Genomic DNA, 43,447 nt, shown 5'->3' with positions numbered 1-43,447 from the left:
CGAACCGCGGTCGACAGTGTTGTCGTCAGTACGCAGGCTGCGGTCCGCGCCCGAATCAGGCACCTGCTTGACGAGTACGACGATGTTCATCGCGCTTCGACGACCCTCCTGTTGGTGTTGCGATCACTCGCCCGGTCTGGGCGCAGCGTCGCGCTTCCGTTGACCCCGGTCAACCGCGCGCTGCTGTGCAGTTGCCCACGGCGCAATGTTACCTGCCAGTAGCATTCCCTTCCGGCGACCCCAGAGTGACACAGCTCACCGAGGCCCTCGCGGTCGGTCAGCTCATGCCGGCTGGTCCAGCGCGGCCCTGAGCCGCTCGATGACCGCCGCCTCGGCCGGGGCCACCCCCCGGTGCGCGCCGGCCACCCGCTCGGCCGCGGACAGCACCACCCGGCGGTAGTCGGCCACGTCCTGCGGCGACTTCTCGCGCAGGATCCGCACGGCCCGGCCCAGCGCCGGCAGCACCACCGACTCGATCTCCAGCGCCGAGTCCCGGGGCAGCTTCGGCAGCGGGCCGCTGGTCAGCGCCTCCTTGACCACCCCGCTGCTGTCGGCCATCGCGCCGGAGGCGGCGAAGCTCTCCCGGAACAGGGCGATCATGCCCGGATCGGCGTTGGCCACCAGGAACACCGCTCCGAACGCGCCTGTCTTGAGGGTCAGCCGCTCCTCGGCCGTCAACCGCTGCTCCATGATCACGGAGTGTAGACGTACGGGGTGGTGGTTGTGACCGGGACGAGCCCGAGCCGCTCCAGGATCGGCCGGCTCTCGTCGGAGGCGTCCACCTGGAGCAGCGTCCGACCCCGCTGGTGCGCCAGGCGGGCCCGGTGGGAGACCAGCGCGCGGTAGATGCCCCTGCGGCGCCACGACGCGAGCGTCGAGCCGCCCCAGAGGGTGGCGAAGCCCGACTCCGGGACGTAACGCACCCAGCCCGCGCTGACCACCTCGTCGCCCGCCTCGGCCACCACCACCGTGATCGACTGCGGGTCGGCGGCGATCTCCTTCTCCAGCGCCGGCGCCAGATGGCTCCGGTCGGCACCCCAGACCGCCGCCTCCATCGCCGCGATCCGGTCCAGGTCCGCCCGGGTTGTCACCTCCCGCAGGCGTACGCCCTCGGGCACGACCGGAAGCGCGGCCGCGAGCGGCGCGACCGCCCCGATCACGACGGTCTCCTGCTCTTCCGGCACGAATCCGGCCGCGCGCAGCCGGTCCGCCAGGTCCGCCGGCTCGTCGTGGCCGTGCAGCTTCCACTCCACCGGCTCGCCGCGCTCCCGGAAGAGCGCCACCTGCCGGGCGATCAACTCGTCCAGCGCCGCGCCCGTCAGCCCGTCGAGGTCACCGTAGGTGAGGAAGCCACGCCGGTCGAGGCCGAGCATGCGGATCAGCGGGCCGTCCCGTTCCACCGTCACCCCGGCCGGCAACGGGTCGGGCACCAGCGCCCGGAGCTGACTGTCGTACGAGTTCCGCAGCGTCGTCGCGTCAAGATCCGTCATCGCTCCAGGCTACGACCGGACGGAAGCGGATAATCGCGGCGTGTGGCAGGCGATCAGGCGATGGTTCGACCCGCGCGAACTGCGCTCGGTCGGCAGCACCCCCGACTACCGCTTCTCGCTGGCCAACGAGCGGACGTTCCTCGCCTGGCTGCGTACCGGGCTGGCGCTGGTCGCGGGTGGGCTGGCCGCCGCGCAGTTCCTGCCGCCGCTGCCACTGGCACACCTGCGCGAGGTGATCGCCATCGCGCTGTTGCTGCTCGGCGGCACGGTCGCGGTCCGGGCGGTCGACCACTGGGCGCGTACGGAACGGGCCATCCGGTTGGGCGAGGAGCTGCCCGCCTCCCGCTTTCCGGCGGTGCTCGCCCTGGCCGTCGGCCTCGGCGCGCTGCTGCTGGTGGCGGCCGTACTGGCCCGGGCGGTGGGCGACCCGTGAGCGACGCGGCGGAGCCCGCCCGGCCGGGAGGGCTGGACGGGCCGGGAGGGCTGGACGGGCCGGGAGGGCTGGGCGGGCCGGCGCGCGACCCGGGCCTGCAACCCGAGCGGACCCGGCTGGCCTGGCAGCGCACGGCGCTGGCGCTCACCGTGATCATGCTGCTGACCGTGCGGCTCGCGCTCACCGGCCCGCCCGCCGGCAGCGTGTTCGGCGCGCTGGTCGCCGGGGTCGCCGTGCTGGGCTGGGGCGCGACCCTGGCGGTCTGCTGGCGCCGGGCCACCGGCACCGGCCCGGCGCCCGGCCACGGGCGGGCGCTGCCCCTGGTCGCCCTCGCCACGGCCGGCTTCGCGCTGCTCGGCACGCTGTTGGCGGCGACCGGACTGGGTTGACGGGAGCCGGTGCGCCATCATTGACGGATGGCCCGGCTCTACGTCCTCCTCTTCGTGGTGCAGATCGTCCTCGCCGTCTGCGCCCTGATCAGCTGCCTCTCCGCCGAGGAGGGCGAGATCAAAGCCCTGCCCCGGATCGCCTGGGTGCTGATCATCCTGTTCTTCCCGCTGCTCGGCTCCCTCGCCTGGTTCGCCGCCGGGCGGGAGCGCACCGCCGGGGGCCCCGCCGGCGGGGCGCCCAAGGGCCGGCTCCTGCCGGGCCGCGAGCGGCCCCGTCCGGTCGCCCCCGACGACGACCCCGAGTTCCTCCGCTCGCTCGGCGAGCGTTCCCGGCGGGAGGACCAGGAACTCTTCCGCCGCTGGGAGGAGGACCTGCGCCGCCGCGAGGGCGAGATCCGTCGCCGCGACGGCGAGCAGCCGCGCGAGGAGGACCGCCCCGAGGGTTCCGCGCCCGGGGCCTGAGCCCCGCCGTCGCCGGGCTCCCGGCGACGGCGGCGGGCGCGAGTCAGGCCAGGTTCGACGAGCGGGGGTACGCGTCGGCCGGGTCGGTGAGCACGTTGACCAGGTACGGCACGCCGGCGTCGAACGCCCGCCGCAGCGCCGGCCCGAGGTCGCCGGCCTTCGCCACGGTCTCGCCGGCGCCACCCAGGGCGGTCACCACCTGGTCGTAGCGCAGCTCCGGCTGGAGGTCGGCGGCGACGTCGTAGCCGTACATGGCGCGCATCGGGTGCTTCTCCAGGCCCCAGATGCCGTTGTTGCCGACCACGATCACCACCGGCAGCTTCTGCCGGGCGAGGGACTCCACGTCCATCAGCGAGAAGCCGGCCGCGCCGTCGCCCATCAGGACGCAGATCTGCCGGTCGGGGTGGCTGACCCGGGCGCCCATCGCGTAGCCCATGCCGGTGCCGAGGCAGCCGTACGGGCCGGGGTCGAGCCACGTCCCGGGCTGCGCGGGCTCCAGGTAGCGGCCGGCGTACGAGACGAAGTCGCCGCCGTCGCCGATGGTGATGGCGTCGCGGGCCAGGACCTTGCGCAGCTCGCCGTAGACCCGGGCGGGCCGGATCGGGTCGGTCTCGGCGGCCATCTCCTCGGCGTCGCGGGCCTTCGCGGCGTCCTCGGCGGTACGCAGGGCGGCGATCCACTCGGCGTGGTCGGCCCGGTCACCGGGGTGGTCGGCCAGCGCGGTGAGGATCAGCCGGAGGTCGCCGGCGGGGGCGGCGGCCGGCTGGACGTGCCCGGCCCGCTGGCTGGGTGCGTCGACGATGTGCACCACCGTGGCGTCGCCGAAGTCGCCGAAGCTGAGCCGGAAGTCCAGCGGGGTACCGATCACGACGACCACGTCGGCGCCCTTCAGCCCCACCCGGCGGGCCTTGGCGAAGGCGAGCGGGTGCTCCGGCGGCAGCGCGCCCCGGCCCATCCCGTTGGTGAAGACCGGCACCTGGAGCGACTCGGCGGCGGCCCGCAGGGCGTCGACCGCGTCCCCGGCGTAGACGTCGGAGCCGGCGATGATCACCGGACGGCTGGCGGCGGCGATCAGGCCCGCCGCCTTCGCCACCTCGCCCGGGTCGGGCTCGACCGGCGCGATGCCCGGCGGCGGGGGCAGCTCGGCGTCGGCGACGGAGAAGACCGCCTCCAGGGGGAAGTCGAGGAAGACGGGGCCCCGGTGCGGGGTGAGCGCGGCGGTCAGCGCCGCGCTCACCGCCCGCGGGATGTCGTCGGGGCTGAACACGGTCTCGGCGTGCTTGGTGACCGGGGCGACCAGCGGCAGGTGGTCCATCTCCTGGAGGCTGCCCGAGCCCCACCGGAACTGCGGGGCCCGGCCGCCCAGCACCAGCACCGGCGAGGCGTTGAAGTACGCGCTGGTCAGCCCGGAGATGCCGTTGGTCACGCCGGGACCGGCGGTGAGCACGGCGAGGCCGGGTCGCCGCTGGAGCTTCGCCACCGCCTCGGCGGCGAAGACGGCCGACTGCTCGTGCCGGACGTCGTAGAGGGGGAAGCCGGTCTTGTGCGCGGCGTCGTAGAGCGGGAAGACGTGCCCGCCGGAGAGGGTGAACATCTCCCGCACCCCGTACGCGCGCAGCGCCGCGAGCGCGAGCTCCCCGCCGTGACCTTCGATCCGCTCCGTCATCGCTTCCCCTTCGTCCGTATGGCCGGAGTCACACGCTACTCAGCGGTAGGAAGAATGTGAACAGCTCTCGTCAACGGCCGGTGAAGTCCGGCTTGCGCTTCTCCACGAAGGCCGCCATGCCCTCGCGCCGGTCATCGGTGGCGAACAGCGCCGCGAAGAGCTGACTCTCCCAGGCCAGACCGGAGTTCAGGTCCATGTCCAGGCCGCCGTCGACGGCGAGCTTCGCGGCGCGCAGCGCCTGGACCGGGCCGGTGAGGTACGGGCGGACCAGCTCGACCGCGGTCTCGTAGACCTCGCCCGCCGGGGCGACCCGGTCGGCCAGGCCGATCCGCAGGGCCTCCTGGGCGTCGACCATCCGACCCGACATGATCAGATCCTTGGCGCGGGCCGGGCCGACGAGGCGGGCCAGCCGCTGCGTGCCGCCCGCGCCCGGGATGATGCCCAGCTTGATCTCCGGCTGGCCGAGCTTCGCGTCCTCGGCCACCACCCGCCAGTCACACGCCAGCGCCAGCTCGCAGCCGCCCCCGAGGGCGTAGCCGGTGATCGCGGCGACGACCGGCTTGGGGATCCGGGCGATCGCGCCGAGCGCGCTGGACAGGTCGGCGGCCCGGTCCGCCATGTCCACGTAGGACATGTCGGCCATCTCCTTGATGTCCGCCCCGGCGGCGAAGACCTTCTCCCCGCCGTACACGATGACGGCGCGGACGCCCGCGTCGGCGGTGGCCGCCGCGGCGGCGGCGCGCAACTCCTCCTGCACCTGGGTGTTCAGGGCGTTCATCGGCGGCCGCTCCAACCGGATGGTGCCGATGCCGTCCCTGGTCTCCAACCGCACGAACTCGCCCACGCTGGCCCTCACTTCCTCGTCGAAGTCGCGTGCCAACCTTACGGCCAGGCTCGTTGGGGAAAGTAGTCTGGTGCCAGGCCCGCCACCGGGAGTCCCGCCATGATCACCTATTACGACGACAGGTCCGTGCAGGTCACCTCCACCGCCGTCCGGGTGGACGGCCGGACCTTCCGGCTGGCCGAGATCAGCATGGTCTGGCACCGGCGCGGCAGCCGCTCCTGGCGGGTGCTCGCCGGGCGCGGCGCGATCGGCGCGGCGCTGGCCGGCCCCCTGGTGGCCGCCGCCCTCGGCATCGCGCTGGCACTCTGGCTGGACCGCTCCCTCACCGTCACCGTCGCCATCGTCGGCGCCTCGGTGCTGATCGGGCTCGCGGTCGGCCCGGTCGCCGACTTCCTCTTCGAGCACCTCGACCGCTCGTACGCCCGGGGCAGCCGGCAACTGGAGATCTGGGCCCGCTGGCGCGGCCAGCCGGTGCGGCTGCTGTGCACCGGCGACGCGCTGCGCTTCGGCCAGATCTACCGGGCGGTGCAGCGGGCGGTGGAAGCGGGCCAGCCGGTGGCACCCCGCCGCCGGCAGAACTCGATCGGCCGTTAGAACTCGATCGGCCCGTCCGGCAGCATGCCCAGGCCGCGCAGCAGGCCGAACAGGTCCTGTTCGCCCCAGAACTGCACGATCCGGCCGCCGGCCAGCCGGTACATCTTGCAGGTGCTCTGCACCGCCGTCGCGCCGGTGGCGTCCCGCCGGTAGGTCTGCGCCAGCGACACCACCACGCGGTCCTCGGCGGCGAAGATCTCGACGATCTCCTGGTCGAGCACGGTCAGCCCCGGCGAGGTGACGGCCCCCTCGACGAAGTGCCGCCCGCGCACCCCGGCGCCGGATCCGTAGATCTGCACGTCCTCGTCGACCACCGCCCGCAGTTCCGCCAGATCCTTGGTGACGAAGGTCCGCAGGTAACGACGGACCACGTCGACGTTGCGCGCCTGCTCGCTCATACGCTCCGACGTTACCCAGTGGAGTCACGCGACTCCGTCCCTCAACGTGGCGGTCAGGGGGTGGCGGGTGACGCGGTGACATCGCTGTCGAGCTGCCCCTACGGACGGGGCAGGACGGACAGGCGTGCGGGCCCCGGCGCCGGTCCTGTTCCCGGGGCAGCTCGACAGCGTGGGCACGGTCACCCCCCGACGCTGAAGCCGGGCCTGAGCCGCGCCGGGTCGGGCCCCGAACCTGGTCCGCACCGGGCCGGCCGGCAGGCGCGCCAGCGGTTAGGCTTAGTGATGACCCTCTATTACCGGGACGACGCGGTGCAGGTGACCTCGGAGTCGATCCGGGCGGGCGGCCATGCCGTCGCGATCGCCGACGTGACGTACGTCTGGCATGCGCAGGGGCCGAAGACGCTGGCCGTACGGGGACGGGTGCTGGGCCGGGGCGTCCTGGTCCTGCTCCTCTCGCTGCCCCCGTTGGTCGCGGTGGTCTGCGTGCTGTCGCTGGCCTGGTCCGCGCAGGACCGGGGCGAGTGGCGGCTGGCCCTGCTCATCGTCGCCGCGTGCGTGGTCGGCGCGCTGGCCCTGGCGCCCTTCCTCGAGATCCCGCTCGGCTGGCTCGACCGCTCCTACGAGCGGGGCAGCAAGGTGCACGAGCTCTGGGTGCAGCACCACGGCCGGGAGGTGCTGCTGCTGCGTACGCCGGACGCGCTGCGGTTCGGGCAGATCTACCGGGCGGTCCAGCGGGCGGTCGAGCAGCACACGGATTCCTGACCGGGCGGTCCGTGCGTGGGCGACGCACACTTGGTGCCATGGTGATTCCCCTCCCCCGCCCCACCGCGGTCCTCGGCCTGACCCGCTCCGCCCTCGACCAGGCCCTCGGCTCGGCGGCCTCCTTCGCGGCCGTGCCGGCCCGCGCGTTCGCCGTGCTGGACTCGGTGGAGGCGCTGCTGAGCCGGGTCAACGGGGTGGTGGACCGGATCGACGGCATGGTCGACCGCGTCGACGGCATGGTGGGCCGGGTCGAGCAGACCCTCGACCGCACCGACCGGGTGCTCACCGACGCCGAGGGCGCGGTCCGTGAGGTCGCCGTCATCAGCGCCGCCGCGACCACCGCCATCGAGAACGCGACCGAGGTGGCCGCCACGGCGGCCTCGGTGGTCGGCAAGGCCGACGCGGTGGCCGGGCGGGCGGCCGGCACCGTGGGTACGGCGGCCGAGGCGGCGGCCACGGCCGCCGAGCTGCTGACGGCGTACGAGCCGGCGCTGCGCCGGGCCGCCCCCATGGCGACCCACTTCGTCGAGCAGCTCAGCCCCGAGGAGGTGGCCGCCGCGATCCGGCTCGTCGACGAGCTGCCCAAGCTCAAGCAGCACCTCACGGCGGACATCCTGCCGATCCTGGCCACCCTGGACCGGGTCGGCCCCGACCTGCACGACCTGCTCGACGTCACCCGCGACCTGAAGCTCGCCGTCGCCGGCATCCCCGGGCTGGGCATGCTCCGCCGCCGCGGCGAGAAGCTCACCGACGAGGCTCCGGCGTGAGCACGGTCAACAGTCGCAGCCGACGACGGGGCGCGGCGCGGTCAGCTCGTCGGCGGGCCGCCGGGTCGACCCGGCCGCGGTGACCACCGGCAGCCCCTCCCGGACCCAGTACTCGTAGCCGCCGATCATCTCCTTGACCGGATAGCCGAGCCGGGCGAACTCCAGGGCGGCCCGGACCGCGCCGTCGCACCCCGGCCCCCAGCAGTAGGTGACCACCCGCGACCCGGCGGGCACCAGGTCCACGGCGCGGGCGGCGATCTCCGCCGTCGGCAGGTGTACCGCGCCGGGCAGGCGTCCCTGCTCCCAGGCGGCCGCGCCGCGCGAGTCGACGACCACCAGCCCGGGCACCCCGGCGGTCAGGTCGGCGTGCACGTCGGCCACGTCGGTGTGGAAGCGGAGCCGGTCGAGGAAGTGGGCGGCGGCGGTGGTCGGGTCGGCGGCGGGCACGGCGAAGGTCAGCGTCATGCCTCGATCCTGCGGTCGGGCGGCCGCCGGGACGAGTGGCCGGAACGCCGTCCTCCGCTAAGATCCCGCCATGCGCAGCGTGGCCGTGCTGGCGTACCCGGGGATGTCGGTCTTCGAGACCGGCATCGTCACCGAGGTGTTCGGGCTGCCCCGCCCCGAGTTCGACGTCGACTGGTACGAGCTGGCCGTCTGCGCGGAGCGCCCCGGGGCGGTGCCGGTGGTCGGTGGGGCCGCCCTGCACACCCCGTACGGCCTGGAGACGCTGGCCGCCGCCGCGACCGTGATCGTGCCCGGGGTCCCCGACGTCACCGTCGGACCGTCGGCGGAGCTGGTCGCCGCGCTGCGCCGGGCACACCGCGCCGGCGCCCGGATCATGTCCATCTGCTCGGGCGCATTCGCCCTGGCCGGCGCCGGCCTGCTCGACGGCCGGCGGGCCACCACGCACTGGCGGTACGCGGACCTGCTGGCCCGCCGCCACCCGCAGGTCGTGGTCCAGCCCGACGTGCTCTACCTCGACGACGGCGACATCCTCACCAGCGCCGGCAGCGCGGCCGGCCTGGACCTCTGCGTGCACGTGGTCCGCCGGGACCACGGCGCCGCCATCGCCAACGCGGTCGCCCGCCGGTTGGTCATCCCGCCGCACCGGGACGGCGGGCAGGCGCAGTTCATCGAGGCGCCGGTCGCCGCCGACCCGGACGACGACCGGATCGCCGGGAGCATCGCCTGGGCGCTGGCGCACCTGCCCGAACCGCTCACCGTGGCCCGGCTGGCCGGGCAGGCGCACATGTCGCCCCGCACCTACCTGCGGCACTTCGCCCGGGCCACCGGCACCAGCCCGATCCGCTGGCTGGTCGACCAGCGGGTCCGGGCCAGCCTGGCGCTGTTGGAGACGACCGACGCGCCGGTGGAGGAGATCGCGGCGGCGGTCGGCTTCGACCGGGCCGTCACCTACCGCCACCACTTCGGCCGGGCCATGCGGACGTCGCCGTCGGCGTACCGGCGGGCCTTCCGCACCGGCCCGGCGGCCCGCCGGTCCCTCGCGCCCGTGGTCGGCACGCGGCGGGGCCCGGAGCACACCGGCGCTCAGGCCGGCACGTAGAGCTCGTCGATCTCGTCGCGGCGGGGCAGCGCCACCGAGGCACCGAGGCGGCGCGCGCAGGCCGCTCCGGCCGCCGCCGCCCAGCGCACCGCGTCGACCACGTCCCGGCCCTCGCCCCAGGCGACTGCGAGCGCGGCGGTGAAGGCGTCCCCGGCCGCCGTGGAGTCCACCACGTCGACCTTGACCGCCGGCACGTGCACGGCCGTGCCGTCCCGGTCGCCGTACCAGGCGCCCTCCGCGCCGAGGGTGAGCACCGCCCGGGGTGCCAGGTCGAGCAGGATCGACGGCTCGTCCCGGCCGCGCCCGGTGAGCGCCTGCGCCTCGGTCTCGTTGACCACCAGCAGGTCCGTCGCGGCCAGCAGCTCCGCAGGTACGGGCACCGCCGGGGCCGCGTTGAGCACCACCCGGGTGCCGGCCGCCCGGGCGGCGACGGCCGCCTCGGTCACCGTGGCGACGGGGATCTCCAGCTGGGCGAGCAGGACGTCCGCCTCGCGTACGACGGTCAGCTCGGGCTCGGTGAGGCCGGCCATCGAGGCGTTGGCGCCGGGGCTGACCAGGATCGCGTTCTCCCCGTCGGCGTTGACCATCACCAGCGCCACCCCGGACATGCCGTACGTCGTGCGGAGCTGGTCGGTGTCGACCCCGGCGGCGGTGATCCGCGCCCGGAGGGTGACGCCGAACGAGTCGGAGCCGATCGCCCCGAGGAAGGCGCAGGAGGCGCCGGCCCGGGCCGCGGCGATGGCCTGGTTGGCGCCCTTGCCGCCGGGAACCATGACGAAGTCGGTGCCGAGCAGGGTCTCCCCCGGCCGGGGCAGCGCGGGGGCGGTGCCCACGAGGTCCATGTTGGCGCTGCCCACCACGACGACCCGGGTCTGCCGCATCCCCGCCTCCCCGTCAGGCGGCGCGGGCGGTGTACCGGTCGCCGGCCCGCTGGACCACCAGGGGGACGCCGAAGGTCTTGGAGAGGTTGTCCCCGGTCACCGTGTCGCCGAGGAGCCCCTGTGCCACCACCGCGCCGTCGCGCAGCAGCAGCGCGTGGGTGAAGCCGGGCGGGATCTCCTCCACGTGGTGGGTCACCAGCACCAGCGCCGGGGCGTCCGGGTCGTACGCCAGCTCGGCCAGCCGGGCGACCAGGTCCTCGCGCCCGCCCAGGTCGAGCCCGGCGGCGGGCTCGTCGAGCAGCAGCAGCTCCGGGTCGGTCATCAGCGCGCGGGCGATCTGCACCCGCTTGCGCTCGCCCTCGGAGAGGGTGCCGTAGGTGCGGTCGACGAGGTGGCCGATGCCGAGCTGGCCCAGCAGGGCGCGGGCCCGGGCCTCGTCGGTGCTGTCGTAGCTCTCCCGCCAGCGGCCGACCACCGACCAGGCGGCCGTGACGACCACGTCGCTGACCCGTTCCTCGGCCGGCACCCGCTCGGCGAGCGCGGCGGTGGAGAGCCCGATCCGGGTCCGTAGCTCGTTGACGTCGGTCCGGCCGATCCGCTCGCCGAGCACGTGTGCCGTCCCGGTGGTCGGGTGCAGCCGCCCGGCGGCGAGGTTGAGCAGGGTCGTCTTGCCGGCGCCGTTCGGCCCGAGCACCACCCAGCGCTCGTCCAGCTCGACCCGCCAGTCGACGTCGTGCAGCAGCGCAGTGCCGGAACGGCGTACGCCGACGCCGTCGAGGCTGATCACGAGATCCGCGTCCCCAGTCACCCGACCATCCAACCACGCACCACCGCGCCGCCCCCCATGGGCGGCGGCCGGACCGTAGGGTGAGGCGCCGTGTCGTTGGTCACCACAGCCGAAGGACGGTCCATGCCCGATCGGTACGCGGAGCCGCGCGGATGAGCGCGGTCATCGAGATCGAGGGTCTGCGCAAGACCTTCCACAGCCTGCGGCAGGGTCGCCGGGTGGCGGTCGACGGGTTCGACCTGTTGGTGGAGGCCGGCCAGATCCACGGTTTCCTCGGCCCCAACGGGTCGGGCAAGACCACCACGCTGCGCGCCCTGCTCGGGCTGGTCCGGGCCGACGCGGGCCGGATGACGATGCTGGGCGTCCCCTCGCCGAACGGGCTGCCCCTGGTGGCCGGGCGGGTCGGGGCGATCGTGGAGAGTCCGCAGTTCTTCGGCAACTTCACCGGCGAGCGCACCCTGCGCCTGCTCGCCAGGGCGGGCGGCGTGCCGACCGGCCGGGTCGACGAGGTGCTGGAGCAGGTGGGCCTGTCCGACCGGGGCGACGAGCGGGTCAAGGGCTACTCGCTGGGCATGAAGCAGCGGCTCGCGGTGGCCTCCGCCCTGCTCAAGGATCCGGAGCTGCTGATCCTCGACGAGCCGGCGAACGGGCTGGACCCGGCCGGCATCCGGGAGATGCGCGACCTGATGCGCTCGCTGGCGGAGTCCGGGGTGACCGTGCTGGTCTCCAGCCACATCCTCGCCGAGATCCAGCTGATCTGCGACCACGTGACGATCATCTCGCGGGGCCGGCGGGTCGCGGCCGGGCGCGTCGACGAGGTGCTGGCCGGCTTCGACCGGCACGAGCTGCTGGTGCGGGTGGACGATCCGGAGCGGGCGGTCGAGCTGCTGGCGGCGACCGGGTTGGCGGCGACCGGGCACGACGACCATCTGGTGGTGGACGGCGTGGACGACGCCACCGTGGTCAGTCGCACGCTGGGCGAGGCCGGCCTCTGGGTGCGCGAGCTGACCCCGATCCGGCCCGACCTGGAGAGCGTCTTCCTCGAACTCACCGGCACGGCCGCGCACCCGGCGCTGCCCCGGCAGGTGAACGACTCGGTACTGCCCGACGGGCCCCGGGAACCGGTGATCGACCTCGACGTGCGGGGAGTGGACGCGTGAACCTGGTCCGTGCCGAGCTGGAGCGTCTCGGCGCCCGGCGCTTCGTGCAGCTCATGCTCGTCCTGCTGGTGCTCGCGTTCGGCGTCACCGCGGCCACCACCATGGCGGGTTCCCACCAGCCCACCGCCCAGGAACTCATCGACGCCCAGCAGCAGGCCGCCGCGGCGCGGATCGAGCTGGAGCGCACCCACCAGCTCTGCCTGGAACGGGAGCGCGGGGCCGCGCTGGCGGACGACGTGCGGGGGTACGTGCCCGACGACTGCAGCGAGGTCGACCCGGCCCTGATGGAGCGGGCTCCCGTGGCCGCCGACTTCCTCACCGGGGTGTTCATCTTCGCCGAGGAGGCCGAGGCGCTGCTCTACTTCCTCATCGCCTTCCTGGCGTTGTTCGGGTTCCTGGTCGGCGCCTCGTACATCGGCGCCGACCTGAACTCCGGCGGCGTGGTCAACCTGCTGCTCTGGCGGCCCCGGCGGATGATGGTGCTCGGCGCCAAGCTGGGCACGCTGCTCGGTGGGACGGCGCTGGTGTCGGTGTTGGCCTCGGCGGCGTACCTCGGGACGTTCTGGCTGATCGCCCACCTCGCCGGGCGGCCGGGCCGGCTCGACGGGGAGTTCTGGGGTGCGCTGGGCGCGACCTGGGGCCGCGGCCTACTGCTGGTGCTGCTGCTCACCACGGTCGGGTTCGCCGTCGCCACCCTGGGCCGGCACACCTCGGCGGCCCTGGGCGCCATCGCCGGGTACCTGGTGGTGTGGGAGTTGGGCGCCCGGCTGGTGATGGAGATCCTGGACGTCGCGAAGCCGGAGCGGTTGATGCTCTCCAGCTACGCGGCGGCTCTGCTGAACGGCCGGATCGGGTTCTGGGACTACCGCTCGTGCACCTTCGTGGGCAGCGATTCGTGTGGCGGCGACGCCTGGGCCCTGACCTGGCAGCCGTCGCTGCTCCTGCTGCTCGGGCTGACCGGCGCGCTGACCGGCGCCGCCTTCGTGGCGTTCCGCCGCCGCGACCTGATGTGACCAGCTCCGGCACCCGTCACAGGCGCGGCAAGACCTTGCAGCATTGAGGCCACGGATGAAATATTCCTTCACATGATGCCCGCCCGCCGCCGGTCCCGCAGAGCCGGGGCGGCGGCGGGCGGCGCGCTGTCCACACCGGCGTACGGCCCGCGCCGGTCAGCCGACGGTCGAGCCGAAGACCTCGTCGCGGACGGCGTCCAGCGCGGTGCGCAGCGCACCCCGCAGGATCGGCTCCTCGGTCAGCCCCGTGGGCACCACCCGGGGGCGCACCAGGGTGATGGCCGCGACCTCGTGCTGCACGCGCTCGGCCAGCGCCACCCCGCCGGCCTGCCCGACCTCGCCGGCGAGTACCACCAGCGGCGGATCCAGCACCACGCACGTGCTCGCCACACCCAGCGCCAGCCGGCGGGCCACCTCGTCGAGCATCGGGCCGCCGGCCGTGCCGTCGGCGACCGCCGCCCGCACCGCGGCGGCGCCACTGTCGTCCGGGTAGCCGTGCGCGCGGGCCAGCTCGCGGACCGCGTCCGCGCCGATCAACTGCTGGAACGCCGGCTTCGCGCGGCGGGACACGTCACGCGGGATGGGCGCGCCGGGCACCGGCAGGTAGCCGATCTCGCCGGCGGCACCGCTGCTGCCGTGGTGCAGCCGGCCGCCCAGCACGATCGCCAGGCCGACGCCGGCGCCGACCCAGACCAGCACGAAGTCCGTCAGGCCCTGGGCCGCGCCCGACTGCGCCTCGGCGACGGCGGCCAGGTTGACGTCGTTCTCGAAGACCACCGGCGTGTGCAGGTCGTCCCGGAGCGCGGCGAGCAGGCCGCTGTGCCAGCGGGGCAGGTTGAAGGCGAACGTGATGTCGCCCGTGCCGGGCTCCACCAGACCGGGGGTGCCCAGCACGATCCGCCGTACGCTCGACAACTGCGCCCCGGCGCTGCTCGCGGCCTGCACCACGGCGTTGTGCACCACGCCGACCGGATCGTCGGTGTCCTGGGTCGACTGCTCGACCCGGCCGATCACCGCCCCGGTGATGTCCGCACAGGCGGCGACCACCCGGTCGGCACCCACGTTCACCCCGACCACGTGCGCGCTGCCCGGACGCACGGCGTAGAGCTGGGCGTTCGGCCCACGGCCGCCGGCCTGCTCGCCGACCCGGGTGACCAGGCCCCGCTCCTCCAGCCGCTCGACGAGCTGGGAGGCGGTGACCTTGGACAGCCCGGTCAGTTCGCCGAGCCGGGCCCTGGTCAGCGGCCCCCGCTCCAGCAACAGCTCCAGCGCCGCACGGTCGTTGAGCGCCCGCAACAGGCGGGGGGTGCCGGGCAGCCGGGTCGCACTCATGCCACGTCCTCTAGTTTTGATAAACCTTGTTAACTGTAAACCGACCTGCGAACGGGTAGCCGATAGCGTATCGGTCACCCGGGAGCGGGGTGCTCGGCCGACCCGGTACGTCACCGACCCCCGCCGGTACGACATCCGTGCCGCCGGGGCACCGAAAGGGGAAGATCACGTGGGGCTGGATCCAGGACTGCGCCGGCTCGCGCTCGGCACGCTGCTCGCCGCGTACCCGGGGCCCGTCCCGCCCGACTGGGCGGTGGAACTGGTGGCCGAGGGGCTCGCCGGGCACACCCTGTTCGGCACCAACGTCCACGATCCGGGGCAGGTGGCGGCGAGCACCGCCGCGCTGCGGTCCGGCCGCCCGGACGTGCTGGTCGCGATCGACGAGGAGGGCGGTGACGTCACCCGGCTGGCGCACGCCACCGGCAGCCCGTACCCGGGCAACGCGGCGCTCGGCGCGATCGACGAGGTGGAGCTGACCCACCGGGTCTACGCGGCCATCGGCGCGGAACTGGCCGGCCTCGGCGTCACCGTCAACCTCGCGCCGACCGTGGACGTGAACACCGCCGACGAGAACCCGGTGATCGGCACCCGCTCGTTCGGCGCCGACCCGATCCGGGTGGCGGCGCACTCCGCCGCGGCCGTGGCCGGGCTGCAGTCCGCCGGGGTCGCCGCCTGCGCCAAGCACTTTCCGGGGCACGGGGCCACGGTCGCCGACTCCCACTACGAGCTGCCCACCGTGGACGTGCCGCTCGACGTGCTGCGCCGCCGTGACCTGCCACCCTTCGCGGCGGTCGTCGAGGCCGGCGCGCGGGCCGTGATGACCGCGCACATCCGGGTGCCGGCCCTGACCGGGGACGGCCCCGCCACCTTCAGCCGGGCGGTCCTGGTCGACCTGCTCCGCGGCGAGTACGGCTTCACCGGCACGGTCATCACCGACGCGCTGGAGATGAAGGGCGCCGCGGTGGCTGCCGGCGGGGTCGGCCCGGCCGCCGTCCGGGCCCTGGCCGCCGGCGCCGACCTGCTGTGCATCGGTGCAGAGGTCGACGCCGAGCTGGTCGAACAGGTGGTCGCGGAGATCGTCGGGGCGCTCGGCGACGGCCACCTGGACCTGGCGCGGGTGGAGGAGGCGGCCGGCCGCGCCGCCGCGCTCGCCGCCTGGACCCGGGTCTCCGGCGCGGCGGCGACCGCCCCCACCGACCTCGGTTATGCCGCCGCGCGGCGCGCCGTCCGGGTGGAGGGCGTACTGGCCGGGCTGGACCGCCCGCTGGTCGTCCAGTTGCACGCCGCGTCGACCCTCGCCGAGGGGCGGGTGCCGTGGGGCCTCGGCCCGCACCTCGGCGGCGCGGAGGAGCTGCGGGTCGTCGCCGCCGAGACCGAGCCGGCGGCCCTGCGCCAGCTCGCCGGGGACCGGCCGATCGTGCTGGTCGGCCGCCACCTGCACCGGCTGCCCGGTGGCGCCGACCTGGTGACCGCGCTGGCCGCCGGGCACCCGGTGACCGTGGTCGAGATGGGTTGGCCCTCCCGGTGGCGCCCGGCCGGGGTGCGGGCGTTCGTCACCACGTACGGCGCGAGCCACGCCTGCGGCCGGGCGGCCGCCGAGGTCCTCGGCCTGACCGGCTGACGCCGTCACCGGGCACCCGCCGCCAACGGCGGTTGGCGCCCGGCTGGGCCCGGCCGGCTTCGACCGGGCCCAGCCGGGGTATGTCACGGCATGACCGCCACCGACCCCTGGCGCCGGGCCCTGGCCGATTTCGTGTCCCGGTCCCACCGGCTGCCCGCGGACGGGCTGGCGAGCACGGTCGACGCCGTGCTCCGGCCACTGGGGGTGGCGGCGACCGTGTACCTGGTCGACGCCGAGCAGCGCGGTCTGCGCCCGCTGCCCGGGACGGGGCGGCCGACGCCGGAGGTGCTGCCGATCGACACCAGCCTGGCGGGGCGCTCCTTCACCCAGGTCGAGGTGCACGCGGGGCAGGGGCCACCGCCCCGGCTGTGGGTGCCGATCGTCAACGGCACCGACCGACTGGGGCTGCTGGAGGTGTTCCCGCCGGACGACGCCGACCTCGCCGACGAGGCGCTCCGGGACGGCTGCCGGCTCATTTCCGGCCTGGTCGGCCACCTGGTCACCAGCAAGCGGGACTACGGGGACGTCCTGCACCGCACGCGCCGAAGCCGGCCCATGGAGGTCTCCGCCGAGCTGCTCTGGCACCTGCTCCCGCCGCTGACCTTCGCCACCCCGGAGGTTGCGGTCAGCGCCCTGCTCGAGCCCTGCTACGAGGTCGGCGGGGACGCCTTCGACTACGCGGTGGACGGCGGGGTCCTGACGCTGGCGATCCTCGACGGGGTCGGGCACGGCCTGCCGGCGGTGCTCACCACCTCGGTGGCGCTGGCCGCGCTGCGGGCGGCCCGGCGCGCCGGCTCGGACCTGCCCGGCCTGGCCCGGGCGGTGGACGCCGCGATCGTCGCCGCGTGGCAGGACGCGCGGTTCGTCACCGCGGTGCTCGCCGAGTTCGACACCGGCTCCGGGCTGCTGCGCTACGTCAACGCGGGGCACCCGCCGCCGGTGCTGCTGCGTCGGGGGCGGGCCGTGCGGGAGCTGACCGGGGGTCGCCGGCTCCCGCTCGGCCTGCCGGATGACAGCGTCGTGGTCGGCCGGACCCGGCTGGAGTCCGGCGACCGGCTGCTGCTGCACACCGACGGGGTGACCGAGGCGCGCGACCCGGCGGGCGAGATGTTCGGGCTGTCCCGTCTGGCGGACCTCGCCGAGCGGCACATCGGCTCCGGGCTGCCGGCCCCGGAGACGCTGCGCCGCCTCAGCCATGCGGTGACGGAGCACCAGGGCGGTGTGCACCGGGACGACGCGACCCTGCTGCTCGTCGAGTGGTCCGCCACCGCCTCGGCGAACCTGGAGCCCTGAACCGCCCCGCCATGCCCGCGGTCAGTCCAGCCCGCGCCACCCCCGCGCGACAGGCCGGCCGGTCTCGGAGTCGGCGAGCCCGAGCAGGGCGCCGACTCCGGTGATCCGCAGGACCCGCGCCACCCCCGGCTGCGGGCCGGTCACCCGCATCGTCACGTCGCGCTCGCGGCCCACGGCGGCGCCGCGCACCAGGACGCGTACGCCACTGGAGTCCAGGAACCGCACGTCGGCGAGGTCGACGACGACCTCCCGGACACCGGGCCGGTGCAGCGCCTCGGTGAGCGTCGCCTCCAGCTCGGCGGAGTTGGCCATGTCGACCTCACCCGCGGGGCGCAGGACCACCCGCCCCGGCTCCGTGTCCCGCGTACCCCGGTCCATGGCCTGCCTCACCGTTGAAGGGACGCGCCGTCGACCGACGCGTCTCGACCATACCGACCCCCACCCGGTCGAGCACGACGACGACCGGGAAGGCCACTTGAACACGTTCAAATAGTCGCCTACGCTGGGGCCGACACAAGTTGAACACGTTCAAGAAGGGCGTCCGCGATGGACACGAAGGTCTGGATGTACCTGGTCTACCTGGCGATCAGCATCGGGCTGACCGTCTGGGTGGCTCGGGCGCTGTCGCGCAACGGGTTGGTCTTCCTGGCGGAGGTGTTCGCCGACGAGCGGCTGGCCAAGGCCGTGAACAGCCTGCTCGTCGTCGGCTTCTACCTGCTCAACCTCGGCTACGTCACGGTGTCCATGAAGCACCCGGACCCGGTCGGGTCCACCGCCCAGGCCATGGAGGAACTCTCCCTCAAGATCGGCCTGGTGCTGCTGGTGCTCGGCGCCCTGCACTTCTTCAACGTCTTCGCGCTCAACCGGTACCGCCGCGGCCGGCTGCGCCAGCTCGCCACCCACCCGCCGCTCGCCCCGGTCGGCCGGCTGCCGATGGCGCCCGCGCACCACGGCCCCTACCCGACGGCCCCGCGCCAGGCCGCTCCACACCACGCTGCACCGCACCAGGCAGCACCGCACCAGGCAGCACCGCACCAGGCCAACCCCCACCAGGCAGCACCGCACGCGACGGGTCAGCAGCCCGGCGGCCCGCAGCAGCCCGCCGGCCCGGACGCGGCGGGCGGTCCGGCCGTGCCGCCGGCCCAGTGACCTCCCCTCTCGCCGGCGGGCTCCCGGACGCCACCGCGCACGGGGGCGGTGGCGTCCGGGGCTTCACCGTCCTCTACGACGCGCACTGTCCGCTCTGCCGCTCCGCGCGACGCTGGCTGGCGTCCCGCCCGCAGCTCGTACCCCTGGAGTTCATGCCGGCCGGATCGGCCGAGGCCCGGCGGCGCTTTCCCGGCCTGAACCACGACGCGACGCTGCGCGACCTGACCGTGGTGGCGGACAGCGGCGAGGTGTACGCGGGAGACGGCGCCTGGTTCGCCTGTCTCTGGGCGCTGGCCGACCACCGGGCCACCGCCGACCGGCTGGCCCGCCCGCACCTGCTGCCACTCGCCCGCCGGGTGGTCGCCGCCGCCTCCGCGGTCCGCGAACGCGTCCGCGAGCCGTGGGCGGAGCAGTCCGACGACCTGGCGGGATACGGTGACCCCGATGACCGAGCAGACTGCGCCGACGACCGCTGCGGGTGAGCCGGCGACCGCACGCGGCGAGCAGACCCGGCAGCTCATCGTGGACACGGCGATGCGGTTGTTCCGCGAGCGCGGGTACGCCCGGACCACCATGCGCGCCATCGCCCAGGAGGCCGGGGTGGCGGTGGGCAACGCCTACTACTACTTCGGCTCGAAGGAACACCTGATCCAGGAGTTCTACGCGCGTTCCCAGGTGGAGCACCGGGCCGCCGCCGAGCCGGTGCTGCACCGGGAGGACGACTTCGCGGCCCGGCTGGCCGGAGTGCTGCACGCCGGGATCGACGTGCTCACCCCCTCGCACTCCTTCGCCGCCAGCTTCTTCAAGACGGCGGCGGAGCCCACCTCCCCGTTGAGCCCCTTCTCGGCGGAGTCGTCCGGCCCGCGCCAGGCGGCGATCGGTCTCTTCGCCGAGGTGCTGGACGGCTCCACCGCACGCGTCGACCCGGAGCTGCGCCCACACCTGCCGGAGCTGCTCTGGCTGGCGTACATGGGGGTGGTGCTCTACTGGGTCTACGACCGCTCGCCCGGGCAGGCCCGCACCCGCAAGCTGATCGACGGGGCGGTGCCGCTGGTGGACCGGCTGGTGGGGCTGTCCCGGCTGCGCGTGCTGCGCCCCGTGACCCGGCAGGTGCTCGACCTCATTCGCACGCTGCGTCACTGACCCCAGCCACGGCATCGGCCGAATAGTCGCAGGTCAAGTCCACTACTCGACAGCCGGATCGCACCCGTGGCGCCTTGCCGTCACGCGAACAGATACGTAGCGTAATCAGTACCGCACGACCCCGCGGGGCCCTGGGAGGAGACTGCGGACCGTGGATCCGGCCCGGGAACCACGGTCCGCTCCCACCCCCGGTTGCGGATCAGGGCGGGTAGACCCCGTACGAACGCCAGCCCCGGTCGGGGAAGCCCGCGGCCGCCGCCACCCGGGCCGAGGCGGCGTTGCCGACGTCGTGCAGGTACGTCGGCACGGCCCCCTCGTCGAGCACCCGGCGGGCCGCCTGCGCGACCAGCCGCCGGGCCAGCCCCCGCCCCCGGGCTGCCGGCACGGTGCCGACCGCCAGCTCGTGGCCGTACGCGTCGTGCCGCTTGACCCCCACGCCGGCCACGTAGCGCCCCCCGTCGTCGCGCACCACCAGCACCGGCCGGTCGAACAGGCGCAGCCAGGACGGCAGCCCGGCGGCGGTCGGGGACGTCCACTCCCCCGCGTCCGGCAGCGGGACCGGCGCGACACTCCACCGGAACACGTCGTCGTGCACCGCCCAGCCGGGTTGCCCCACCGCGGCGGGCAACTCCGGCAGCGGCGGCCCGCCCGGCAGCCGGGCCAGCTCGCGGACCGCCGCGACCCGGTCGGGAGCCACGGAGAGCACGGTGCTCGCGCCGGAGCTGACCGCGACGGCGGGCCGGAGCCGACCGTCCCAGGCCGGTCGGACCCGCCGGTGCGAGGCGACCACGTGCAGCCCGGGCCCGGCCGGCCACTGGCCGAGCCAGCTCGCCAGGTGCAGGTGCAGCCGCCGGTCGAGCACCGCCAACCTCCCCACGGCCGTCGTGGTCACCCTCCGAGGCCGGCACCGGCGCCCGCCCCGCATCGCCGACGATCACCGTACGCGGGCGCTGCGGCCCGTCGGGACGGAACCCCTCGACGGCCGTCCCACCACCGGCAGATCGGCGGTTCGCGGGACGGCGGGCTCCCGGCGACGCGAGGATTGCGGGGCGAGGCGGACGGGTAGAGGTACCAACGTCACCGGTTCGGAACAAAGGTCGCCGGAGACGGGAACCGAACCCATCGATCGGGCGTCATATTCATTTACATACATGGAAAACTTCTTTTGGGACGGTTAGGTCATGCCGAATCAGCCGAACGCCCGGCACCACCAGGACCCCGCGCGACTCTGGCAGACCACCGCGGCCACCGGGCGTTACCCGGCCCAGTCGGCGTACCGGGGTCACCGCGCCGGGCCCGGGGCGCTCCCGTGGAGCGAGGTGAACAAGATGCCCGCCGGCGCCTCCTCGCGTGGCGGCCTGAACACCCGCTGACCCCCCGCGCCCAGCCGCGCGGCCCGGCGACACACCCGGACGGTCCACCGGGGGCTTTCGCACACCTGTCGGGTAATTTCTTCTGGTCCGGCATCCCGGCCTACGACAGGAGAAGCTCCGCGCATGGGCAAGAAGACGATCCACGTCTCCGACTTCAGCGGCACGGCCATCCAGCCCGACGACGAGGTGGTCCGCGTCGTCGTCCTGGAGCACCCTGACCTGGTCGCGGGGCCCGTGCGGTTGGACGCCACGCCGGTCGAGGTGGAGGGCATCGACGACGCCGCGCTGGACGTCGCGGTCGTCGAGATCCACGACCGGCACGGCGACGGCGAGCCGCGCCGGGTGGTGCTCACCGCGAGCGAGTTCGACGCGATGGCGACCGACGTGCCGATGGCGCAACTGTTGAAGACCGCCGAACGGGTCCGCCCGCAGAAGGCCCGCCGGGGCGCGGAGCGGGTCGACTACGGCACCGTCGAGCACGCGGGCCGCCCGCACCGGGGTCGGGTCACCGAGGAGGAGGCCCGGCTGGTGCGCGAGCGGCTCGACGAGGTCAACAAGCGCCTCGCCGACGCCGGGATCCGCCAGGTCGACCCGACGGATCCCGAGCACGCCGCCCGCTACGGCTTCCCCACCGTGCCCTGACCCGGGTCAGCCCTGCGCCTGGATGGCCTGCAGCGCCGCCGACACCGTCGCCTCGATGGCGGGCTTGGTCAGGCCGAGCCCGCTGAGCGCGCCCGTGCCGTTCTCCTGCTCCAGGAGGGCGAGCAGGATGTGCTCGGTGCCGATGTAGTTGTGCCCCAGGCGCAGGGCCTCCCGGAAGGTCAACTCCAGCGCCTTCTTGCCCTGGGCGTCGTACGGGATCAGGTCGGGCACCTCGGCCGCCGACGGCGGCAGCGCGGCGGTCGCGGCCTCGCGTACCCGCTCCAGCGGCACCCCCCCGGCGACGATCGCCTTCGCGGCCAGCGCCTCGGGCTCGCTGAGCAGCCCCAGCACCAGGTGCTCGGGGCGGATCTCGGCGTGCCCCGCGGTGCGGGCCTCGTTCTGCGAGGCCAGCACCACGTTGCGGGCGCGGGGGGTGAAGCGGTTGAAACCCTGCTGCGGGTCGAGCGGCGGGTCGTCGGCCTTCGGCACGAAGCGCTTCTGTGCCGCCTGCTTGCTGACGCCCATGCTGCGGCCGATCTCGGTCCAGGACGCGCCGGAGCGGCGGGCCTGGTCGACGAAGTGGCCGATCAGGTGGTCGGCGATCTCGCCGAGGTGGTCGGCCGCGATGACCGCGTCGGTGAGTTGGTCGAGCGCGTCCGGGTGCGCCCTCTTGATCGCCCGGATCAGGTCGTCGAGACGTACCGGGTTGCTCGTCTGGGTTGGCTCCGTCATGCGTCAACCATAGGTTGACGCGCGCTCGTCGTCAACCGCAAGTTGACGATGTTGACGAAGCGTGCCCGGCCGGGGCGGAACCCGGCCGGGCACGCGGTCGCGTCAGGTCACTGGGTGACGGACGCCTCCAGGTGGAACGGGTTGGTCCCGAGCGGGCTGGTGCGCCGAGACTCGACCACGAACTCCCAGACCCCGGGCAGCGGGTTGGCGTAGGTGCGGGTGGCCGGGTCACAGCCGTTGCCGTCGAGGTAGTTGGCGTAGCAGTAGGTGGTGCCGGGGGCGGAGCGCTCGCCGCTGACACCGTTCGGGTTGACGGCCCACCAGCGGGTCTGGCTGCCCTCGGCGAGGCCGGACAGGTTCACCGTCAGGGACTTGGTGCCGGCCGGCACCGCCACGGAGTAGTGGACCGTCTCGTTGCGGTACGACGTCCCGTCCGCCGACCAGGTCGTGCCCGCCGTGAGCGGCGCGGCGGCCTCGACCACGAGCATGGCGTACTGCTCGACGGCGGCCGTCCGGGCGCTGTCGACGACCAGCATCGCGCTGTGGGTGCCCTGGGTGCGCGGGGTCGCGGTCACCCGGACCACCGTCGGGACGTTCTTCGCCAGGGCGACGGTCTGCGGCGCGTCGAAGGTGCCGTCGTCGCCGACCAGCCGCAACTGGTAGCGGACCGAGCCCTCGGCCCCACCGGTACGGGTCAGGGTGACCTCGTAGTCGCGGGCCTCGCCGACGCTCTGGCCACCGCTGCCCGGCGCGCAGTCGTTGAACAGCCCGCTGCCGCGGTGCGGCGTCTGCAGACTGCCGGACAGCACCGTGCACACCGGGGCGGAGACGGTCACGTCGTCGTTCGCGACGCCCTTCTCGCCCTTCCGCAGGTGCTTCCAGGCCTCCCGCACGTCGAGCTGGCCGCGCCCCTGGGCGATGGCGTCCACGTCCTTGTTGAAGTCGGCCGAGGTGTAGATCGCGTTGCGCAGCTCGGCGGCGGTGACGCTGACCCCGGCCTGCCTGGCGGCGGAGAGCAGCAGCGCGGCGGCACCGGCGGCCTGCGGCGACGCCATCGAGGTGCCGTTCATCATCGAGTAGCCCGGCGGCAGCGTGTAGCCGGTCTCGGCGACCGACGAGCTGGCGATCCAGTCCGGCGTCGGGGCGACGGCCGAGCCGGGAGCGGTGAGGTCGGGCTTGAAGCCGCCGTCCTCACGCGGACCGCGCGAGGAGAAGGGCATGATCCCCTTGTCGAACGCCACCTTCGAGCCGTAGTTGACCCACCAGGTGTCCTTCGAGACGGAGGCGCCGACGCTGACCACCCGGTCGGCACCGGTCGGGTCGCCGATCGTGTTGGCGCCCGCGCCGGAGTTGCCGGCCGAGATGAACATCTGCACGCCGGTCTCGTCGATCAGCCGGTTGTAGAGCAGCGCCCGGGCGCTCTGGCCGTCGTTGAGGGTCGGGCTGGAGCCGATGGACATGTTGATGACGTCCACACCGTGCACGGTGGCGAGGTCGACCATGCCGTCGGTGAGGGCCGCCGTGGAGCAGCCGGAGACGTGGCAGGCCCGCATCGACACCAGCTTGGCGCCCGGAGCCTGACCGTTCATCGCGCCGCCGAACATTCCGTGGGCGGCGGCGATGCCCGCGACGTGCGTGCCGTGAGCCTCCGTGAGCGCGTCGATGCTGACCGCGTCGGAGCCGTTGGAGAAGATGTTCAGATCGACGTCGACCGTGAAGGGCACCCGCTCGTTGACCGGGGTGGCCGGGTCGTCGGTGCCCAGGTGACCGATCTGGCGCGCGACCTTGAACGGCCGCATCAGCTCCTCGTCGGTGAAGTCCCGGTCCTGGTCGGTGTCGACCCACACCGCCTGGTCGGACTCCCGGAAGAGCACGCCCACGTAGGTGCCCGCCAGGCTGGAGACGGCCGCCTTCTTGACCGAGACGGCCAGGCCGGGTTCGGCCGGGCCGGTCCAGGTCTGCTTGAGCAGGGGGTCGACGAACGTGGGACCGGTGACCCGGTTCGACGCCGTCATGCTGTACCAGCTGGTGTCGAAGAGCAGGTCGATGAAGTTGGTCTGGGAGGTGGCCACGACCGTGTCGACGAGCTTGTGTTCGCCGGTCGTGGTGGTGGCGAGCGCGGGGTGCGTCGGGTCGACCCCGCTGTCCATGATCCCGATGGTCACGCCACGGCCGTCGTACGTCGGGTTCTCCGACTTGAAGGCGACCGACCCCGTCTCCCTGGTCGGCAGGTAGCTGTTGGCGTCCGGGGTGGTCGCGGACGGCGCCGCCGGCCTGTCATCGGAACTGGCGGCCACCGGCGTGGCGGTGACTGCGGCGTCCGGTCGGGTGTCCTCGATCGTGAGCAACTCGTCGACGTCCGCCCGCAGCACGTCGTCCAGCGCGACGGCCTTGTCGACACTGTCGAAGGGCACGTTGACCTTGACGTAGCCGACCCGGGACTCGGTCTTCGTGACCGTGGCGCCGAGCGCGGTCAGCGCCTGCTCGGCCTGCGCGGTCCGGCCGTCCTTGACGGCGAGCATCAGGGTGACGAAGTCGGGCACCGGACGGTCGGCGGTGGCCGAGAGGCTCCGGGCGCCGACCTGACGGGAGTACTGCGCGATCAGGGCCCGGTCGTGGCTGCCGAGCTTGTCTCCCGCGGCGGTCTGCGGCTCGGCGAGGGCCGGCGCGGAGCCCAGGGACAGTCCGGCGGCCGTGAGGACGGCGGCGAGCGTCGCGGCCGTCCACCGAGACCGGTACGGGCTCGGGGGTGTGTGACGTGGCATCAGCGTCCTTCTGTCGAGGGGGAACGACACGGGGGATGATGCCACCGACGGATCTTGCTTGATCAGCCTTCTGACCTGGCGGTTTTGCGCATTGGCGGAAATACGACGCGTCAGATCCAGTGCCGTTGGGCCGCCTGCCAGCCCAGTTGGAGGCGGGTCTGCACCCCGGCGAGCAGCAGCAGCCGTTGCACCCGCCGCTGGATGGTCCGCATGCTCACGCCCACCTGTACGGCGATCACCTGGTCGGTGTACCCGGCGAGGAGCAGCGAGAGCAGCCGCCGGTCGTCCGGGGCCAGCGGGCCGTCGATGGGGGCGGCCAGCGCGACGGGCACCGGCACGGCGGACTCCCACACCCTGCGGAAGATCCACTCGATCGCCCGCACCACCGTGGGGACGTGGATGACCAGCGCCTTCACCTCGCCGGGCGGGCCGTCGTCGAGCACGACGAGGGCCAGCCGGCCGTCGAAGACGAATGCTTTCAGCGGCACGTTGACCGCCACCCGCATCTCCTCCCCGAGCGCCGCCCACTCCTCCAGCAGCAGAGGGGCGTCGGAGCCACCCAACTCCAGCAGCGCCCGGTCGTAGACGACCCGGTACCGCACGCCGGCGCGCAGGGCGTCCCGCTGGCCGTAGTTGGCGGCGGCCGGCACGGCCACGGCGGGTCCTGTCGGCGTCAGGGACTGGATCTCCTGGCGGGCGTCGCGCTGGAGCTGGGCGTGGCGCTCGGCGACCGCCGCACCACCCTCGACGACCTCGACCGACTCGGCGGCGCCGTCCGGCGCGCCGTTGCGCTGGTAGCGCTGGGCCAGCCGCGCGATGGCCAGCTGCGCCTTGTGCACCTCGTCGATGCGCTGGAGCGCCATCAGCTTGAGGGTGATGTCCGGCGGTGCGGCGTGCAGCCGGCGGCGCTGCCCCGGGTGCACCGTGACCAGGCCCTTGCGCTCCAACTCGGCGATGACCTGTTCCACCTGCGGCTCCGCCAGCCCGGTGCGGTCGGCCACCTCGCGCGCCCCGGTCGCCGGCCCGGCGACGAGTTCGCCGTACACCTGCTCCTCGGCGGGACCGATCCCGATGCCCTCGAGCATGTCAGCGCGGGCGACGGACGGGGAGTGCGGACACGAAACCTCCCTGTGACGGCGACCAGCAGACCGACCGGAACCCCGCTGAGCTGCGGGTCCGGGGAATGTTAACCAGCCTCGGCACCCAGATCCAGGCCTTCCCACCCGCGCTGCCGGGCCGGTGGCCGACGGTAGGAAAGTTTCATCGTTGCCTCCGTCCATATAGAAGATTTACGATCCGATCTTGCTCGCCCCTCCGTTCACGAAAACCAGCATCAGGAGACAACGATGAGCGACGCTCCGGAAACAAGGCGACTGATCGACGTACCGGCCCGGCGCCGCACCCTCTTCGCGGCGCTGGGCGTCGGCATGGGAGTCGGCGCCGTCGGCCTGCCCGGCCCCGCGATGGCCGCCGTCGCCGGTTGGAGCAACCCGACCCTCGGATCGCTGACCTCCGGTTACAAGACCCCCAGCCGGCCGACCCACACGGGCTGGGACGTGGCCAACAGCCAGGGCACCCCGGTCTACGCGACAGCCGCCGGGACCGTCCGGGACATCAAGACCAACTCGTACCCGGGCGACACGACGAGTGGCCCCCTGGCCGGTCGCACCGGCAACAGCGTCCACATCAACCACGCCGACGGGTACTTCTCCTACTACGGCCACCTGCACCGGGTGCTGGTCAGCGACGGCCAGCAGATCAGCTGCGGCCAGTTGGTCGGCCTGATGGGCACCACCGGCAACTCGACCGGCCCGCACCTGCACTTCGAGATCCACAACCCCCGGCTGACCTCGCTCGACCCCCGGGTCTTCCTGGCCAACCGCGGCATCACCCTCGGTTCGACGGCTCCCGTCGGCAGCACCGGCTACCCGAGCGTCAGCCAGGGCGCCTCGGGGTGGGTGCCCCGGGTGATCCAGTACCTGGTGCGGGCGCGCGGTATCTCCGTCGTGGTGGACGGCAACTTCGGGGCCGCCACCGCCAGCGCGGTACGCAGCTTCCAGAGCGCCCGGGGCCTCTACGCCGACGGCCTGGTCGGCCCGATCACCTGGACCGCGCTCGTCCTGCCCCTGCGGGAGGGGAACTCCGGCGACCTGGTACGCGGCCTCCAGACCGCGCTCAACGCCCGGGGCGCGAGCCTGCTGGTGGACGGCGGCTTCGGAGCGGTCACCGCCACCGCCGTACGCAGCTTCCAGAGCCGCAACGGCCTCGTCGCCGACGGCCTCGTCGGCCCGGTGACCTGGAGCGTGCTCATCTGACGAGCCCCGTCAGAGCCAGCCGTTGTCCCGGGCGGTGCGGAACGCCTCCGCCCGGTTGGCCACCCCGAGCTTGCTGACCGCCGCGGAGAGGTGGTTGCGGACCGTGCCCGCCGACAGGTGGGTACGCCGCGCCACCTCGGCCACCGGGGTGTCGTACTCGGCCAGCCGGAGCACGTCCAGCTCCCGCGGCGTGAGCGGGCACTCCGGCGCGGTGAGCGCGTCGGCCGCCAGCGCCGGGTCGACGTACCGGCCACCGGCGTGCACCCGGCGGATGACGTCGGCGAGTGTCCCGCCCGGGGCGCCCTTGGGCAGGAACCCCTTGGCCCCGGCGGCCAGCGCGCGTTGCAGGTGCGGCGGCCGGCCGTGCCCGGTCAGGATCACCACCTTGCAGGCGGGCAGGACACGAGCCAGCTCGGCGGTCACCTCCAGCCCGTCCAGGGCCGGCATCTGGAGGTCCACCACCGCGACGTCCGGCCGGTGGGCGAGCGCGGCGGTGACGGCGGCCCGCCCGTCCGGCGCCTCGGTCACCACCTCCAGGTCGGACTCCAGGCCGAGCAGGGCGGCCAGCGCGGCCCGGATCAGGTCCTCGTCGTCGGCGAGCAGCACGCGGATCACGGGCGGGTCCGCACCGTCACGTCGAGGCGGAACACCCCGGCGTCCAGCCGGTGGCGCAGCGTCCCTCCCGCCTCGGTCAGCCGCTCGGCCAGCCCGCGCAGCCCGAAGCTGTGCCGGTCCGGCGACGCCCCCTCGGCGCCGTCGTTCGTCATCGTCATCCGTACCTCGTCCTCGTCCTGGCTGATCTCGATGGTGCACCAGGTGGCTCTGCTGTGCCGCAACACGTTGGTGCTCGCCTCCCGCAGCACCGCGACGAACTGCCGGGCGACCTCCGACGGTACGTCGTCCGGGGGCAACGCCACCGCGCAGCGGATCCCGGAGGAACGCAGCACCTGTTCCACGGCGGCGATCTGGTCCCCCAGGTCCACCGCGCGGTAGCCGTGCACGACCTCGCGCAGCTCGACCAGAGCCGAGGCGGCCAGCCGCTGCACCTCGGCCGCCTCCGAGCTGGCCCGCCCGGCGTCGGACGCCGCGAGCCGGGACGCCAGCTCCGCCTTGAGCGCGATCACCGAGAGGCTGTGCCCGAGCAGGTCGTGCACGTCCCGGGCGAACCGCAGCCGCTCCTCGGTCGCGGCGAGCCGCCCCTGCGCGGCCCGCCCGCGCTGCGCCTCGACGAGCAGCCCCCACAGCCAGAGCTGAAGGGCGTTCCACGCGGCTATGGAAAGCCCGGCGACCACCACGATGGTGACGTGGTCGCGGATCGGGGCCCCCGTCCACGCCGCCACCCCGGCGGCCACGGTCACGGTCAGCAGCACCGCCGGGCCGGCGGCCCACCAGCGCGACAGCATCGGCACCGAGCCGATCACGGAGGCGCCGAGGAAACCCCAGGTCGCCCACTCCGGCCCGCCCACCGGCCCGACCAGGGGCACGGAGAGCACGGCGGCACAGACGAACGCGGCGAGCAGCCGACGCCGCGTCACCGCCGCCAGCCAGGGGGTGATCGCCCCGTACAGTGCGCCACCCTGCGCTGCCACGAACAGGGCGATCCCCACCGCCCCGACCACCGTCCAACGCGGATCCTCTTCGCGCGCCAACCCGGTCGCGGCCAGCAGCAGCGTCCCGAGGACGCCGCTGCCGACGGTGCTCAACGTGACGGCACGGGCGCGGCGCAGGCCGAGCTCCCGCTCGACCTGCGCCCGTTCCATGCGCACGTTCCCCGTACCGGGTGACGCGATGGCTGCCTCGATCATCCGTGCCGGGGCTCCCACCGGAAGTACCGGCCGGCGACGATGAGCGACACCGCCAGCCAGGCCAGCAGCACACCGAAGGACGGCAGCGTCTCGACGAAGGTCTCCACCAGGCTCAGCGTCTGCCCCTCGTCCGTACGGGCGAGCCAGCCGATGCGCATGACCTCGGTGAACGGCCCGTTCGGCAGGAACCAGAGCGCCCGCTCCAACGACTCCGGCAACGTGTTCAGCGGCAGCAGCGCGCCCGGCGTGGCGAGGAAGATCACCACGGTCGGCAGGGTGGTCAGCATGGCCGCCTCGGAGCTGCGGGTGATCGCGGAGAGGGCGGCCGAGAACGCCGCCATGATCGCGGACCCGAGCAGCAGCGCCACCGCCATGACCAGCGGGTTCCTGGGCACCGGCAGGTCGAGCGCCAGGACGGCGTAGACGGCCAACGCGACGAACTGGGCGATGAAGAGCACCACGGTGCTGCTGGCCGTGCCGAACAGGATGGTGCGGTCCGAGGGGAGCCCGGCGCGCAGCCGCTTGAGCACCAACTCCTGGCGGCGGGCCGCGTACACGGTGGTCAGGTGATGGTGCACCAGGAAGACCATGATCAGGGTGGTGACGCTGACGACCCGGCCGACGCCGGCGACCGTCTGGCCCTTGTACTCGGTGACGAGCAGGAGGGCGATCATCAGCGGGGTCACCACGGACATGGCGGTGGCTGTCCAGTTGCGCCGCAGCGCCAACAGTTCCATCCGCAGCATCGCCATGACCTGCCAGATCGGCTTGGCGGCGCGGTCGCGGGACACGGTGGTGGCGGGCTTCTGCGTCGTCATCGTCTCGCTCATCGGGCGGCCTCCGCTTCCGCGTGCTGGTCGGTCAGGTCGTGGTCGGCGGCGATGTCCAGGAAGACATCCTCCAGGGTGGCCGGTCGCGCCGACAGGCTGGCCAGCCGGATGTCGCCCGCGTTGGCCCACTCGAGCAGCCGGGTCAGGTCGGCCTGGAGCTGACGGGACTCGTAGATCACCCGGTCGCCGTCGACCAGGCGGGTTGCGTGCGGCAGGTCCGGCGGCACGTCCGTGGCCGGCAGCCGGAAGGTGATCCGGGCGGGCAGGGTGCGTACGACGTCCTCCGGGGCCCCGGTGGCGACCAGGTTCCCACCCCGCATGATCGCCACCCGGTCGGCGAGGACCTCCGCCTCCTCCAGGTAGTGCGTCGTGAGCAGGACGGTGGTCCCACCCTTCTGCAGCTCACGGACGACGTCCCAGGTGCGGCGCCGGGATGCCGGGTCCATGCCGGTGGTCGGCTCGTCGAGGAAGAGCACCTCCGGCTTGCCGAGCACGGCCAACGCCAGCTCCAGCCGGCGCCCCTCCCCGCCGGAGAGCTGGTCGACCGCCACGTCCATCCGGCCGGTCAGGTCCACCAGTTCCAGCACCTCCACGGCGCTGTGCGGGCGTACGGTGAGGGAACGCCACGCCTCCACCGTCTCCCGGACGGTCAGCGCGCCGGTGAACCCACCGTGCTGGAGCATCACCCCCGTCCGGGGACGCAGCGCGGTGCGGTCCCGCACCGGGTCCAGCCCGAGCACCCGGACCCGGCCGGAGCTGGCCGGCTGCAGCCCCTCCAGCACCTCGATGGTGGTGGTCTTACCGGCACCGTTGGTGCCCAGCAGGGCGAACAGCTCGCCCCGGCGGATCCTCAGCGAGATCCCGCGGACCGCCTCGAACTCCCCGTAGCTGCGGCGCAGCCCGTCCACTTCGATCACGACGTCATCCATGGTTATCAGGCTGCCGTCCGACGGCGACAGTTCCAACCCCCATGGCGTCACGTCCCGACCGTGTCGTACACACACCTCACCCATGCGTCCCCCACACCCCGGGTGTAAGGAAGGGCACCTTCCTGTCGCCCGGGCGACAGGAAGGTGCCCTTCCTTACACGTACTACCTGGGGGTGAACGGGGCCACGTCGACCGGGAGGTCCGGCAGCACCCCGACGAGCGCGTCGACCTTCGACCACGTCATGGTCACCTGGTCGAGGTCGTCGTCGCCCATCGGTACGCCCAGCGCGGCGGTCGCCTCCGCCAGCCGGGCCCGCCGGGCGGGGTCGACGCTGTCGGTGGGCGCCTCCGGCGAGCACACGGGCGCGAGGTCCGAGACGACGTCCAGCTTCGGCTCCCGATCGTGCCAACCCGTCCGCCGCTGGTACACGTCGGCGATGTCGACCAGCTCGAAGTCCCGGCCGGGAGCGGCGGCCAGTTGCAGCGACAGCGGCAGGCCGTCGCCGTCCGCCCCCATGGGCAGCGCCAGCGCGGGAAAACCGACCGCGCTCCAGACGCTGGGCAGCAGGGAGATCATCTGGAGGCTGGCCGGGTCGTCGTAGCGGGGGGCGACGGAGGGCCAGGTGGGCGTGGCGATGACGTCGACGTCGCGCAGCCGCGCCCGCAGCGCCTCGGCGCCCCAGCCGCGCACCCGCTGGGCGCGCAGGTACGTCTCCGCCGAGAGCACCCCGCCGAGCACGACGTTCCACCGGAACGGTCGGCCGTAGTCGGCCCAGCGCGCCCGGAAGCGCGCCCCGTGCACCTCGAACGCCTCCACCATCATGGTCACGAGTTGCGCGGCGAAGAGCGGGAACGCCTCGTCGAGCGGTATGTCGACGACCTCGGCCCCCGCCGCCCGCAGCTCGTCGAGCGCGGCGTCGAAGGCCGCGGCGGTGTCGTCAGTCAGCGCGGCGGCGTACTGCACGAGGTCGCGCGGGACCCCGACGCGTACGCCCGCGAGGTCGGCGAGCGGCGACCGGGACAGCTCCGCCGGGCGGTCCGCCATGACGGCGAGCAGCCGTGCGCACTCCCGCGCCGTACGCGCCAGCGGCCCCGCCGTCTCCACGGAACGCGCCAGCGGGTGGACGCCCGTCGCGGGCAGGAGCCCCTGGGTCGGCTTCAGCCCGGTCACGCCGCACATCGCGGCCGGGATCCGGATGCTGCCGTTGCTGTCGGTGCCGATGCCCGCGTCGAAGAACCCGGCGGGGATGCCGTTGGCGCTGCCGCAGCTCGATCCGCCGGTCCACCGGTGGGGATCCCACGGGTTGCGGGGCAGCGGGAAACGCGCGTCCGGGTCCGGCCGGGACAGCGCGTGCTCCGCCATGGTGGTCTTGCCCACGATCACCGCGCCCGCCGCGCGCAGCCGCGCCACCACGGGCGCGTCGCGGTCGGCCCACCAGCTCGCGTCGTGCACGGTGCTCTGGCACGTGCTCGGGGCGCCGGCCACGGCGACGACGTCCTTGACGCCGATCAGCGTGCCGCGCAGCGGACCGTCCGGGCGGGCGTCGTCGACGGGGAACCGGTGCAGGAAAGTACCGAGTACGGGGTCGAGCCGGTCCGCCCGGTCGGCGGCCTCGGCGAGGCGGTCGTCGGCCATGTCAGCTCACCACCGAAAGCGTCCGCCGGCTCGCCGCGGGAAATACGAACAGCCCACCGGTGGCGCCGGCACGGGCCTTGCCGGCCGATTTTCCGGCACCGTCCAATGAATGGCGGTGACCGTTCCCCTTCAAACGCGCCACAGAAGAACTCCTCCACGTACGGGCCACCGGAGCGCACAGCCCAGACCACGACAGGTCCGACGATGGCGCGTACGGCCGCCGCGGGGTAACCCCTACGGACACCCCTCACCCCCCCGGAATAAGGCGCGTCGGACGCCAATTCTCGCGATGGCTGGCCCCGGAACTCCTGGATTCCGACCGAGTCACGCTGCTAAATACTATTCGGATACCCGCACCGATCTAATGGGGAATTCAATGACCAACGCAATCGGGAACCTCGTGGCCACACCCACGCTCGGTGCGGTAGACCCACAGGCGATCGACGTGTCGGCCGTGCACAAGAGCTACGGCGACGTGCGCGCCGTCAACGGCATCGACCTGCGGATCGCTCCCGGCGAGGTGGTCGCGCTGCTCGGGCCCAACGGCGCCGGCAAGTCCACGCTCGTCGACATGATCCTGGGGCTCACCCGCCCCGACCGTGGCGAGATCCGCGTCTTCGGGCACACCCCGCGGGAGGCCATCCTCCGGGGCGTCATCGGGGCGACGCTCCAGGACGGCGCGCTGCTCGACGACGTGTCGGTCCGCGAACTGCTCACGATGGTGGCGTCGCTGCACGCCGCCCCGCTGCCGATCGCCGAGGTGCTGCGCCGCACCGACCTCACCGACGTCGCCGACCGGCGCACCCGGCTCTCCGGCGGTCAACGCCAGCGGCTGCGGCTGGCGCTCACCCTGGTGTCCGACCCGCGGCTGCTGGTGCTGGACGAGCCGACGGTGGCGATGGACGTCGAGTCCCGCCACGTGTTCTGGGCCGCCATGCGGGAGTTCACCGACTCCGGGCGCACCGTGGTCTTCGCCTCCCACTACATGGAGGAGGCCGAGGAGTTCGCCGACCGGGTGGTGCTCGTCCAGTCCGGTGTGATCATCGCCGACGGCACCGTCGCCGAGATCCGCGGTGTGGTGGCGGGGCGCTCGCTGTCGGCCACCGTTCCGGACGCGACGGTCGAGCAGCTGCGCCTGCTGCCCGGCGTGATGACCGCCGAGGCCCGGGGCCAGCGCGTCGAACTCGTCAGTTCCGACTCCGACGCCACCGCCCGGGAGTTGTTCGCGCGCTTTCCCCGGGCGTACGACGTCGAGATCGGCGCCCTCGGCCTGGAACAGGCGTTCCTGGCCCTCACCGCGACGAAGGGCGGGGCCGCCTGATGAGCGCCGGTTTCCTCAAGCTCGAAGTGAAGCGGGTGATCCGGGCCCGCAAGTTCTGGATCGTCGCGTTCCTGTTCCCGACGCTGCTCTACCTGATGCAGGCCAACCTGTTCGGGCTGATGCAGGAAAACATGTTCCGCGGTGGAGGCGGCGGAGGCACCGCCATCAACTTCAGCGAGCACCTGCTGGGCAGTCTCGCCGCCTTCGGCGCGCTCTTCGTCGCGCTGAACGTCGGCACCAGGGTGGCCATCGAGCGGTCCACGGGCTGGCAGCGCCAGCTGCGCATCACCCCCCTGTCGCCGACCTCCTACCTGGCGGCGAAGCTGGCCGCGGCGATGGTCGTGGCGCTGCCGGCGATCACGGTGGTGGCGCTCACCGGCGCGCTGCTGGAGGGCGTCCGGCTGCCGGTGGGCGGCTGGCTGCAACTGGTGCTCGGGGTCTGGCTCGGCACGCTGCCGTTCGCGCTGCTGGGCGTCTTCATCGGCCAGGTCGCCACCGCCGAGAGCGTGCAGGTGCTCACCTCCGTCTCGCACATGCTGCTCGGCGTGCTCGGCGGCGCGCTGATCCCGTCGGTCGCGTTCCCCGAGTGGCTGCAGACGGTGTCCGCGATCATGCCGAGCCACTGGCTGGCCGAGGTCGGCCACAGCCCGTTCGAGGACAGCGCCCGGCTCGGGCTCGCCGCCGTGGTGCTCGCGGGCTGGACCGTGGTGCTCGGCGGCGCCGTGATCATGCGGTACCTGCGGGACAGCGCCCGCGTCTGAGCGCCCCCGCCCGGAGGCGGACGGACCCCGGCCCCCTGAACGACGACCGTACGCACCGCTACGACGAGGGATTGCATCGTGAAGAAGAACTCCTGGCAGATACTGCGCAAGGGCGGGCCGGGCGGCCTCACGCTCACCGTCGACTTCACCAGCACCGGCCGCACCCAGGCGTGCTTCCGGGACCTGGTCCCGCTGCTGAGCGCGCCCGGCGAGATCTGGGAGACGGTGGCGCCGGCCTCGGGCGCCGAGGAGACCATGTCCGGCGACGACTACGTCGAGCGGTGGGTCAAGGGCGTACGCCGACGCGAGCGCACGGTCGACACCGTGATCGGCTACTGCGTGGGCGCGGTGTTCGCCGCCCCCCTCGCGTCCCGGCTGGCCGAGGTGCAGGACGGGGCGCCCACGCTGATCCTGCTGGACCCGGAGCTGCCGAACATCGTCGGCCTGTACCGGGACTTCCACGCCGCCGCGGACGCGCTGCGGACCATCCTCTCCCCGGAGGAGATCGCCGCGTTCCACGCCGACGGACAGGCGGTCCAGGAGAAGTACGGGCTCGACGACCTCACCCTCATCGGGCCCGCGCTCGCCGGGATCTTCTCCGACGCGATCGACGTCGCGGGCCGCCGGCTCGGGCTGGACGACGACGTCCGGGGCGAACTGGGCGGCAGCTTCGCCTCGTTCGTCGGCTACCTGCGGGCGGCGACGGAGATCGACCCGACCGCGCGGTGGGAGACGGCGACGGCGATCACCTCGGCGCACTCCACCCAGCGGGAGCAGGTGTTCGGGCGGAACATCCGGCTCGACGTCGACCACGACCAGATGCTGCGGCACCCCGACGTCGCCGCGGCGGTCTCCGGCCTGATGACCGGCTCGGACGCCGACGCGCGGATCGCGGGGTAACGCGATGGCGTCGAGCCGGGCGGGCCGTGCGCCCGCGCTGTTTCCCGACCTGTTCGCCGAGCAGGTGCGGCGCACCCCGGAGGCCACCGCCCTCGTGTGGGGCGAGCACCGGATGACGTACGCCGAGCTGAACGCCGAGGCGAACCGGCTCGCGCACCGGCTGGTGGCGCTCGGCGCGGGTCCGGAGCGGCTCGTCGCCATCGGGATCCGCTCCGCGCACCTGGTGGTGGCCGCGCTGGCCACCGTCAAGGCCGGGGCGGCCTACCTGCCGCTGGACCTGAGCTACCCGGCGCAACGGATCGAGCACATGCTCACCGACGCGCGGCCCATGCTGCTGCTGACGACCTCCGACGACCAGCACGCGGTGCCGGGCTCGGACCTGCCGCGGCTCCTGCTCGACGGGCCGGAGGCGTACGCCGACCAGCCGGCCACCGATCCCACCGACGCGGACCGGCTCGCCCCGCTGCGGCCGGCCAACTCCGCGTACGTCATCTACACCTCCGGCTCCACCGGCAGCCCGAAGGGCGTGGTGATCGAGCACCGCCAGCTCGACACGTACCTGCGCCACGTCGAACGCTCCTACCCGGGCGTGCGCGGGCGGGCGGTGCTGCACTCGTCCTTCGCGTTCGACCTGACGGTGACGGCGTTCTACGCGCCGCTGGCGACGGGCGGCTGCGTGCACCTCGGCGCGCTGGAGGAGATGGGCACGCCGGCGGCGGGACCGTACGGCCAGCAGCGCCCGACGTTCGTCAAGGTGACGCCGTCGCACATCCCGCTGCTCACCGCGCTGCCCGCCGAGGCGTCCCCGACCGGGGAGCTGATGGCCGGCGGCGAGTTGCTGCTCGGCGAGACCGTCGACGCGTGGCGCCGCCGGCACCCGGGGGCGCGGGTGGTCAACGAGTACGGCCCGACGGAGACGACCGTCGGGTGCAGCACCGTGGTCATCGAGCCGGACCAGCCGGTGCCGCCGGGGCCGCTGCCCATCGGCCAGCCCATGCCGGACGTGCGCTTCCACGTGCTCGACGAGCAGCTGCGGCCGGTCGCGCCCGGCGTGATCGGCGAGCTGTACATCTCGGGGGGCCAGTTGGCCCGCGGCTACCTCGGCCGCCCCGCCCTGACCGCCGAACGGTTCCTCCCGGACCCGTTCGGCCCGGCCGGCTCCCGGATGTACCGCTCGGGCGACCGGGTCCGCCCCACCGCCGACGGCGAGTACGAGTTCTGCGGGCGGGTGGACAACCAGGCCAAGATCCGGGGCTACCGGATCGAACTCGGGGAGATCGAGGCGGCGCTGCTGCGCCGACCGGAGGTGCGGCACGCGGCGGCGGTGATCCGCACCGACGCCCCGGAGGTCAAGCAGCTCGTCGCGTACGTCGTGCCGGAGGCGGACGCGCGGATCGACCCGCAGCAGCTACGCAAGGACCTCGGGGAGGCCCTGCCGGAGTACATGGTGCCGAGCGTCGTGGTGACCCTCGCGGCGCTGCCGCTGACCGTCAACGGCAAGCTCGACACGGCTGCCCTGCCGATGCCGGAGGTCGCGGGCACCCCGGGCGGGCGGGCCCCGGTCAACGAGTTGCAGGCGCTGCTGTGCGAGTTGTTCGCCACCTACACGGCAGCCTCCTCGATCGGCGTCGACGACGACTTCTTCCTCCGCGGCGGGTCCAGCCTCGGCGCCGCCCAGCTGGTCAACGAGGCACGCCGGCGCGGGCTCACGCTGTCGCTGCGCGACGTGCTGGAAAACCGGACCGTGGCGCGACTCGCCGAGATCTGCGCCGACGCCGATGGAGGGGACGAGTGAGCATGAGCATCGCGGCCAGCAGGAAGGAAGCAGCCATGTGGCTGCTCGAACGGCTGGTGCCCGACACCGGGGTCAACAACGTCACGGTCGCCTTCGAGGTGGCCGGCAGGATCGACCGGGGGCTGTTCGCGGCGACGCTGCGGGCGGTCCTCGTCCGGCACGAGGTGCTGCGCACCGTGTTCCGTGCCGACGACGCGACGCTCACCCGGGAGGTGCTCGATCCCGACGCGGTCGACGTGCCCGTGCTGGACATCCCGTCCGGGGCGGCCGGGCGGGACGCCGACCTGACCGCGTTCGCCGCCGAACCGTTTCCGATCGACGGCCGGCCCCTGGTGCGGGCGGGTGTCCACACGGGAGCCGAGGGCGACGTGTGCTGCGTCGTGGTGCACCACCTGAACTTCGACGCCATGTCGACCACGATCCTGCTGCGCGAGCTGCTCGCCGCGTACGAGACGGTCGCGGCGGGGCGCACGCCGGACGGCTCGCCGGTGGCCGCGCTCGCCGAGCGCGCGCCGGACGAGCGCAGCGTCGCGTACTGGCGGAAGAACCTCGACGGGCTGCGGCCCGCCGAGTCCGGCCTGTGGTGTGCCCGCCCCTCCGTCGGTGCGTCGTCCCTGCGGGCCCGGACCGTCCACCACGCGCTCTCCGCGCCGGCCCGCGCCGTGGTCCGCCGGTTCCAACGCGAGCTGCGCGCGTCCGAGGCGGTCGTGCTGCTCGCGGCGTACTCCGTGCTGCTCGCCCAGCACGGCGCGGGCTCCGACGTGGTCATCGGCACCCCGGTGAACGTCCGCGACCAGCGCAGCATGAGCGCCATCGGCTACCACGCGAACCTGGTGCCGCTGCGGGTACGGGTCGACCCGGCGGCCGACTTCCGCGCCGTCGTCAAGCAGACCCGCAGCACCTTCCTGGAGGCGATCAGCCACGCCGACGTACCGCTCGAGCACGTGTCCCCCGCCGTGCTCGGGGACGCGCCCTCGTCGTGGCGCAGCTCGTTCTTCCGGCACCTGTTCAACTACGTGCCCGGCACGGTCGACGCGTCGGCCACGCTGACCGGGATGCCGGTGCGGCACGTCCTGGTGGAGAACGGCTACAGCCGCTTCGACCTGGAGTTCTTCATCATGCCGGGCGCGGACGAGACCACCGTCCGCGCGGCGTTCTGCGTCGACGCCTTCGACGCGGCCGACGTCGTGCTGCTGCTGGAACGCTACGACGCCCTGCTCGTCGGGCTGGGCGAGGCCCTGGAGGAGCCGGTGGCGCGGCTGCCCCGCCACGGCGCGAGCGACCTCGCCCTACCGGTGCCACCGCCACGGACGGCCGCCACCGCGTCCGTGCTCGACGCGGTGCGCGCGACGGTCGCCGCGAGCCCGGAGCGCGTCGCGGTGCAGGACGTGACCGGAGCCGTCACGTACGGCCAGCTGTGGTCGGCGGCGCTCGCCACCCGGGACCTGGTGGCGGCCTCGGCCGGAGGCACGGTCGCCGTGCTGGCGCCACGCGGCGCGGAACTGGCCGCCGCCTGGCTCGGCGTGTGGTTGGCGGGCGCGCGCTGCGTCCTGCTCGACCCGACCCAACCGGTGCCCGACCTCGCCGCGCGACTGACCGACTCGGGCGCGGGCCCGGTGCTGGCAGCCGAGGGCTTCCCCGTGCCCGGCGCGGTGCGCCTCCCCGCCGTCCCCGCCGCCGCGACCGTGCCCACCGACGAGCCGGCCGGCCCCGACCCGGACGCGGTGGCCTACCTGGAGTACCACCTCGACACGCCCACGCCGCTCGCGGTGACGGTCACCCACCGGGCCCTGGCCGGCGCCGTGGCGCAGCTCGCCGAGCGGGTCGCCAGCGGGCCGGTGGTCACGTCGTGGCTGAGCAGCTCGGCCACCGCCGCGTCGCTGACGGAGCTGCTGGTGGCGCTGACCACGGGCGGCCGGGTCGTCGTCGTCCCCGACCAGGCCCGCACCGACGGAAACGCGCTCGGCGAGCTGTTGGAGCGGCACGGGGTGGACGTGGTCCAGGCGCCGCCGGCGGTGTGGCGTCAGGTGGTCGAGCAGGCCGGCGGCCGGCTCGCGGGCCGCACCGTCCTGGTGGGTCACGACCCGCTCCCCCAGCAGCTGGCCGCGCAACTGCGCGCCACCGGCGGCACGCCGCAGCAGGGCTACACCACGCCCGGCGTGGCCGGGTACGCCGGGCTCGGCGGCGGCTGGGACGGCACGGGTGTCCTCCCGACGGCCCGCGTCTTCGTCACCGAACCCGGCACGCCGCACGAGGTCGGCATCGGCGTACGCGGCGAGCTGTGCGTCGCCGGCGACACGCTGGCGGCCGGCTACCACGGCCGGCCGGAGCTGACCGCCGCCCGGTTCGGCGAGCACCCGGTGCACGGGCGGTTCCACCGCACGGGGGACCTGGCGCGGCTGCTGCCCGACGGCCAGATCGACGTCGTCGGCCCGCTGTCGGCCCAGGCGCGGGTCGCCGGGCAGCGGATCCACCTCGCCGACGTCGAGACCGTCCTCGCCGCCCACCCGGACGTGGACGCGGTCGCCGCCGTCGGCTCCGTCGGCCCTGTCGGCCCTGTCGGCTCCGTCGACCCTGTCGGCTCCGTCGACCCTGTGAGCTCTGGCGGGGACGCGCCGGACGCCTCGGTCGTCGCGTTCGTCGAGTCCCGCAAGCCGGACGTGGCGGAGCGGCTGCGCGAGCACGCCCGCGCCGCCCTGTCGCTCGCGCCCGAGCTGGTCGTGTTGAACCAGTTGCCGCTCACCGTCGCGGGCACCGTGGACCGGGCGGCCCTCGTCGCGTTCGCCGCGTCCCGGGCGGCCGCGGACGCCGAGCCGCCGGACGAGACGACCTCGGCCCTCGTCGCGATCTGGGCCGCGCTGCTCGACCGCCCCGACCTGCACGCGGACTCGAACTTCTTCGCCAGCGGCGGCCACTCCCTGCTGGGCGCACAGCTGGTGCAGCGCGTGCGCAGCGAGCTGAACCAGCCGGTCGCGCTCGCCGACCTGTTCGGCAACCCGACGCCGCGGCAGCTCGCCGAGCACCTCCGATCCGCGATCTGGGACGACGACGAGGACGACGACTGACCGATCGCGCACCCCCACACCGTCTCGACCCTTCAGCAGAGGAGGCTCGGCGTGACCGTAGACGTCCAACCCACCCGCGGCACCGACCGCATGATCACCCTGACCAGAGAGGAGAACATCGAGGTCGACACGATCGCCCGCTACCTGGCGGGACGGCCGCCGCGTCTGGTGGACGCGGCCGGCTGGCTCGAAACGGCCCGTGAGCTGTCCAGCAACCTGCCCGTACGCCTGCGGCAGATGGTGCGCCGTTTCGCCTGGGACCCCGGGCTCGACGCCGTGCTGCTCGTGCGGAACCTGCCCGTGGACGTCGACGAGCTGCCCGCCACGCCCACCGTGGCCGGCTCGGTGCAGCGGGAGTCCACGGTGCCCGCCGCCGCCCAGGTGCTGCTCGGGCTGCAACTCGGCGAACTCATCGCCTTCAAGGAGGAGAAGAGCGGCGCGCTCGTGCAGGACGTCGTGCCGGTGCCGGGCATGGAGAAGTTCCAGGGCAACGCGGGCTCGGTGTCGCTGTCGATGCACGTGGAGAACGCCTTCCACCTGCACCGCCCGGACTACGTCGGCCTGCACTGCCTGCGTAACGACCACGACAACGTGGCCGGGTTGCAGGTGACGTCGATCCGCAACGCGCTGCCCCTGCTGTCCGAGCAGGTCCGCCAGGTGCTGCACGAACCGCGCTTCGTCACCGAGCCGCCCGCGTCGTTCGGCGACCTGCGCAGCGCGCCCGAGCCGCACGGCATCCTCAGCGGCAGCCTCGACGACCCGGACGTGCAGGTCGACTTCGAGAGTTCCTTCCCCCTCGATCCCGAGGCCACGCAGGCCCTGTCGATGCTCGGCGACGCGCTGCGCACCGTCCGCCGCACCTTCATCCTGGAACCCGGCGACCTCGCGTTCGTCGACAACCGGCTGGCCCTGCACGGCCGGACCGAGTTCACTCCCCGTTACGACGGCCGTGACCGCTGGCTCCAGCGGATCTTCGTACACCGCGACTTCCGGCGCTCGCGCGCCATGCGGCCGGCTGACGGGCACGTGCTCAGCAGCGCCAACTGATCATCCCACTCCCAGACGAGGAGCGGACCGCTGTCGGGGGGCGGATCCGGTCGAACCGGATGCCGCCGGCGATTCTTTCATCGATCACTGTGAGGGCGGCATGGCGAGCAGGTGCCCGGTGCACGGGCTGACGAAGCTGATGGACGACGACTACTTCGCGACGCCGTACGTGGCGAACGAGCGCTACGCGGCGATGCACGAGCAGGGCACCGTCCACCGGACGTGCATGGACGACCACGGCCGGGTGTGGCTGGTCACCGGCCACGCCCAGGTCTACACCGCGTTACGCGACAAACGCCTGGCGCGGCCACGTGAATACTCGAACGGCGACTTCACCAGTCAGCGCTTCCCGGAGGGCACGCCGACCGGCACGATCGTCACCCTCGACCCACCGCAGCACACGCGGCTCAAGAAGATGATCAACTTCACCTTCCTGCCCCGCAACCTGGAGACCTTCCGCCCCCGAATACAGGAGCTGGTCGCCGCACGGCTGGACGCCCTCGAGGCGGCGGGCGGCGGCGACCTGGTCGGGGACTTCGGGGCCGTCCTGCCGATCACGATCGTCTGCGACGTGCTCGGCATCCCCGACGAATACCGCAAGGACCTCAAGAGGATGGCGGACCTCGGCTTCGGCAGCGACGACGAGACCAACGCCCAGCTCCGCGCGGACATGTTGGAGATGCTCGAGGTGATCCGCAGCCAGAAGGCGGCGGAGCCCACCGAGGACCTCTTCTCGTACTGGATCCACACCAGGGACGACGACGGCAACCCGATGCTGACCGTCGAGCAGGTCCTGGTCCTGGCCGCGCTGACGATGCTGGGCGGCTACGACACCACCGCGGGCATGATCAGCCGGGGCGCGCTGGCCCTGCTGGACAACCCGGAGACGCTGCAGCGGCTCCGGCAGGACCCGGACCTGTTCGGCGAGGCCGTCGAGGAGATGCTGCGCCGGAACCCCTCGGTGCACCACGCCTTCCGCCGCTTCGCCACCGAGGACATGGAGATCGACGGCACGAAGATCAACAAAGGCGACACGGTGGTCCTGCACGTGGCCGCCGCGGGTAACGACCCGAGGCGGTTCCCCGACCCCGACGTGTTCGACATCGACCGCCCCGACAAGGCGCACCTGGTCTTCGGCGGCGGTCCGCACTTCTGCGCGGGAGCGGAGTTGGCCCGGATGGAGGTGACCATCGCCCTGCGGGAGCTGTTCACCCGGTTCCCCGACATCAGGCTGGCCGTGCCCCGGGAGTCGCTGGCGTTGCCGCCCCTATCCGTTCATTCCCGCGCTCCTGTCGCTGCCGGTCACGGTCTGACGGGCGCCGCCCGGCCCGTCGCCGCGGGACGCGCGGAGGGCCGGTGCCACGGCCGACACGATCACGGCCACCTCGCCGAACTCGGACCCGCCCCGCCCCGCCCCAGGGCCACAGGCGTCGTTCGACGCCCCGCGCGGTAGCGCGAATTGATCAGCCCGCCCTGCCGAACGGGCGGACCGCCGCCGGGGACGTGGACCCGATCCACCCGGGTCCCTGTCCCCGGCGGCGGCGTGCCGTGTCCCCGTTCTCCGGGCGCCGGACCCCGCGAACAATCACGCTCCGGACGCGTCGACAACGGGTTAACCTCGTCAATTGATCGCCGGTAACGACCCACCCGATTCCGCGAGCGTCGTTCCCGCATCGTCCGTGCCCAGGTCACCACACCGGTGTGACGGTCTCATGCCCCACCACCCGTCCACAATGCCTGACCAGCAACTCCACACTTCCCACCCAATACCCCCCACCATGCA

The 43,447-nt window shown here is 73.7% G+C and carries 43 protein-coding genes and 1 pseudogene; 24 read left to right on the top strand and 20 right to left on the bottom strand.

The features are described 5' to 3' along the window. From ABZ809_RS31565 to ABZ809_RS31555, 3 genes and pseudogenes are all read right to left on the bottom strand, one after another. Positions 1-90: pseudogene (locus tag ABZ809_RS31565) on the bottom strand (electron transfer flavoprotein subunit beta); the annotation flags it as partial. A 192-nt stretch (positions 91-282) separates the two neighbouring features. After that, positions 283-696 carry a hypothetical protein gene (locus ABZ809_RS31560; RefSeq protein WP_357566288.1) on the bottom strand — a complete coding sequence of 138 codons (414 nt, stop codon included), beginning with the start codon at positions 694-696 and terminating at the stop codon, positions 283-285. Then, entirely contained in the window at positions 693-1,490 is a 798-nt protein-coding gene (locus ABZ809_RS31555; RefSeq protein ID WP_357566287.1) for a GNAT family N-acetyltransferase, read from the bottom strand. Before ABZ809_RS31555 ends, ABZ809_RS31560 begins: the two co-directional genes overlap by 4 nt. A 40-nt stretch (positions 1,491-1,530) precedes the next feature. Between ABZ809_RS31555 and ABZ809_RS31550 the strand changes: the two genes are divergently transcribed. From ABZ809_RS31550 to ABZ809_RS31540, 3 genes are read left to right on the top strand one after another with little or no spacing between them, the layout of a single operon-like run. Next, complete coding sequence (locus ABZ809_RS31550; RefSeq protein WP_357566286.1) at positions 1,531-1,923, top strand: DUF202 domain-containing protein; 393 nt, start codon at positions 1,531-1,533, stop codon at positions 1,921-1,923. Then, a complete protein-coding gene (locus ABZ809_RS31545; protein WP_357566285.1) occupies positions 1,920-2,312 on the top strand; it encodes a DUF202 domain-containing protein in 393 nt (130 codons plus the stop codon). Before ABZ809_RS31550 ends, ABZ809_RS31545 begins: the two co-directional genes overlap by 4 nt. A gap of 27 nt (positions 2,313-2,339) precedes the next feature. After that, positions 2,340-2,774: a PLD nuclease N-terminal domain-containing protein gene (locus tag ABZ809_RS31540; RefSeq protein WP_357566284.1), complete on the top strand. Its 435-nt coding sequence runs from the start codon at positions 2,340-2,342 to the stop codon at positions 2,772-2,774. Between the two features lie 43 nt (positions 2,775-2,817). Here the strand turns inward: ABZ809_RS31540 and ABZ809_RS31535 are convergent, their stop codons facing one another. Next, positions 2,818-4,440: an acetolactate synthase gene (locus ABZ809_RS31535; RefSeq protein ID WP_357566283.1), complete on the bottom strand. Its 1,623-nt coding sequence runs from the start codon at positions 4,438-4,440 to the stop codon at positions 2,818-2,820. A gap of 70 nt (positions 4,441-4,510) precedes the next feature. Beyond that, entirely contained in the window at positions 4,511-5,284 is a 774-nt protein-coding gene (locus tag ABZ809_RS31530; RefSeq protein WP_357566282.1) for an enoyl-CoA hydratase-related protein, read from the bottom strand. A gap of 99 nt (positions 5,285-5,383) precedes the next feature. On the opposite strand from ABZ809_RS31530, the gene ABZ809_RS31525 reads away from it, so the two are divergent. After that, positions 5,384-5,878: a DUF6232 family protein gene (locus ABZ809_RS31525; protein ID WP_357566281.1), complete on the top strand. Its 495-nt coding sequence runs from the start codon at positions 5,384-5,386 to the stop codon at positions 5,876-5,878. On the opposite strand, the gene ABZ809_RS31520 is transcribed toward ABZ809_RS31525, so the two are convergent. Beyond that, positions 5,875-6,276 (bottom strand): nuclear transport factor 2 family protein, encoded by a 402-nt coding sequence (locus ABZ809_RS31520; RefSeq protein WP_357566280.1) that lies wholly within the window; start codon positions 6,274-6,276, stop codon positions 5,875-5,877. The two genes, ABZ809_RS31525 and ABZ809_RS31520, sit on opposite strands and share 4 nt — an antisense overlap. A gap of 282 nt (positions 6,277-6,558) precedes the next feature. Between ABZ809_RS31520 and ABZ809_RS31515 the strand changes: the two genes are divergently transcribed. Beyond that, positions 6,559-7,038, top strand: a complete 480-nt coding sequence (locus tag ABZ809_RS31515) for a DUF6232 family protein (RefSeq protein ID WP_357566279.1) — start codon at positions 6,559-6,561, stop codon at positions 7,036-7,038. A gap of 38 nt (positions 7,039-7,076) precedes the next feature. Further along, the gene (locus tag ABZ809_RS31510) at positions 7,077-7,805 is read left to right on the top strand and encodes a hypothetical protein (RefSeq protein ID WP_357566278.1); all 729 of its coding nucleotides are present in this window, start codon (positions 7,077-7,079) and stop codon (positions 7,803-7,805) included. A 6-nt stretch (positions 7,806-7,811) separates the two neighbouring features. Here the strand turns inward: ABZ809_RS31510 and ABZ809_RS31505 are convergent, their stop codons facing one another. Continuing rightward, positions 7,812-8,270, bottom strand: a complete 459-nt coding sequence (locus ABZ809_RS31505) for a rhodanese-like domain-containing protein (RefSeq protein WP_357566277.1) — start codon at positions 8,268-8,270, stop codon at positions 7,812-7,814. Positions 8,271-8,340: 70 nt separating this feature from the next. On the opposite strand from ABZ809_RS31505, the gene ABZ809_RS31500 reads away from it, so the two are divergent. After that, positions 8,341-9,369 carry a helix-turn-helix domain-containing protein gene (locus ABZ809_RS31500; RefSeq protein ID WP_357566276.1) on the top strand — a complete coding sequence of 343 codons (1,029 nt, stop codon included), beginning with the start codon at positions 8,341-8,343 and terminating at the stop codon, positions 9,367-9,369. Here ABZ809_RS31500 and ABZ809_RS31495 read toward each other — a convergent pair. After that, the gene (locus ABZ809_RS31495) at positions 9,354-10,250 is read right to left on the bottom strand and encodes a ribokinase (RefSeq protein ID WP_357566275.1); all 897 of its coding nucleotides are present in this window, start codon (positions 10,248-10,250) and stop codon (positions 9,354-9,356) included. The genes ABZ809_RS31500 and ABZ809_RS31495 overlap by 16 nt on opposite strands. 13 nt (positions 10,251-10,263) lie before the next feature. Beyond that, entirely contained in the window at positions 10,264-11,058 is a 795-nt protein-coding gene (locus tag ABZ809_RS31490; protein ID WP_357566274.1) for an ABC transporter ATP-binding protein, read from the bottom strand. A 131-nt stretch (positions 11,059-11,189) separates the two neighbouring features. On the opposite strand from ABZ809_RS31490, the gene ABZ809_RS31485 reads away from it, so the two are divergent. Beyond that, positions 11,190-12,197 carry an ATP-binding cassette domain-containing protein gene (locus ABZ809_RS31485; protein ID WP_357566273.1) on the top strand — a complete coding sequence of 336 codons (1,008 nt, stop codon included), beginning with the start codon at positions 11,190-11,192 and terminating at the stop codon, positions 12,195-12,197. Then, positions 12,194-13,210, top strand: a complete 1,017-nt coding sequence (locus ABZ809_RS31480; RefSeq protein ID WP_357566272.1) for an ABC transporter permease subunit — start codon at positions 12,194-12,196, stop codon at positions 13,208-13,210. The genes ABZ809_RS31485 and ABZ809_RS31480 overlap by 4 nt, the downstream gene beginning before the upstream one ends. Positions 13,211-13,366: 156 nt before the next feature. Here the strand turns inward: ABZ809_RS31480 and ABZ809_RS31475 are convergent, their stop codons facing one another. Further along, positions 13,367-14,542 (bottom strand): ROK family transcriptional regulator, encoded by a 1,176-nt coding sequence (locus ABZ809_RS31475; RefSeq protein WP_357566271.1) that lies wholly within the window; start codon positions 14,540-14,542, stop codon positions 13,367-13,369. Between the two features lie 169 nt (positions 14,543-14,711). Here ABZ809_RS31475 and ABZ809_RS31470 point away from each other — a divergent pair, with 169 nt between their 5' ends. After that, complete coding sequence (locus ABZ809_RS31470) at positions 14,712-16,163, top strand: glycoside hydrolase family 3 N-terminal domain-containing protein (protein WP_357566270.1); 1,452 nt, start codon at positions 14,712-14,714, stop codon at positions 16,161-16,163. A 90-nt stretch (positions 16,164-16,253) separates the two neighbouring features. Beyond that, positions 16,254-17,456 carry a PP2C family protein-serine/threonine phosphatase gene (locus ABZ809_RS31465; RefSeq protein WP_357566269.1) on the top strand — a complete coding sequence of 401 codons (1,203 nt, stop codon included), beginning with the start codon at positions 16,254-16,256 and terminating at the stop codon, positions 17,454-17,456. A 21-nt stretch (positions 17,457-17,477) separates the two neighbouring features. On the opposite strand, the gene ABZ809_RS31460 is transcribed toward ABZ809_RS31465, so the two are convergent. Continuing rightward, positions 17,478-17,834, bottom strand: a complete 357-nt coding sequence (locus ABZ809_RS31460; RefSeq protein WP_357566268.1) for an STAS domain-containing protein — start codon at positions 17,832-17,834, stop codon at positions 17,478-17,480. Positions 17,835-18,002: 168 nt separating this feature from the next. Here ABZ809_RS31460 and ABZ809_RS31455 point away from each other — a divergent pair, with 168 nt between their 5' ends. The 3 genes from ABZ809_RS31455 to ABZ809_RS31445 are packed head-to-tail and all read left to right on the top strand — an operon-like array spanning position 18,003 to position 19,748. Further along, on the top strand, positions 18,003-18,605 hold the full coding sequence (locus tag ABZ809_RS31455) for a hypothetical protein (RefSeq protein ID WP_357566267.1): 603 nt from the start codon (positions 18,003-18,005) through the stop codon (positions 18,603-18,605). Beyond that, positions 18,602-19,087 (top strand): DCC1-like thiol-disulfide oxidoreductase family protein, encoded by a 486-nt coding sequence (locus ABZ809_RS31450; protein WP_357566266.1) that lies wholly within the window; start codon positions 18,602-18,604, stop codon positions 19,085-19,087. Before ABZ809_RS31455 ends, ABZ809_RS31450 begins: the two co-directional genes overlap by 4 nt. Beyond that, the gene (locus ABZ809_RS31445) at positions 19,050-19,748 is read left to right on the top strand and encodes a TetR family transcriptional regulator (protein ID WP_357566265.1); all 699 of its coding nucleotides are present in this window, start codon (positions 19,050-19,052) and stop codon (positions 19,746-19,748) included. The genes ABZ809_RS31450 and ABZ809_RS31445 overlap by 38 nt, the downstream gene beginning before the upstream one ends. 199 nt (positions 19,749-19,947) lie before the next feature. Here ABZ809_RS31445 and ABZ809_RS31440 read toward each other — a convergent pair whose 3' ends face one another. Then, entirely contained in the window at positions 19,948-20,610 is a 663-nt protein-coding gene (locus ABZ809_RS31440) for a GNAT family N-acetyltransferase (RefSeq protein ID WP_357566290.1), read from the bottom strand. 319 nt (positions 20,611-20,929) lie between these two features. Between ABZ809_RS31440 and ABZ809_RS31435 the strand changes: the two genes are divergently transcribed. Further along, complete coding sequence (locus ABZ809_RS31435; protein ID WP_357566264.1) at positions 20,930-21,121, top strand: DNA repair protein; 192 nt, start codon at positions 20,930-20,932, stop codon at positions 21,119-21,121. A 123-nt stretch (positions 21,122-21,244) separates the two neighbouring features. Beyond that, entirely contained in the window at positions 21,245-21,763 is a 519-nt protein-coding gene (locus ABZ809_RS31430; protein WP_357566263.1) for a hypothetical protein, read from the top strand. A gap of 6 nt (positions 21,764-21,769) precedes the next feature. On the opposite strand, the gene ABZ809_RS31425 is transcribed toward ABZ809_RS31430, so the two are convergent. The 3 genes from ABZ809_RS31425 to ABZ809_RS31415 form a co-directional block, all read right to left on the bottom strand. Beyond that, the gene (locus ABZ809_RS31425; protein WP_357566262.1) at positions 21,770-22,495 is read right to left on the bottom strand and encodes a Clp protease N-terminal domain-containing protein; all 726 of its coding nucleotides are present in this window, start codon (positions 22,493-22,495) and stop codon (positions 21,770-21,772) included. 107 nt (positions 22,496-22,602) lie between these two features. Next, positions 22,603-25,260 carry a S8 family serine peptidase gene (locus ABZ809_RS31420; protein ID WP_357566261.1) on the bottom strand — a complete coding sequence of 886 codons (2,658 nt, stop codon included), beginning with the start codon at positions 25,258-25,260 and terminating at the stop codon, positions 22,603-22,605. Between the two features lie 110 nt (positions 25,261-25,370). Next, positions 25,371-26,345 carry a helix-turn-helix domain-containing protein gene (locus ABZ809_RS31415; protein WP_357566260.1) on the bottom strand — a complete coding sequence of 325 codons (975 nt, stop codon included), beginning with the start codon at positions 26,343-26,345 and terminating at the stop codon, positions 25,371-25,373. A 261-nt stretch (positions 26,346-26,606) separates the two neighbouring features. On the opposite strand from ABZ809_RS31415, the gene ABZ809_RS31410 reads away from it, so the two are divergent. Beyond that, entirely contained in the window at positions 26,607-27,575 is a 969-nt protein-coding gene (locus tag ABZ809_RS31410; RefSeq protein WP_357566259.1) for a peptidoglycan DD-metalloendopeptidase family protein, read from the top strand. Between the two features lie 9 nt (positions 27,576-27,584). Here the strand turns inward: ABZ809_RS31410 and ABZ809_RS31405 are convergent, their stop codons facing one another. The 5 genes from ABZ809_RS31405 to ABZ809_RS31385 all read right to left on the bottom strand — a co-directional run bounded on the left by ABZ809_RS31405 (position 27,585) and on the right by ABZ809_RS31385 (position 32,775). Further along, positions 27,585-28,190, bottom strand: coding sequence for a response regulator transcription factor (locus tag ABZ809_RS31405; RefSeq protein WP_101411373.1), 606 nt, complete (start codon positions 28,188-28,190; stop codon positions 27,585-27,587). Next, positions 28,187-29,335 (bottom strand): histidine kinase, encoded by a 1,149-nt coding sequence (locus ABZ809_RS31400; RefSeq protein ID WP_357566258.1) that lies wholly within the window; start codon positions 29,333-29,335, stop codon positions 28,187-28,189. The genes ABZ809_RS31405 and ABZ809_RS31400 overlap by 4 nt, the downstream gene beginning before the upstream one ends. A gap of 41 nt (positions 29,336-29,376) precedes the next feature. Next, positions 29,377-30,210 (bottom strand): ABC transporter permease, encoded by an 834-nt coding sequence (locus tag ABZ809_RS31395; RefSeq protein WP_357566257.1) that lies wholly within the window; start codon positions 30,208-30,210, stop codon positions 29,377-29,379. Next, entirely contained in the window at positions 30,207-31,139 is a 933-nt protein-coding gene (locus ABZ809_RS31390) for an ABC transporter ATP-binding protein (protein WP_357566256.1), read from the bottom strand. Before ABZ809_RS31390 ends, ABZ809_RS31395 begins: the two co-directional genes overlap by 4 nt. 163 nt (positions 31,140-31,302) lie before the next feature. Further along, positions 31,303-32,775: an amidase gene (locus ABZ809_RS31385; protein WP_357566255.1), complete on the bottom strand. Its 1,473-nt coding sequence runs from the start codon at positions 32,773-32,775 to the stop codon at positions 31,303-31,305. Between the two features lie 376 nt (positions 32,776-33,151). Between ABZ809_RS31385 and ABZ809_RS31380 the strand changes: the two genes are divergently transcribed. From ABZ809_RS31380 to ABZ809_RS31350, 7 genes are all read left to right on the top strand, one after another. Next, positions 33,152-34,096, top strand: a complete 945-nt coding sequence (locus tag ABZ809_RS31380; protein WP_357566254.1) for an ABC transporter ATP-binding protein — start codon at positions 33,152-33,154, stop codon at positions 34,094-34,096. After that, complete coding sequence (locus ABZ809_RS31375) at positions 34,096-34,857, top strand: ABC transporter permease (RefSeq protein ID WP_357566253.1); 762 nt, start codon at positions 34,096-34,098, stop codon at positions 34,855-34,857. Before ABZ809_RS31380 ends, ABZ809_RS31375 begins: the two co-directional genes overlap by 1 nt. A gap of 78 nt (positions 34,858-34,935) precedes the next feature. After that, a complete protein-coding gene (locus ABZ809_RS31370) occupies positions 34,936-35,757 on the top strand; it encodes a hypothetical protein (RefSeq protein WP_357566252.1) in 822 nt (273 codons plus the stop codon). Between the two features lie 4 nt (positions 35,758-35,761). Continuing rightward, the gene (locus tag ABZ809_RS31365; protein WP_357566251.1) at positions 35,762-37,552 is read left to right on the top strand and encodes a non-ribosomal peptide synthetase; all 1,791 of its coding nucleotides are present in this window, start codon (positions 35,762-35,764) and stop codon (positions 37,550-37,552) included. 2 nt (positions 37,553-37,554) lie between these two features. After that, positions 37,555-40,617: a condensation domain-containing protein gene (locus ABZ809_RS31360; protein ID WP_357566289.1), complete on the top strand. Its 3,063-nt coding sequence runs from the start codon at positions 37,555-37,557 to the stop codon at positions 40,615-40,617. 51 nt (positions 40,618-40,668) lie between these two features. Continuing rightward, a complete protein-coding gene (locus tag ABZ809_RS31355; RefSeq protein ID WP_357566250.1) occupies positions 40,669-41,664 on the top strand; it encodes a TauD/TfdA family dioxygenase in 996 nt (331 codons plus the stop codon). Positions 41,665-41,764: 100 nt separating this feature from the next. After that, a complete protein-coding gene (locus ABZ809_RS31350) occupies positions 41,765-43,117 on the top strand; it encodes a cytochrome P450 (RefSeq protein ID WP_357566249.1) in 1,353 nt (450 codons plus the stop codon). Positions 43,118-43,447: the final 330 nt, after the last annotated feature.

The sequence above is a fragment of the Micromonospora sp. NPDC047074 genome (assembly GCF_040643815.1).
In the GTDB taxonomy this organism is placed as follows: Bacteria; Actinomycetota; Actinomycetes; order Mycobacteriales; family Micromonosporaceae; genus Micromonospora.
The sequence above is the reverse complement of the archived record's forward strand: the minus strand, read 5'-3'. Positions and strand labels throughout refer to the sequence as shown.

Bases quoted from the DNA above. Each gene is read 5' to 3' on its own strand.
- ABZ809_RS31500 (WP_357566276.1), top strand. From the start codon at position 8,341: ATGCGCAGCGTGGCCGTGCTGGCGTACCCGGGGATGTCGGTCTTCGAG.
- ABZ809_RS31455 (WP_357566267.1), top strand. From the start codon at position 18,003: ATGGACACGAAGGTCTGGATGTACCTGGTCTACCTGGCGATCAGCATC.
- ABZ809_RS31505 (WP_357566277.1), bottom strand. From the start codon at position 8,270: ATGACGCTGACCTTCGCCGTGCCCGCCGCCGACCCGACCACCGCCGCC.
- ABZ809_RS31515 (WP_357566279.1), top strand. From the start codon at position 6,559: ATGACCCTCTATTACCGGGACGACGCGGTGCAGGTGACCTCGGAGTCG.
- ABZ809_RS31390 (WP_357566256.1), bottom strand. From the start codon at position 31,139: ATGGATGACGTCGTGATCGAAGTGGACGGGCTGCGCCGCAGCTACGGG.
- ABZ809_RS31385 (WP_357566255.1), bottom strand. From the start codon at position 32,775: ATGGCCGACGACCGCCTCGCCGAGGCCGCCGACCGGGCGGACCGGCTC.
- ABZ809_RS31475 (WP_357566271.1), bottom strand. From the start codon at position 14,542: ATGAGTGCGACCCGGCTGCCCGGCACCCCCCGCCTGTTGCGGGCGCTC.
- ABZ809_RS31425 (WP_357566262.1), bottom strand. From the start codon at position 22,495: ATGACGGAGCCAACCCAGACGAGCAACCCGGTACGTCTCGACGACCTG.
- ABZ809_RS31555 (WP_357566287.1), bottom strand. From the start codon at position 1,490: ATGACGGATCTTGACGCGACGACGCTGCGGAACTCGTACGACAGTCAG.
- ABZ809_RS31535 (WP_357566283.1), bottom strand. From the start codon at position 4,440: ATGACGGAGCGGATCGAAGGTCACGGCGGGGAGCTCGCGCTCGCGGCG.
- ABZ809_RS31495 (WP_357566275.1), bottom strand. From the start codon at position 10,250: ATGCGGCAGACCCGGGTCGTCGTGGTGGGCAGCGCCAACATGGACCTC.
- ABZ809_RS31375 (WP_357566253.1), top strand. From the start codon at position 34,096: ATGAGCGCCGGTTTCCTCAAGCTCGAAGTGAAGCGGGTGATCCGGGCC.
- ABZ809_RS31420 (WP_357566261.1), bottom strand. From the start codon at position 25,260: ATGCCACGTCACACACCCCCGAGCCCGTACCGGTCTCGGTGGACGGCC.
- ABZ809_RS31540 (WP_357566284.1), top strand. From the start codon at position 2,340: ATGGCCCGGCTCTACGTCCTCCTCTTCGTGGTGCAGATCGTCCTCGCC.
- ABZ809_RS31465 (WP_357566269.1), top strand. From the start codon at position 16,254: ATGACCGCCACCGACCCCTGGCGCCGGGCCCTGGCCGATTTCGTGTCC.
- ABZ809_RS31380 (WP_357566254.1), top strand. From the start codon at position 33,152: ATGACCAACGCAATCGGGAACCTCGTGGCCACACCCACGCTCGGTGCG.
- ABZ809_RS31520 (WP_357566280.1), bottom strand. From the start codon at position 6,276: ATGAGCGAGCAGGCGCGCAACGTCGACGTGGTCCGTCGTTACCTGCGG.
- ABZ809_RS31365 (WP_357566251.1), top strand. From the start codon at position 35,762: ATGGCGTCGAGCCGGGCGGGCCGTGCGCCCGCGCTGTTTCCCGACCTG.
- ABZ809_RS31435 (WP_357566264.1), top strand. From the start codon at position 20,930: ATGCCGAATCAGCCGAACGCCCGGCACCACCAGGACCCCGCGCGACTC.
- ABZ809_RS31395 (WP_357566257.1), bottom strand. From the start codon at position 30,210: ATGAGCGAGACGATGACGACGCAGAAGCCCGCCACCACCGTGTCCCGC.
- ABZ809_RS31510 (WP_357566278.1), top strand. From the start codon at position 7,077: ATGGTGATTCCCCTCCCCCGCCCCACCGCGGTCCTCGGCCTGACCCGC.
- ABZ809_RS31415 (WP_357566260.1), bottom strand. From the start codon at position 26,345: ATGCTCGAGGGCATCGGGATCGGTCCCGCCGAGGAGCAGGTGTACGGC.
- ABZ809_RS31410 (WP_357566259.1), top strand. From the start codon at position 26,607: ATGAGCGACGCTCCGGAAACAAGGCGACTGATCGACGTACCGGCCCGG.
- ABZ809_RS31430 (WP_357566263.1), top strand. From the start codon at position 21,245: ATGGGCAAGAAGACGATCCACGTCTCCGACTTCAGCGGCACGGCCATC.
- ABZ809_RS31525 (WP_357566281.1), top strand. From the start codon at position 5,384: ATGATCACCTATTACGACGACAGGTCCGTGCAGGTCACCTCCACCGCC.
- ABZ809_RS31485 (WP_357566273.1), top strand. From the start codon at position 11,190: ATGAGCGCGGTCATCGAGATCGAGGGTCTGCGCAAGACCTTCCACAGC.
- ABZ809_RS31445 (WP_357566265.1), top strand. From the start codon at position 19,050: ATGACCGAGCAGACTGCGCCGACGACCGCTGCGGGTGAGCCGGCGACC.
- ABZ809_RS31460 (WP_357566268.1), bottom strand. From the start codon at position 17,834: ATGGACCGGGGTACGCGGGACACGGAGCCGGGGCGGGTGGTCCTGCGC.
- ABZ809_RS31360 (WP_357566289.1), top strand. From the start codon at position 37,555: ATGAGCATCGCGGCCAGCAGGAAGGAAGCAGCCATGTGGCTGCTCGAA.
- ABZ809_RS31350 (WP_357566249.1), top strand. From the start codon at position 41,765: ATGGCGAGCAGGTGCCCGGTGCACGGGCTGACGAAGCTGATGGACGAC.
- ABZ809_RS31400 (WP_357566258.1), bottom strand. From the start codon at position 29,335: ATGGAACGGGCGCAGGTCGAGCGGGAGCTCGGCCTGCGCCGCGCCCGT.